Below are 46,182 nucleotides of genomic sequence, written 5' to 3'. Positions count from 1 at the left end.
CATCCAAATCATCTTCATCTTCAAACTCATAGCGCAAGATAGCTAGTATTTCATCAACTGTACTCTCTTCCAGATCGGCTTCCTTGATGAGCTTTTCACGATTCATTGCAAGTACATTCTTGGCAGTGGAACATCCTATCTTTTTCAGCTGATCTATAACCCAGCCATCAATTTCGTCACGGAATTCATCAAGATAGATGTCTTCTTCGTCCACTCCCTCTATATCACGGAATACCTCTATATTATAACCAGTAAGCATTGATGCCAGTTTAATGTTGGCACCTCCTTTTCCAATTGCCAGAGATACCTCCTCAGGGTTGAGGAAAACTTCGGCACGGCGCTCTTCTTCTTTAATGGTAATAGAGTTGATCCTTGCAGGGCTTAACGCTCTTTGAATGTATAGCGTGGTATTGTTTGTAAAGTTGATCACATCGATATTCTCGTTGCGAAGCTCACGTACGATACCGTGAATACGGAATCCTTTCATTCCCACGCAGGCCCCGACAGGATCGATGCGGTCGTCGTAAGCCTCAACAGCTACTTTAGCACGTTCTCCGGGGATGCGGGCAATACCTTTTATAGTTATAAGGCCGTCAGCTATCTCAGGTATCTCCTGTTCGAACAGACGTTCCAAAAACACAGGTGATATGCGTGAGAGAATAATCCTGGGATTGTTGTTCTTATTCTCTACACGTGCAACCACAGCACGGGCATGCTCTCCCTTTCGGAAGAAATCACTTGGTATCTGTTCGGTTTTGGGCATGATAAGTTCGTTGTGCTCATCATCCAGAAGCAATAACTCCTTTTTCCATACCTGATAAACTTCACCTGAGACAATTTCGCCCACCTTTTCTTTATACTTATTATAGAGATTGTCTTTTTCCAGTTCCAGTATTTTGGAGGCAAGTGTCTGTCGAAGGTTGAGAATGGTGCGGCGTCCAAAATGATCGAGAGACACCTCATCTGTAACCTCTTCTCCCACTTCAAAATCTTCGTCTATCTTCAATGCTTCCGAAAGGGTAATCTCACGGTTGGGATCCTCCAGTTCATCGTCTTCCACTATCACACGGTTGCGCCATATCTCGAGGTCGCCTTTGTCGGGGTTAATGATGATATCGTAGTTCTCATCAGTACCGCTGCTTTTGGAGATCACATTGCGGAACGACTCTTCCAGTACACTTATCAGTGTGGCTTTATCGATATTTTTCAATTCGTTGAATTCTGAAAAAGTATCGATGAGACTGATGGTTTCTTTCTTCTTACCCATATATTATTTGAATCGTATAAGATATTTTGAATATTTTACTTCATTGAATGCGAAGCGGATATCTTCTTCCACTTCAATTTTACGTTTGGCGCCTTCGGGCTTAATCTTTTTAATGATCGATAGCGTGAAGCCGTCATCATCAGACGATTTGAGCACTCCCGTAAGCTTTTGCCCTTTTTTGCTTAGGACCTCAATCTCTTTCCCTTCAAACTTTTTGTACTGACGCAGTATTTTGAAGGGTGAGGTGAGTCCGGCCGATGTTACAGTCAGCTCATAATCTTCTGTATCGCGATTGAGCCTCGACTCAAGGTGTCTGCTTAGATCAGCGCAGTCATCAATATCCACACCCAGATCGTTGTCAATCTCAACTGTGATGGAATTGTCTGCGCCCACTATTACATCCACCAGATAATTTGCTGAATTCTTCAAATACTCTCCGGTGAGGCCGATTATCACCTTTTTTTCAATCATATCCCTTTCATGAACAAAAAAGGAAGCGGTGTTTCCTGCTTCCCTCGTCCTTTACGTGTGCAAAGATATTATTTTCAAACGGATTCACAAAATGTTTAGTTGTTTTTTTGCTCGTGAATAGATTTTGTTATCTGTCAAACAAACATGTCGGAAATATCAGGATTGGCTCAAATTAATTAGACTCACAGCCATGTTGCGTTTATAGCTAAATATTTTTAAAGGCGATGTTTTATGGTACATACTTTCATACAGTTTGTATTCTTAAATGCTCCAGTTCACTTTTAAAAGTTGTGTTTTACAGCTCATACCTGTACGCGACCGTTAAAGGCGTGGCCAATGAGAGAGAAGAATCGGGGAAGCATGCAACGGGCACCCCGAAAAATACCGTGATATCATATATCTATATATACTTAGCATGGATGCATGCGAAAGTTCATAAATTTATAATTATTCCTGGGAGTACCTTACCGTGTCAGCTGTCATTGAATATCAGAATCAGGTGGTGGAATATCTATCTGTTTTTCTTCTGTTAATGAGACTATCCCTTCATGATTGCGAATTCTCATGATCGACTCATCCTCGGCAAAACCTATTATTACACCGAACTCATATAACCGGGTGATGGTTAAGCCTTCTTCACGCAAGCTCTCGGCCAATGAGTTAAGCCGGTCTAAATAATATTCAGATATTGTAATTACGATATGCCTCATTTTAATAAATTTATCTGGCCTTAAGGTGCAATGGATAACCCATCACCCACATCCTCCGATGATAAAGGAAGGCTTCTGGCCAATTTCCTGAATTCATTCTCGATATTCTGAGCCGTTGCGCCTGGATATTTCTCAAATAGAAGAGCCATGATTCCTGCAACATGAGGAGTGGCCATGCTGGTTCCAGAGATAGTGCGATACCTTACAGGCATTCGCCATGAAGAATAGATTGCCACACCGGGAGCTGCAATATCAACCAATCCGGTTGGATTGATAGCCCTGTTTGAAAAATCGGCAACATTCAACTTCGAATCCAAAGCGGCAATTGCGAGGATGGAGGGACAATCGGCCGGACTTCCCACAGGGCTGAACTTGTTTTTTGAACGTCTGCTCTCATTGCCTGCAGCAGCAACTACAATTGCACCTTTTGATTGAGCAAAAAGGGCAGCTCTCTCATACGCTATGTCGTATGCCTGACCGGGGTCTACCTTCGATCCCAGCGACATGGATATCACCTTGCATCCACCGTTGGCTGCCCATGTCATTCCGTTAAGGACCCACGACTGGGCACCGCTCCCTTGATTACTCAATACTTTTCCCGCATAGATATGCGATTTTGTGGCTACCCCGTATCGCAATCCGTTCTGATCTACAGATCCGCATGCTGTCCCAATACAGTGAGTCCCATGTCCGTGAAAGTCGTTAATTGACTCATCGGGGACAAAAGAGCTGGCAGTGACACTCCTACCTTCAAAATCGGGATGGCCTGTATCAAAGCCGGTATCCAGTACCGCAACCTTTATGCCCTCCCCGCTGTACTGTGATTTAAGTGCTTCAATAGCCTCTACACCCCATGCCGATATAATATCTGTGTCAACAGTAATATCGTCGGGCAGATAGACCACTTTTTCCTGTTCAATAATATAATCTGCCGATGCTTTGGCTACCTGAAGCCGTTTAATCCGGTCATCTTCAATCCCCAGAAGGGCTATGCCTAAATCATTAAAAACCAGAGCATCCGCATCTTTTATATTACTTTCGTTAGGGGGCTTAGTTACGAAGTCTGCGGTATTTGCAACTGAAAGGGCCCACTCTGACTTTAAGAAGCTAGTGACTCTCGCTATACTTTTAGCTCCCTCTTTGAGAATTAACAGGTGCCTGCCCGTGTACATGGGATTATCATCACCCTGCTTGTCATAAATCTCTTCTGGAAACTTACTAAAAGAGGTCTCCCGGTTATGATTATCCTGCAATAATGACTGTTTCCCTAATTTTGGAGGTTTCATACGATTAAAGCTATTTTTTTTCAAAGACTTCATATAGGCTCTTATATGTCAACCCGAATCCTATTAGTTTCATAAAGACGATAATTTATAATCATAGAACTCTTTATTCAACTTTTACATCTGTAACTTTTGTGGTAGAATAGTTCATATTAATGTGTTGTCGCTTGATTGATCAGCAGGTAATATTTACAGAAGAATAGTTCATTGAAAAGGTAAAATTAATTTTCACGCGTGGCCGCTGACCAGCGAAACGCCATAACATCTCAAATAGCTATCTACGTATCGCATCGATAAACGTGTGAGTTAAACTCCCCCAAAAATAATAACAATTTCGTTGGAATGCTGTTCAAATCAATCCATTTCTTTAATGAAATCTTCGTCAACTATTCTTAAATTAACAGTTCCATCTTTATCTAACGAACCCTTATTGTCTGCTTCAACTATTCCCTTTGCCAGCAATACATTTAGTGCAGCCCTCTCACGAATGTTCATACGCTGATGAGTATTGAACCTGTTCCCTTCACCTTTAATTTTTTTCAGTATCAGTATTTCATCCTTACTTAATAATTCGATTTTCAGCCTTGCATCGGTTTCCGATTTTTGAGAAATCTCATTATTTGCTCCCTCTCTCCATATGGCAATCTCAGCCTTTTGTAGTCTGTTATCTTCCATGATGGAGAAAAGGCTTGGGAGGTAAAGTCTTGTGTAAAAGTATCCTGAAATAAATCCGGCAACAAAAAAATAGATAAGAACCGCAATCATTATGGGCCTTGCAAAATCACAATTTAGGTTTTCGCAGTCGGCATTCACCAGTATATAGTCTGCAATACTTTGAAGATAACCCGGTATCTTGCCCAGTTGGGTGAGAGTGACCCCCAAGATAATCTTGGTTAGCCAGTCAGATACATCTTCGAGATTGGTGTTCGGGTTGTATTTGGTGTCTCTGCCGTAATTTTCCCCAGGGTTGTAGTCCCTGTTGAGACGGGGTATCCCGAAGATAAAACCCAAAACAGCTCCTGTTATCAGTGATGCAAGGGCTACAATGATTATCAGTCCCAGAAAATCCCAATAGGTTAGCGAGATTGTAGCGCTCAGAAAGCATGTTATAATACCTGTAACAATTAATGACAAAGGTAACAGATGAATTGCATGTTTCATTTTTAATGGCTGTTCGTTCTTTTTCATAGTTTTGTGAAGTTAGTTGTTTAATCCACTGCTTCTGCTATCACTTCCGTACTGCTTCGTACCTATAAAGCATCGAAGGGCTATTAAATCCTCAATTCCATAATATTACCTCTGAGATATGTCACTTTAAGCATAAAAGCCCCTTTTGAGCAGATATTCAATATCGACCTTTGCCTGATTGATGTTTTGTACGGCTTAAAACATTTTTTATGGAGTGCAAGATAACGGAATCTTTTGAAAAAGACAAGATTATAGCATCATTTTTGATTTCCGACCAGATTGTTGACCCTGTTAAGGACGACGCCCAAGCATCTCGTATCAGAAAATCCCGGTTGTTATTATCGAAGATAATACCTATCATTATCGAAAATCAGGCATATCATTATCGAAAATATTGTGTACTTTTGTCCGTTAAAAGGACAAGAATTGTGTATGAAAGATGAAATTATGGAGAGTCCTGACAGAGGTAAAATTGTTTTTGACAGGAGTGTTATCGACTTCGTTACTGTTGCCGTGGAATTCTGTGCTTTTCTTGAGAATGAAGAGAAGATGCCTCGCAGCAAGTGGGTGGATCGGATGCTTAAGATTCTGCCAATTCTATATGTGAAAGCGTTATTGTTGCCAGATGTAATATCTTCTGATGAAGACCTCCCGGCCACATTCGTACGTGAAGAGGATTATAACAGAGTGGCAAGCTCGGTGGCGAATATAATGGGTGAGGAAAATGTTTACCTGGATGTTTTTGTGGATGATATGAAGTATAGTGACACACCTGTTTCAGCTTTTATCTCAGAAAATGTTGCTGATATTTACCAGGACATAAGGAATTTTGTATCTGTATATCAGCTTGAGCTTACGGAACAGATGTATAGTGCGTTGTATTTATGCAGGGAGAACTTTAATATTTTTTGGGGTCAAAAGCTGGTTAATGTGTTGAGGCCGCTGCATGCGCTGAAAATAAAGGAAATGGAGTTGCCGGGTGAAGAAGGGAATTTAATGGGGGAAGAGTTGTGGGATTGACTATATCAAAGGAACAGTTGGCTGAATTACCGATAGAGAAGTTCGAGGGAAAAATATTCGTTATCGATAATGAAGGGGATTCGAAGAAAGCTTGTGAGTATCTCTCCAAAATGAATGAGCTTGGGTTTGATACTGAAACCAAGCCGTCGTTCAGACGTGGACAGGTGAATAATGTGGCGCTGATGCAACTTGCAACTGAAGAGGAGTGTTTCCTATTTCGTCTTAACAAAATAGGCTATCCCGATGAGCTTGTGTCGATAATGAGCGATCCGGGGATCAAAAAGATAGGCCTTTCGTTGCGTGACGACTTTGCCGCAATTCGTAAACGTTCAGTACGTAAACCTGTGAATTTTATTGACCTGCAGGTTTTCGTGGATAAATTCGGGATTGAAGATAACAGCCTGCAGAAGATATACGCGATATTATTTGGTAAAAAAATCTCCAAAAACCAGCGCTTATCGAACTGGGAAGCTTCAATACTTAAACCTGCCCAGCAGTCATATGCTGCTTTAGATTCCTGGGCATGCCTCAGGATTTATAAACATTTAACCGGCATATATCAATGAATAGTTACAAGGAAATTGTTCTGCGTCCAGGTAAGGAGGAGTCGCTAAAACGCTTTCACCCATGGATCTTTTCAGGAGCAATTGGCAGTAAGCCAATCGGACTGGAAGAAGGAGAGGTGGTTCGGGTATTGGCATCAGATGGAAGCAGCATGGGAGTGGGGCATTATCAGATAGGCAGTATTGCAGTGCGCATGTTATCATTTAATGATGAGCAGATAAATGAGCAGTTTTACATGGGCAGGCTGGAAAATGCTTTCATGATTAGAAGAGAATTGAACCTGATAAGGTCTGATAACAACACTTTCAGGCTGGTGCATGGAGAGGGTGACCACCTCCCCGGGCTTATAATAGATATTTATGGCAATACTGCAGTAGTTCAGGCACATTCTGTAGGGATACACAGAGATATTGGCCTCATCACGGATGCTTTAAATCAGGTTATGCCTTCAGGTACGCTGAAAAATATATTCTACAAGTCAGAAGGGACACTGCCTTACAAAGCCGGATTATATCCGGAGGACAGGTATTTGTCAGGAGGTGAGGATGTAAGCGATACTGCAATGGAGAATGGATTGAAATTTCATATAGACTGGCTCAAAGGACAGAAAACCGGTTTTTTCATTGATCAGCGCGAAAACCGGAATCTACTGGAGCAGTACTCAAAAAACAGGACCCTGTTAAACATGTTCTGCTATACAGGGGGCTTCTCGGTTTACGCTTTAAGGGGAGGGGCAGTAAAAGTTGACTCCGTGGACAGCTCTTCAAAAGCGGTATCGCTTACCGGCAAGAATGTCTCTTTAAATTTTGGTGATGATAGGCGTCATAACTCATGTGCTGCCGATGCCTTTAAGTATCTGAAACAAATTAAGAATGGCGAATACGACCTTATTGTGCTGGATCCTCCAGCTTTTGCAAAACATCGGGGAGCTGTAAATAACGCTTTGCAGGGATATAAAAAGCTGAATCTTTCTGCACTGGAGAAAATAGCCCCCGGAGGAATTGTTTTTACATTCTCCTGCTCGCAGGTAATTACGAAAGAGCAGTTCCGCCTGGCTGTGTTCTCCGCTGCAGCTATATCTGGACGGAAAGTGCGTATCCTGCATCAACTTACCCAGCCAGCAGACCATCCCATAAATATATATCATCCCGAAGGAGAGTATCTGAAAGGATTGGTCCTTCGGGTAGATTAAATGGTACCAATGTCAAATTATGAATTTGTGAGCACCAATGTCAGGTTGGGTGTTAGAAATGGTGCGTTATATGGTGTCATTGTCAGGTTTTGTTGGTACAAACGGTAGATTAAATGGTACGAATGGCAGTCTTTAGAGCGTGAGAGCACCATTTGTAGATGACCGCAAAGTTGAAATAATTGTACTTTGGATTGAATAATAAACTAAAAATCCGTTTTAAAACTAAATAAAACACTCCTTTTTGGTTAAAATGTGCAAAATGTAATTTTTTTTCCCCTGTAAAGTATGTTTTATAACACAAAAAGGCTTACATTTGCATCGTGTTTTTCATGGTATTAGATTTAAGGTTAACAATGAAGATTGGTTGTCGTGAGACAACCATTCCTTTTTAATACACTTCTCCTTACCTTTTTTGATATCTTCTTTTCCTTTTTTACAAATTATAAACTGTTAGATTGATCTGATTGACCGGTTTATTGTTAATTTTGTACTGAAAATGCTCCAATATGGATTTTAGAACACGCATACAGATCACGGAACCGGATATCTTCATAAAGCATTCTACAGAATTGATGCTTTTCGGATCCTGTTTTTCTGAAAATATCGGCATTAAGCTTTTACAGAATAAGTTTAAGGCAGATGTAAATCCGTTCGGTATTTTGTATAATCCGTTTTCTGTTTCCAATTCGATAAAAAGATTGATCTCGGGTGAACATTTTTCTGAGAGAGACCTTGTTTGCTATAATGGCATGTATCACAGCTTCATGCATCACGGCCATTTTTCAGATACGGATAAACAAGTGTGCCTTGAAAAAATCATGGAGCGATTTGAGAGAGCAGCAGGCATTATTCGTAATGCAGGGCTCTTCCTGATCACTTTTGGAACTGCCTATATATACAAATGGAAAGATAATGGTATGCTCGTGAGTAACTGCCATAAATTTCCTGCGTGCAGATTTCAGAGGTCCCGCCTTCAGGTAGAGGAGATTGTGGAAGAGTGGAACGAAGTTATTACTCAAATTTTATCCATCAATCCCGATTCAAAATTTATTTTTACCGTTAGCCCCGTGCGACACTGGAAAGATGGTGCACATGAGAACCAGGTCAGCAAATCCATTTTGCATTTGGCTGTTGACTCTCTTAGGAATGGCTTCGCTGGTAGTGTGTACTATTTTCCAGCTTATGAGGTGATGATAGATGAACTACGGGATTATAGGTTTTATGAAGATGACATGATCCATCCGTCACCTTTTGCGATAGACTATATCTGGCATCTTTTTGCTGAGGCTTTTTTCTCTTGCGAGACACGCGAAGTGAACAGAGAGTGGGAGCAGATAAGAAAGGCAATTTTCCATCGGCCCTTGCATCCCACTGCCAGATCATATAAGATGTTTTTAGAACAGACATTACAAAAACTGGAGCTTTTTTCAGATCGTCATCCTGAGATCGAATGCGAAGAAGAGAGGGCTCTATTAAAAGAAAAATTATACAGATCATGACTTATAAAATTCAACAAATAGCTTCTATACTGAACGTGTCGCACGATAAGTTGCATCCAGCCGGAATTTCAGTACTTCTTACCGATAGCAGAAAACTGACACATCCTTCTGAAACACTTTTTTTTGCACTTGTAACTAAAAACAATGATGCTCATGCTTTCGTCAGGGAGCTGTATGATTCAGGTGTACGTAATTTTGTCGTTTCAAAACATCTGGATGAATGGGACAATTTTACTGATGCAAATTTTCTGCAGGTGAAAAACAGCTTACGGGCACTACAGAAGATTGCAGCGTATCACAGATCCCGGTTCGACATACCTGTTATAGGTATTACAGGAAGTAACGGAAAAACTATAGTGAAAGAGTGGCTTTATCAACTGTTGGAAAAAAATTACAATATTGTACGCTCACCAAGGAGCTACAACTCACAAGTAGGTGTGCCATTATCTGTTTGGCAACTGGATAAAGAGGCTGGACTTGGCATTTTTGAAGCCGGGATATCTATGCCTGATGAGATGGAACTGCTGGAACCGGTTATCAAGCCTACTATAGGTGTGTTGACAAAGATAGGAGAAGCGCATCAGGAAAATTTTACTTCTCTACAGCACAAATGTATGGAGAAGCTTGAGCTTTTTACCAATTGCGATGTGTTTATTTATGATGAAGACAATGAATTGGTGTCGCGTTGCGTAGACCTGATGGTGCTCTCTCAGAAGGCTTTTTCTTGGTCCAGAAAAAACAGGGACGCGCATCTGTATATTTCTGATATTAAGAAAAAAGATGAAACAACTGCAATCAACTATTCATTTCTTGATTTAGACGAATCATTTGTTATCCCGTTCACAGATGAAGCATCAATAGAGAATGCCATCAATTGCCTTGCCGTAGCCTTGTACCTGCATGTATCACCAATTGAAATATCCTCAAGGATGCTTACTCTTGAGCCGGTTGCCATGCGCCTTGATGTTAGGAAAGGCAAGAAAGAGTGCCTTGTAATCAATGATGCATATAACTCTGATATTAATTCTATCAAGATTGCTCTAGATTTTCAGCAGCAGCGAAAGATGGACCGTCCTTTGAAAAAGACAGTGATTCTTTCGGATATTCTACAGACCGGGGTTCCGCCAAGAACGCTATATAAAAAAGTGGCTGAAATGGTAGAACAGAGCGGCGTTCATAAAATAATAGGAATAGGACAGGATCTTTATGCTAATCACGATCTTTTTGCGATACCCGAAAAATCGTTCTATACCACAACCGAAAAGTTTATTCTTTCCGGTGAATGGAGGGATTTTCATCAGGAGCTTATTCTTCTTAAAGGTGCCCGTAAATACCATTTCGAAGAGATAAGTTTGCTTATTGAGGAACGTATCCATGAAACAATGCTGGAGGTGAATCTTGATGCAGTTGTTCATAATTTCAATTTCTACAAATCGCGATTGCAACCCGGCATCAAGCTTGTATGCATGGTTAAGGCAAACGGATATGGGGCAGGAGCAGTGGAGATAGCCAAAACACTTCAGTATCACCGTTGCGACTATCTTGCGGTAGCTGTAGCCGAAGAGGGTATTTTGCTCAGAAGCGAAGGAATTTCATTGCCTGTCATAGTGCTTAATCCCGAAGTGAACGGTTTTGAGGAACTCTTTTCTAATGACCTCGAGCCGGAAATATATAATTTTCGCATTCTTGAAGCTTTTATCAGAGAGTCTGAGCGAAGAGGGATCACCGGTTATCCGGTACACCTTAAAATTGATACAGGTATGCACCGTTTGGGATTTCTCCCAGAGGAGATACCTCAACTGACTGCTATCATCAAGGCCCAGAAAGGGCTGAAAGTAAACTCAGTATTCTCTCATTTGTCTGCCAGCGAAAGTTGGGTTTTCGATGATTTTACACATCAGCAGATGGCAACATTCGACAATGCTGCAGAAGAGATTGAAAAGGCACTAGGCCATCATTTTTACAAACATATTCTTAACTCTGCAGGGATGGAACGTTTTCCTGCAAACAATTGGGAAATGGCCCGGCTAGGAATAGGATTGTACGGGGTAAGCGCAAGCGGGCTTGACGGACTTAGAAATGTAAGTACCCTTAAGACAACCATACTTCAGATAAAACAGATTCCTTCAAATGAGACTATCGGTTATGGAAGAAAGGAGAAACTAGACAAAGATGCACGTATTGCCACCATACGCTTCGGTTATGCTGACGGGCTAGACAGACAGTTCGGTAACCGTAAGGGAAAAGTTCTTATAAACGGCCATTTTGCACCTATTGTAGGAAATGTGTGCATGGACCTGTGTATGGTTGATGTAACAGATATACCTGCCAACGAGGGAGATGAAGTTGTATTGTTTGGTGAGGGGCTTGGCGTTGTTGAACTTGCAGAAAGCATTGGTACCATTCCTTATGAGATTCTTACCTCTATCTCTCCGCGTGTTAAGCGAGTTTATATAAAGGAGTAATTATATACATTCATTCAGGGAAGCATAACTCATTCCAGGTAACAATAAAAAAATAATAGCATTTCAAGCTGATAACGTCATGGTTAAATAGTATAACCTGTTTCAGGTAACAAAAAAAGCATCTCGTCCGAGATGCTTTTTTATTTATTATGTTGCTGTTGAATTACTCAACAAAGAAAATTGCAACACGGTTCCAGTCGTTTTCTGCATATGGCTGTTGGGTATCACCCTTCCAGTCAATAGAGATGCGATCGCTGTCGATTCCGTATTCGTTGGTTAACGCATCGGCAACCGCTCTTGCACGTCTTTCAGAAAGTGCGAAGTTGTATTCAGGAGTACCTGTTTGTTTGTCAGCGTATGCAACTATGTTAACCTTTGCATTTTCGTTTGCTTTTAGATATTCAGCAGTATTGTAAACGCTCACCTGCTGTCCCTTATCAATCTTGGAAGAGTTGATACGGAAGAACACAACGTTGGGAACATAAACTCCTTCTGAAATAACTGTTGGCTGTACTTCAGGACATTCTGGACAAGATTCTGGTCTGAGTCTGAGTTCTTCGTTTTCAGCGCGCAGTCTGTTGATCTGGCTGTTCAGGTCGTTAATCAGGTTGTAGTCCATCAATTCGGCAGGAGTGAAGTTCTGTTTTCCGCCAAGGCCGAATTTAATACCTGCTGTTCCTGTAAACATGTTGTCCCATTCATAGTCTTCGCTATTGATTCCGTCGAACGAGTCTTGAACAACTCTCCAACCAAGTTCCAGGAAAAGAGCTACATTTCTTGACAATTGGAAATTGTTGATCAACCCAGCATTAAAAGTAAATGTCTGGTTTTGATGCTTGAAAGTGCTTCCGTCAGGATTCGGCTTTTTCCAATCATCATCTAATCCGTACATATAACCCATTCCCAAGTATGGAACCAGGCTGTAAACTCTTTCTGGATTATATGAACCCCAAGCGTTAATAACATTGTACATTAAATCCACATGTCCGCCAAGCCAGTTGTTTTTAGCAAAAGGAGCATTATCAGCTTCATGTTTAATGTTTCCTCCATCAATAACAAGACGAGCACCCCAGTTAGGAGAATTCCAGCGTCCGAATTCGATTTGACCCATCCATCCAAGACGGTCTGAGAAATCTGAATCCGCATCACGTTCTGCTTTCGTATTATAGAGGTTAGTTCCGCCTCCAAGACCAATATACCAATTGTCACTAGATTTGTTTTTCAGATACACAGTACCATGAGAAACGTTTTGTACTTCTTGTGCACTTATGCTGAAAGCAAGAAGAGCAGAAAATAAAAGTAAACTAAACTTTTTCATAAATTTAAATTCTAATTAAACATTTTTTATTACAATAACTCGATATTTTTTGTTGTATGTTATTTACAGTACCGTATTCAGTACTACCTTATCAGGTTTATGTTTAACGTTCACATTAAAAAAATGTTCGACAATTTGCCATAAAATATACAATTATGGAAGCAAAAGCTTGTACAATTGCGCTTTCTTAGGCAAACTTTGGAATGCAAATATAAAACTTAATTTTCACATAATCTCCTTTTTGTGTAAAAAATCACCAATTTAAGCCTACATATAGATTTTTTTACTATTTTTTCTATTGGAGCTTTACACTAGACAGGATTTATCCCAGGTAACTTTTCAATAGTTTACTTCTGGAGTCCTGCCTTAGTCTTCGTATTGCTTTTTCCTTTATCTGGCGAACGCGCTCACGAGTCAACTGGAATTTATCACCGATCTCTTCAAGTGTCATCTCCTGGCAGCCTATGCCGAAAAACATCTTAATGATATCGCTTTCTCTCTCAGTAAGAGTAGAAAGAGCCCTGTCTATCTCCTTTTGCAGTGATTCGTTGATTAGGGTCCGGTCAGCGATGGGTGCATCATCGTTAACCAACACATCAAGCAAGCTGTTATCTTCACCCTCAACAAAAGGTGCATCCATGGATATATGGCGACCCGAAACCTTCAGGGAATCTGTGACCTTCTCAACCGAAAGGTCCAACTCCTGAGCAAGCTCTTCTGCTGAAGGCCTGCGCTCATTTTCCTGTTCAAATTTTTGAAAAGCTTTGCTTATTTTGTTAAGCGAGCCCACCTGGTTCAATGGTAACCTCACTATTCTGGATTGTTCGGCCAGTGCCTGCAGGATGGATTGACGAATCCACCATACAGCATAACTGATGAACTTAAATCCCCTGGTCTCGTCAAATTTTTCGGCAGCTTTTATCAAGCCAAGGTTGCCTTCATTTATAAGGTCTGGTAAGCTTAGTCCCTGGTTTTGGTATTGCTTGGCTACTGATACTACGAAACGGAGGTTGGCTTTTGTGAGTTTTTCAAGAGCCTGACGATCGCCTTTCTTGATAGCCTGGGCTAATTCCACCTCTTCTTCTACGGTTATAAGATCTTCACGGCCTATTTCCTGAAGATATTTGTCCAGAGAAGCACTTTCGCGATTGGTGATCGATTTTGTAATTTTTAATTGTCTCATTTATCTTTATTAGTCTGATTTTTTTAATTGGAACTAAGGAGGGAGCGCAAAGTTACAAAATATTTTTGTTATTAATTTACGATATAAACCATATTCCAAACATATAGCAAAGGAATATGGTATTTAACCGACTCCTTTGCTATAAAAACACAAATAACTCTGTTTTGTTACTGAAAAGGCAGTAATTAACCTTCGTTAACGCTATGTCATTTATTACCAGTCAGATCAATGGCAATATATTGGGTTCTTCCATTCGGATAAAAACCTGCTACAAGCAGTACTTTATCCTGACGGTTGCTCGTGGAAGCAATAATTTTGGCTATATCGCTTTCACTGTTAACCGGAGTATTGTTTATTCTCATAATGATGAACCCTTTGTTGATGCCCTCTTTTCTGAAAAGCCCGCTGTTTGTAACACTTACAACCTCTATACCGCTTGATATGCCCAGTTGTTTTTTCCTTTCATCGGGGATCGGTTTGAAAGTAGCGCCCAATGTGCTGATTGAATCGGAACTGCGGGTAATTTCTGTGCTGCCTTCATCATTTTTAAGTTCTATGTTAAAACTATGGCTTTTGCCATTGCGGTCGACTGTCACACTGATCTTGTCACCGGGCCTGTATCTGTTCAACTGGCTCTGTAATTCTGCAAAATTGCGGATAGGCACATTGTTGATGGCGGTAAGCACGTCTCCCTTCTGTATGCCTGCAGCCCTCGCGGCACTGCGGTCACTGAAATCTTCCACAAGAACACCTTTTATCTGCGACAGCTCACGTGCTTTATCTGGGTCCTGACGTCTTATGTTTTCTATATTCGGAACCTGTATGCCTAAAACCGCACGCTGTACAGTGCCATACTCTTTAAGATCGGCTGCAACCTTTCCAGCTATTGAGATGGGAACGGCAAAAGCGTAACCTGCAAAATTTCCTGTTTGGGAAAAAATAGCAGTATTTATGCCTACCAGCTCACCTCTGGTGTTTACAAGGGCGCCCCCGCTGTTCCCTGGATTGACGGCTGCATCAATTTGAATGAACGATTGAATGTTAAGGCTGCCTCCTCCCATAACGTTGCTTCTGTTTTTAGCACTTACTATACCGGCAGTAACGGTAGAAGTCAAGTTAAACGGGTTGCCCACGGCCAGAACCCATTCTCCTACCTCAAGAGCGTCGGAGTTGCCGAATGTAAGATATGGAAAATCTTCACCTTCTATCTTAAGCAGAGCAATGTCGCTCTGCGGATCTGTGCCAATCACTTTGGCTGTAAATTCACGATTGTCGTTTAAAGATACAGATACCTCAGTGGCATTCTCCACCACATGATTATTTGTTATTATATATCCATCCTTTGAAATTATAACGCCGGAGCCGAAACCGACCTGTTCACGCTGCTGAGGTATGCGGTCGCCAAATCCGAAGAAATAGTCGAACGGATTGATATACTGCTGCTGGCTTATTGTCGTAGTTTTTACGTGTACTACACCGTTTACCGACCTGGAAGCAGCTTCTGTGAAATCGGGATACCCTTCTGATGTTGTAAGATTGGTGAGTACAACATTTTTGTCTTGGTTAAATGAGTTTGAATAGGTTCCAATTTCTTTTGATGTCACATTTCCTGATGCATCGGCACGACTACTGTTGTTTTTGCCGATAATATTGTAACCCAGTAAAGTAACTACTGAGCTCAAAATAGCAACCAGTACGATTGCAATTACGTTTTTAGTGTTACTTGTATTCATATTAGTAATATTGAATTTATTTTTTATCACAGAACAACAAATATAAGACAAATAATGTGCAGATTTTCATCAGTAAGATTATCTTTTTAACACTTTTAACTGAATCAATAATTGATTAACCGCATTTAACCCCATCCGCCATAATCAAAAGGAATTTTCAACTGACAAAATGGCGCTTGACCCTTTTTTATGATCGGTTTATCGTCGTAATCCGTTTCTCCTGTTGGCATATTTTCTGAATTGCAAATTATTGAAAGGTTGAAAAATATCAAAAAAGATCAGATTTATATGATATCTTCCGGCTCGAAAGAGATGGCTATTTTTGTTGATTACTGCAAGCTGGACTAAATAGCGGATTACAAAGAGCAGGAAGGTGAACAGCAAAAGCAAGTAGTTATGCCAGACAATACCTAATGCCGTAGCAGCTATGAATACTGTGTAAAACACATATTTGGAGAAGGTCTCACAACCGAATACCCTGGAAGGGAAACCTTCATAAAACTGTTTTGTGTATAAATACTTTGACTTTAACGCTCTCCATGTGGAAAAGTTGTCAACACTGTCTGTTTCAGTTATGCTTTCTGGAGAAATAACCACACCGGTAATGCTTCTGCGTGCAATCCTGTTGATATACAAATCATCCTCACCACCGTCAATACTCAACACCTGCGAAAAGCCTTTATTCTTGAAAAAAAGCTCTTTTTTATAGGCCATATTCCGGCCAATTCCCATGAATGGCCTGTGTGCAATGGCCATGGATAAAAACTTCAGATGATGGATGAGGTTGTCGAATATTATAAAATTTCGCATGTGAACATTTTTCCGGATCAACAGCTTGCTATATCCAAGTACAATCTCTTTTCCATCTAAGAATTCTTTCCCATACTCCTTAATCCATAGTCTGGAGCATGGCCTGCAATATGATTCCGTAAAGAGGAGTATGTCGTTTTTTGCTGCTTTGATACCCAGTGTGAGCGCCAGTTTTTTTTCGTTTATCTCATCGGCTTCTGCAGGTACATAGGTGTGGTAGAGGCGTGGATATCTTAGTTCAGCGGCTTTCAATACCATGTCAGTTTCATCTGATGAGCCGCTGTTTATTACAATAACCTCGAAATTGGGATAATCCTGTTCAAAAAAAAAGGGCAGGTTCTTCTCCAGCTCTTCCGAATTATTTTTTGAGGAGATTATTACTGAGATTCCAGGCAGTTCTTCGTCGGGGACGATACTCCTTTTTCTCTTTTTCTCGTATAAATAAGGTTTTCTGTAAACTGAAAGATAAAAAAAGAGTTGAATCAGAAAGAAAAGAAACAGTGAGCCTGTCAAAATCCATTCAATCATGGAAAAATGTGGTAAAGCTGAAAAGATACTATCCATTATAGCATTGAATTTAATTAAAGAGTATCAGAAAAACAGGATTCAGGAAGATCGCGGCAGTTGTATTGTGATGCCATTGTTTCTCCGTATGCTCCGGTAGAACGAATGGCTAAGAGATCACCCCTTTCTGCCCAGTTCAACATTAACTGTTCAGCGAACACGTCACTAGATTCACAGATAGGGCCTACAACGTCGTAGGGTGTGTATTCATTGTCTGAGCTGATATTTTCAATATGATGAAATGCCTGATACAAGGCTGGCCGGATTAAATCGGTCATGCCGGCATCAACTATCAGAAATTTCTTCTGAATACCTTTCTTCACGTAAAGAACGCGGGTAATAAGTGAACCGCATGGAGCTACTACCGAACGGCCCAGTTCGAAGTGCAGATTCTGGCCTTTTTGTAGCTTCAGGTTTTTTACGAACAACCTGAAATAGGACTCAAAATCAGCCATCGGGAAATGGTTGGGATGATGATAATTTATTCCAAGTCCTCCACCCACATTTATTATCGAAAGCCTTACACCCCTTTTGTTAAACCATTCCTGCAACTCCTCAACTTTAACGCATAGATCCTCGAACGAAGAGAGGTCGGTAATCTGAGAACCTATATGGAAATGCATCCCGATGAGCTCAATATTCGGAGAGGAGTTTATAAGCTTCAGCACTTCCGGAAGATCCCTTTCGTTGATGCCGAACTTGTTTTCTTCTAAACCGGTGGTAATATATTTGTGGGTATGCGCATCAACGTTAGGGTTAATGCGAAGAGCCACACGAGCAGTTTTTCCTTTTCCTTCAGAAAGGGAATTGAGCACCTCAAGCTCAGGTATAGATTCAACGTTAAAGCAGAATATATCATGCTTGAGCCCGATCTCTATCTCCCTGTCGCTCTTTCCAACGCCGGCAAAAACAATTTTACCGGGAGAAAAACCACACTCCAGTGCCTTTAGTATTTCATTTCCGCTTACACAGTCCACACCAAACCCGAAAGAAGCTATCTCTTCCATAATGCGCGGGTTTGCATTAGCCTTTACCGCGTAGTGTATGTGAAACGGCCTATTTTCGGTCTCTTTCTTTATTGTCTCAAGAGTGTTTCTCAACAGCTCCATATCGTAATAATAGAAAGGCGTGTCAAGTTTCTTGAATTTCTCAACTGGAAATGCTCCTTTTATCATCTGTTTAAACGTATATTTGGTGAAAAGCAGATCCTGTTGCTTTTGAAGCAGCAGGAGCTCTTGTTATCAGGACAGCAAAATTACGATAATTCCGGCGATTTTCATACAATTTATTTTTTTTGCAGTGAAGGAGATTTTTAGCAGGGGTACTCAATAAATGAATGGGATGAAAAACTCAATTAAGCTTATTTCCCAATGAAAGAATGTGCTTGTAATAGTTTTTCTTTCATTGGAAGAGAAGCGTCAATCCAGTGAATAGTTAATCCGCGGCGTTCCATTCCCCTGAACCAGGTCATTTGCCGTTTGGCAAACTGATGAATAGCTGTTTCCAGCTGTCCTGACATCTCTTCATAACTGATAACCCCTGTCACGTATAGGGTTACAAATTTATATTCCAGCCCGTAGTAGATAAGATCTTCCGGTGAGACACCTGAATTTATGATTTTTTTCACCTCATCTACCATGCCTTCACGTAATCTTACCTGCAGGCGGTCGCTAATTTTTTCCCGACGCAAATTCCTGTCGATATGAAGTCCTAGTATGATGCTATCAACAGACGGGAATTCGGAAGCCGAAGCTGTCTGTTTAGACTTGAAATCGGCAATTTCTATCGCCCGGATAGCCCGTTTTTTTGTGTCTGTATCGGTGATGTTGTGAAGTGGGCCATAGCTTCGCAGTATTCTGGCCAGTTCTTTCAGCGATTTCTCTTCAAGAGATCTTCTCAATTCGGAATCGGCGGGCACGTCTGGCAGGTTATATCCCTTTAGAACAGACTCAATATAGAGCCCGGTGCCGCCGCAAAGTATGGGCCTTTTACCGCGCGATATAATATCAAGGTATGCAACATGAAAATCGTGCTGATAGTCGTAGAGCGTATACTTGTCGCCCGGATAGCGAATATCGATGAGATGATAGGGTATTAGGGTGCCGTCAACAATGTAATCAGAGAGGTCCTTGCCTGTACCGATATCCATCTGCTTGTATACCTGCCGTGAATCGGCACTCAGAATTTCACCATCCAGCTCATAAGCCAGATGTGTGGCAAATGTGGTTTTGCCACATGCCGTAGGGCCAAGTATTGTGATCAGTCTATTTCCCATATTATCAGCTTTCCCCGGCATCTCACCCGAAAATAGCTAAACAGCTTATTTTTATATACGCATCGTTTGGATAGATGCGAAAGTTAAGTGAGTTACTATTTCTGTGCAGTTATACTGATTTTATTACCAAGAATGTTACTTTAAAATGAAATCTGGTCTTCTGCTGCGGTCAGTTCTCCCTGTGACTCAAGACAAGTTTGATTCGCTCTCAGCACAGTATATATTTTTTTATTCGATTGCAATGAAAAAGACATTTTGGACGGGTCTCAATTGTTATTTCTATATCTTATGCAAATATAACTATTGTCAAACGATTTTACGCAATCATCGTATAAGCAAATTTTTAATGTTTCATATTCAGCTATCCGTTATGTTATAGTTTTAGTGTTGACTGAAGTCAGCTATTTGGATTAGATCCCATTTTTTCAGCTATTTTGTTGCTGTTTTGTTTTGATTTGAAGTCTGATATTTGGAATATGTTCAACTTTTTCTTTCTTTTCGGTTTCAATAGAGTTCCCGGAAACATCTTCATAAGATGAAAAATGAGACTATTTGTTCGAACACCGGTTTAAAAAGAGTTCCCGGAAACATCAGAATATTAAATTTTCAGCTGTTATCGTAAAACATGCAAAGTTAAATAACAAGCAGTCGAAATGTGAGAGTGGTTTTCAAAGCATATCGTTTTTAAGTAAAACATTTTTTATATCTTTGCTATTTGTAATAAAATAAAATCGGAATAATAAAATTTGCTAAATAACAGGAAATAAGCATATTAATACAATATAAATTTAGGTATGAAACGAATCGTTTTTCCTTTGATTTTATCTCTTTTTTCATTCGGGGCAGTGGCTTCTGTGATTGACGTCACGTCTTATGTTATAAAAGATCCGGTACAAGTGCAGGATAGTACGGATTTGTTTCGTAATATAACAGATATAAGCAGGCAAATAGAACGTCATACAAACCAACCGGAAAACACACAGACAGTTTCTCCTGAACAGCCAGAAGTACAGACTATTAATGTTGAGCCGGTTGCAATGCCACGGATTAATGTTAATATGTATCCAGCACCTCAACGCAGAGTATTCACATCAACTGAACCCCCTGTTCCCAATGTTAAACATTATTTAATGATTAACCATCTCGATTCACTCTATTCAAGGAAAGAGAATGGGACATTGGAGCTGCCCTTAAGATATTATGATAATAATGCAATGGATGGGTTGACATTCAGGGATACACTTTTCTACAGCCCTCTGTTCCTTCCCATGATTTTCACAGGTGAAATTCTTCCGCGAGAATTGTCATTTTACCCCATGGATGAGGACAAAGATAAAGGATTGCTTATACCGCTGGAGAAAACTTTCGCTCCAAAGCTAAGGCACTACGATTTTGTACAGGATGTAAGGATGAACTATTATAAGACCTACCCTGATAAAGTAAAATATACTGTTGAAATTTTCGACACCCTGCCGCGTATGTCTGGGGCGGATGATGTGGTGAAAGAGACTTTTAATCCATTTCGTGAGCTTATAAAAACAGAAACTACATATTCCCTCGATGCACCGGGTGTGGAGGTCGCAACCATTAACCGGAGATATTGGATACGCAATGGAGAACACTCTTTTCAGTTTGCTCAGAACTATTTTTCCGATAACTGGCACAGGGGAGGTACAAATAATCTGAACTTCAACAGTTATCAAAAGTTTACTGCAAATTACAATAAAGACAAGGTGAGGTTCAACAACACATTAGAGTGGAGGCTATCTGTTTTTAATGCACCTGATGATACACTTAGGAGATACCGTATAGGAAATGACCTTGTTCGTTATTACGGCGACTTTGGAGTTAATGCATTTACGAGCAAATGGTCATACTCAATGAACCTGGAGGCAAAAACGCAACTGTTTAATGCTTATCCCACAAACTCTAACGATCTGCGATCCGCTTTTCTAGCTCCTTTATATGTTAATGCAGGTGTGGGTTTGAAATATAATCTGGACAAAAAATCAGATAAGGTGCGTCATCGTCGTGTGAAGCTGGACCTGGCGATAGCTCCTATTTCAATAAACTATAAATATGTAGGGAACTCCTCAATTAATGTGAAACGGTTCGGTATCCCTGAAGGAAAAAAATCTCTAATGGATATCGGTAGCACCATTACATCGATCTTTAAATATGATATTACACGCTACATAGCATGGGATTCACGTCTTACATATTTTACAAGCTATGAGAAGGTGGTATCGGAATTCGAAAACTCACTTAATATGGCATTGAGTAATGCACTCTCAACCCGCATATATTTGAATGTCAGGTTTGATGACGGGGTGCCACCCGATTCGAAGCTAAAATATTGGCAGTACAACCAGACACTCAGCTTCGGATTAAATTATAAGTGGTAGATTATATAAATAACGCGTTTTCACTAAAAGTGTAACCGTTGAGGAAATCGGTGATATTCATCCTTTTCTTTCCCGGCAACTGAAGTTCGTTAATGTGAACGAACCCGTCCCTGACTGCTACTTTTACAAAGGTTTTGTGATCTGTTTCAATTGTTCCCAAGGGTAAGGAGTGATTGCACCTTTCAGCTACTTCCGAGGCAAACACTTTGAGTCGCTCTGCCTCATTGCTGCCGTGCTGGTTTAATTCTGTCCATGCGGCGGGGTAGGGCGATAAGCCACGTATAAAATTAAATATCTCAGAAGCAGTTTTTCCCCAGTCGATACGGCAGGTGTCCTTGAATATTTTGGGTGCTGGCTTCAGTTCCAGCTCTTTTGCGAACATTTTGTCCTGCAGAACCGTATCTGCCTTACCGCTAAGGACTGTATCCACCGTTTTTAATACAAGGGATGCTCCCATCGCCATTAGCCTGTCGTGAACTGATCCTGCATTATCTTGTTTACTGATAGGTGTCTTTTCCTGAAAAATGATCGCCCCGGTATCTATTTCGTGAGTTATAAAAAAAGTGGTTACACCTGTCTCCTTTTCTCCGTTGATGATAGCCCAATTGATGGGGGCAGCACCACGGTATTGTGGAAGCAGTGATGAGTGCAGGTTTATGGTGCCTTTGGGTGGCATACTCCAAACTACCTCAGGCAGCATGCGGAATGCCACCACAACCTGCAGATCGGCTTTCAGTTTTCTCAGTTCATTCAGAAACACCTCATCCTTCAGCTTCTCCGGCTGTAACACTGGTAACCCTTGCTGCAATGCATACTGTTTCACGGGTGATGGCCGGAGTGAATAGCCCCTTCCTGCCGGTTTGTCGGGCATGGTTACTACTCCCACTACATTATATCCGTTCTCAACCAGCGCTTTTAGTGATTCAACAGCAAATTCGGGTGTCCCCATGAACAAAATTCGTGCCTCTTCTTTCTTAATATTGATCGTACTATCCATCTTGATTCTGTTATTCATCAGTTTCGGAGTAATTTTCTACCAGAACTTCCCTGTATGAGTTAAACACTGAAGATTGTGACAGTAGCCCCTGATATACTCCTCCGGAATCTACTACCGGTAGATTCCATGCTTTTGTATTTTCGAATATTTCCATCACCTCTTCCATACTTGTGTGAATATCAATTTTTGATGGCGAACCCACCATAAATTTCTCAACTGTGAACCTGTCGTAAAGCTCCGGACGGAACATGATATTGCGGATATCGTTCATCAAAACAAGTCCTAACAGAACACCACTATCAGTAACAACGGGGAAAATATTTCTTTCAGATGCAGATATAACCTTAACCATATCACCTAGTGTCATTTCGGGAGTTACCGTAGGCACATCTTTCTCAAGCAGATCCTCTACCTTCAGGAAAGTAAGAACTGCCTTATCCTTGTGATGCGTGATCAGTTCCCCACTCTTGGCAAGGCGCATGGCGTAGATGCTGTGCCTTTCGAACATCAAAATTGTTCCATATGAAACCAGAGAAACAATCATGAGAGGAAGGAACAGATGATATCCGCCTGTAAGCTCTGCGATAAGGAAGCTACCGGTAAGCGGTGCATGCATCACACCGGCCATCACTCCCGCCATACCCATAAGTGCGAAATTCTCCTGCGGCAGATAGGTAGTATATCCTAACCGATTGAGTGTATATGAAAAAACAAAACCTGCGATGCAACCCAGAAACAATGTAGGTGCAAATACCCCTCCTGTTCCTCCTCCACCGTTGGTGGCACTAGTGGCAAATACTTTAAAGATAATTACCGGAACAAGAAAACCTACTATTGCCCACCTGCTTGCAATGTTGTGAAAAAAACTTTCGTTCATAAGAGAAAGAAAAGAGTCGCCTCCTGCCAGCAGTGTGTTGATAGTGTTGTACCCTTCACCATACAGAGGAGGAAAAAAGAATATCAGTATGCTGAGCAAAACTCCTCCAAGCAGAAATCTTTTCCAGCTGGGTAAATTGTGGAAGATATCTTCCAGCCAGCCCATTGTGCGAATAACATAGAGCGAGACAAAACCACAGAGAATACCCAGAATAATCACATACGGTATTCGATCGAGTATAAAAGGTTCAACCAGAGTAAAGGCAAACATGGCGTCCATGCCTGTGAGAAGGTATGAAACGGTGGTTGCGGTTACTGCTGTAACAAGAAGAGGTAGTATTGAAGACATGGTAAGGTCGAGCAGCAACACCTCAATCACGAAAAGGATACCGGCAACGGGCGCTTTGAAGATTCCGGCTATAGCTCCGGCGGCACCGCATCCTACGAGAATCATCAGGCTGCGTTGTTCCAGTTTGAAGAATCTTCCCAGATTAGACCCAATGGCTGATCCTGTGAGTACTATCGGTGCCTCGGCTCCTACGGATCCTCCAAGGCCTATGGTTACGGAGCTGGCTATAATCGACGAGTACATGTTATGTGGTTTTATCCTGCTTTTGCGCTGAGATATGGCAAAAAGAATTTTTGTGACGCCATGGCTTATATCGTCCTTAACTACGTATTTTACATATAATCCGGCAATAAGGATTCCCACAATAGGGAATAGGAGGTAGGAAAAGTTAAAATTATCGCGACTGAAATTCTCGGTCAGGAAAAACTGAAAAAAATGTATGGCCGACTTTAAAATATAAGCAGCTGTAGCAGTGAGTATTCCAACAAGGAAGCACACAAATAGCAAAAAATGACGCTCTTTTATATGAGAATCGCGCCATAGCAAAAACTTATTGTGTATCTCTTTAAATTGCATATTTGGAATAAGGTTCCTTATGTTCATCTTAAGGACAAAGATAGCAAAATTGTTTATTTTCTGATAATTTGTATTGTGCCGTCTCTACTTAATTTCACAATTGATGATGGCCTGGATTGGGCTTGTTCTTTTTGCCGATATGTGACAATATAGTCAACTCCGTCTTTTATGATCGCTTTTATTTGTGAAAACCGGGTTGGAGAGGGATCGCCACTCAAATTTGCCGATGTGGATACAATGGGCTTGCGGAACTGTTTACACAGTTCTCTTGAAAATGCTTCTTCTGTAATGCGTATACCAATTGACCCGTCGGGTGAAATAAGATTGGAAGCAAGGTTTTTGGCTCCGTCGTAGATTATGGTGAGCGGATTGGTGGTTAACTCTATAAGGTCCAGTGCGATATCAGGCACTTCTTGTACATAGGAATTCAGCCTGGCCGGATTGTCCATAAGAATGAGCATCGACTTGCTGTCGTCTCGCTGTTTCAGCTTATAAATGCGTTTAACCGCGTCTTCATTTGTAGCATCGCAACCGATACCCCATATGGTGTCGGTAGGATAGAGGATGATTCCTCCCTTCATTAATACATCACAAGCTTTTTTTATGTCGTCCTGCATATTGTTTCCTGTTGAAATTCATTTATCGTGACCCGTAACAATTTATTTTTCCGGGTTAATTTTTTGCATCACCTGTACATCCTCGAAACTCTCTTCACCTGAAAGCCATTCTTTCAATATCCCTACCGGAAGATAGAAGGCTTTCGTAAACAACGAGGTACTCTCCTTGTTTTTTACAGGTACAAAAGCGTAAAGTTGCCTTAATTTTAGAAAACCAAAAGCATACTCTTCAAGGAGTATCAGCGTTTGCAGGCCCAGCCCCTGTTTCCGGAATTTTTTATCTATCAGGATGCCCACACCCGCCCTACGGTTAAACGGGTCAAAATCATACAGGTCGACAGCGCCTGCCGGCTCGGCTGATTCATTCAGCTCTACAATCAAACGGAGCTGTTTGTCCACATATATATCGTGTCGTGAATCAATAAGGTACTGCTTTAGTGTGAACCGGGAAAAGGGGTGGATTGATGAGCCGCTTTCCCACATCTCAGTGTCATTCTCCCATACGTAGAGTACATCAAGGTCTTCCGGTTCAGGTGCGCGTAACCTGATATTTCTATTCTCCAGGTATATCTTCATTTCCGGGTATTGTTTTAACATCCTGCAGAGGTTCGTTTTTTTCACCCTTCACTTCAGTCAGTGCTGCCAGTTCGGGGTACGATGGCCTGCAAAATAAAAAGGTGATAAAAAATACTACAGTAAACCAGAAAAAGTTCATATTCCCTGAATACCCGTACAGAATAATATTTGTTAGCGCTGCAATGCTTAATATGTATATACGTGTGAATGATAGCCATTTGTATTTCTTTATTGCTGCGCAGGCCTCTAAGGGACTATGAATCTTTTTCATGCCGATGGCGAAATATTTCAATGCTCCCGGAACAGCAACTATGGAAATTATCAAGGTGAATGTTTCCAAAGTGACACTGATCGTCTTTTTCTCATGAAAAAAGGGAAGCAGACGAAACAGAAAAAGTAAAAAAAGAGATGCCAGAAAAATTATATTTACGTAATAATGGGCTTTCAGAAGCCGGATGGCCTTGTCAATTTTATTTTCTTCTCTCATTTCGACAGGAGTTTATACGATTCATCGAAGGGTGTGCGGTTAATAATAGAACGTCCAAGTGTCACTTCATCGGCATACTCTATTTCATCACCAATGGAGACACCTCTGGCAATAATGCTTACTTTTACGCCGTATGGTTGCAATCTTCTGAAAATATAAAAATTTGTGGTGTCGCCTTCCATCGTTGCACTCAGTGCCAGAATAACCTCTTTTATATTGCCGTTACTCACTCTCTCTTCCAGGCTTGCAATCTCCAGGTCAGAAGGGCCGATGCCGTCGATAGGAGAGATGATTCCACCCAACACGTGGTACACTCCCCTGAACTGAATGGTTTTCTCAATCGCCATAACCTCTTTAACGTTTTCCACTACGCATACAAGAGAGTGGTCGCGTGATCTGTCGGCACAGATACCACACATTTCCGTATCGGAGATATTATGGCATGATGAGCAGTATTTTACTTCATTTTTCAGCTTAATTATTGTGTTCGCAAAGTTTGCAACCTTCTCTTTATCCTGCCGCAACAGGTGAAGTACCAGCCGGAGTGCCGATTTTCTTCCAATACCCGGTAGTTTGGCAAATTCGTTGACCGCATTTTCGAGCAGAGTTGATGGATAGGGACTGTTCATCGCGTTGTATATTTCGTGCGCTGACACAAAGATACGATTAATCGATTTATCGGACAAATATCTTTTAAGAGAGATAAATAATGAACAATTGAGATTTTTTTATTCGGATTTCGTTTTTTGTTACGCATAAGTTTGTAAATTTGTAACTTTATTTGGAGGTAAGATTCCATACAGCAGACACTGTTTTTTTTAAAAAATAGTGAAGCATATTTTGTAAAGATTATATTTTCAAAAACAGAAATTTATTTTAGGTTGTAACATTATATGTTTTTGTAATGGGAAATCTCATACCCGTCAAAAATGTAATTTCTGTAAGTTATATTAAAAAGATAAAAGATATGAGAGTACTTTTGGCGACAAGTAAACCGTTTGCTCTACAGGCAGTAAAAAGGATACAAGAAATTGTTGAGTCTGCGGGGCACACACTTGTCATATTGGAGAAATATACAGACAAGTCTCAAATGCTTGATGCCGTGAAAGATGTAGAAGCTATAATAGTCAGAAGTGATATTGTAGATGGTGAGGTAATATTTGCTGCTCCAAACCTGAAAGTGATTGTAAGAGCCGGGGCTGGTTACGATAACGTGGACCTTGATGCTGCCACTCAACAAGGAATTTGTGTAATGAACACTCCCGGCCAGAACGCAAATGCCGTAGCTGAACTTGTTTTTGGCATGGCCATTTATATGCAACGCAATCAGTTTGACGGTTCGGTAGGCCGTGAGCTCAAAGACAGACGACTTGGATTGTATGCTTTCGGAAATGTAGCGAAGATGGTGGCCAGGATTGCCAGAGGTTTCGACATGCCGGTTTATGCCTATTCCCCGACTCTTACTCACGATGACTTGCGCAAAGAGGGTGAATACGGTGTTATTGCTGCATATAGCAACATAGAGTTGTTTGAAAACAGTGATATAGTTTCTTTACATATGCCTTTGCTGGGTGAAACTCGTAACTGTGTAAATTATAGCCTTCTGTCACATATGCCTCAGGATGGTCTTCTTATTAATACGGCGCGTAAAGAACTTATAGTAGAGGATGATCTTTTACGAATTATGGAGGAGCGGCCTCTATTTCAGTTTGTTACCGATATTAAGCCGGACAAGCATGAAGAGTTTCTTGCAAAATTCCCAAAGCGCTACTTCTCCACACCAAGAAAATCGGGAGCTCAGACAGCAGAAGCCAATTTAAATGCCGGGCTTGCCGCAGCCAGACAGATTGTTTCTTTTTTTAAGGATGGAGATGACAAGTTTAGAGTGAATAGAAAATAATAAATATACCAATAAAATGAAAAAATACAATTTCAACGCTGGCCCGTGTGTACTTCCAAGGCCTGCAATAGAGTCCGCAATTGAAGCAATTCGCGATTTTGACAACACCGGAATAGGTATTCTGGAGATATCACACCGTACACCTGGATGGGAACGTATCATGAAAGAGACAGCAGACCTCTGGAAGGAGCTTCTCAACATTCCCGACAATTATAAGGTCTTATTGCTCGGAGGCGGTGCCAGCACTCAGTTTTTTGATGTTCCGGCTAATCTTATGAAAAAGAAGGCTGCATATTTGCAGACTGGTGTGTGGGCCAAAAAAGCAATTAAAGAGGCAAAATTCTACGGCGAGGTTGAAGTTGTGGCTTCTTCCGAAGATAGAAACTACTCCTATATTCCCAAAGGATACACCATTCCCGTCGATGCCGATTATTTCCATATCACCTCCAACAATACTATTTACGGTACGGAGATTCATGAAGATATTGAAAGTCCGGTGCCATTGGTAGCCGATATGTCGTCTGACATTATGAGCCGCCCGGTAGATATATCTAAATATGGAATAATATATGGCGGGGCGCAGAAGAATGTTGGACCTGCCGGTGTGGCATTTGTAATTGTACGCGAAGATATTCTTGGAAAAACGGGCCGCCCGCTGCAGACCATGGTGGATTATCGCACACATATAGGCGCAGCAGAGAAAGACCGCTCCATGTTCAACACTCCTCCTGTATTTTCTATATTCGTGATGCATGAAACCCTGAAATGGGTAAAGGAGCTGGGAGGTGTTGAGGCAATGCACAAGCTCAACAAGGAGAAAGCTGCGCTTCTCTACGACGAGATAGACCGGAATAAACTCTTTGTTGGAACCGCAGCCAAAGAAGACCGCTCCATCATGAATGTTTGTTTTGTGATGAGTGAAGAGTATAAAGACAAAGAGGCTGCTTTCCTTGAGTTTGCAAAAGAGAAGGGAATGGTTGGGATTAAGGGGCATCGTTCAGTTGGAGGCTTTCGTGCATCCATATACAATGCCTGTCCTAAAGAAGCCGTGGAGGCATTGGTGCAGTGTATGCAAGATTTTGAGAAGCAGCTGTAAGAAACGCGCTTCGCTCAAATAGCTTGTCAGATCACATCTGTTTTATCGAATGGGTTTCCGCTAAACATTTGATAGGTCTCATATTTAGCTGCATATGTTTTAATTTATATATGCGAAACTTGAGTTAGTTATTGTTCTCTTTTAGAAGAGGAGATGAGGAAGAGAGGGTGAAGTCACACTGTGATGCACTCTCTTTTTTATTTATTTAACTATAAAATAGTACGAGAAAGTTTCTGCATTACGAAAAATTCGTAAATTTGTATTGTTTAAATAGTCGTGTGCCTTTTAAAATGTCTGAGTTTAGTTTTTTGAATATTTAAATAGCAGAGATACAAAAATACTTCGACGATTACTTTAAAATAATTCTTATAATTCACTGAATATCAGCAGAGTATGGTACTTTTGGGAATCCAGCATAACTTATTAGCTGTCAGTATTATAAATGAGGTTTTAACGAAGCGTAAATTCAAGATATTATAAAAAATGACTTTCCCAAGTAGGTTCATTAGCTATATGTTTTTAAAAATTGATATGAATTATGGATAGATTAACACCCCAGGAAGAAATTGTGATGTTGCATGTGTGGCAACTCAACGAATGTGCTATAAAAGATGTGGTGGATAAAATGGAAGAGCCTAAACCTCCGTATACCACAGTGGCATCTATCTTCAACAATCTTGAGAACAAAGGATATCTGATAAAAAGGAGATTTGGAAATGTAAAGGTTTATAAACCGAAAATATCTGAGTCTGCCTATAAACGTCACTTTTTGTCTGGAGTGGTGCAGAGTTATTTCGATAACTCCTATAAGGAGCTAGTATCTTTCTTTGCTAAAGAACAAAAGATCAGTGCTGAGGAGCTGAATGAGATTGTTCACCTGATTGAGAAAAACCGGGAGTAGCCCATTTGTTGGACATTTAACTTATACTGATCATGTACTCTTTTCTTATATATCTTGTACAAGTTAACATTGCCATAGTTTTGTTTTATCTTCTGTATATTACAGTATTAAAACGGGATACATTTTTATTGGTGAGACGTATCTTTTTCCTGTCGGCAATTCTATTTTCTTTGCTTTACCCTCTTTTTGTTATTCCTGCATTTGGTGAGATGTGGAATTTTCGCTCCAATTCATTGGAGAAAGTTAATTCTACTGTTATTTTTGAAAAGCCTGCCATGGTATTAGCTACAGAAGAACCTACATCCCTTCCCTCCTTTGCGATATCCTGGGAGCAGGTCCTGACTGCCATCTTTGGTGTAGGAACACTATTTTTTGTGTTGCGGTTTTTCTGGCAGCTCATCTCTATCATGCGAATTCGTCTTAATTGTGAAAAAAGTATGATCTCCGGAATTGCTGTTTACCAGTTGAAGTATGATATGCCCCCTTTCTCTTTTTTCAAATTGATATTTATACATACTGAAAAGCATTCTGAAACGGAGATTGCGCAGATTCTTCTACATGAGCACACGCATGTACGACAGTGGCATTCGCTGGATATTATACTTATCGAGATTTTTTTTCTTTTTTCCTGGTGGAATCCTTGTGTGTGGCTAATGAAGCGGGAAATGGCTATGAATCTGGAATATCTTGCTGATAACGGTGTCCTTCGTGAAGGGGTCGACAGCCGCGAATATCAATTCCATCTTTTACGATTGACTTATCATGAAACTGCAGTTCAGATAGTAAATAACTTTAATGTATCACAATTAAAACAACGAATTATGATGATGAATAAAACTAAGTCGCCCATGGTAAAGCTGGCAAAATATATTGCCAGTTTACCCTTGGCGCTTTTGCTGATTACCGCTAACAGCGTCTATGCTCAACAAGCCGAACCTCAAAAGAGAATATCAGCCACTGATGAAGTTTTTGTAGTAGTAGAGATTCAGCCCGAATTCCCCGGTGGAACAGAAGCAATGATGAGGTTTCTGATTGACAATATCAGATATCCGGAAGAGGCTAAAACGAAAGGTATTGAGGGAAGGGTAATTTGTAATTTTATAGTGATGAAAGATGGTAGCATAGCCGATGTGAATGTAGTACGTGGAATTGACCCGCTGTTGGATGCCGAGGCGGTTCGGGTTCTTGAGTCGATGCCTGAATGGGAGCCGGGCAAACAGCGCGGACAAGCTGTAAATGTACGATTTACCATACCGGTAGTTTTTCGGCTGAGTAGAAATGAAAGTTCTGATTTGAAGGCCGTATGTGTTAAAGCTGATAGTTCGCAGGAGCAGGCCTTTGTTAAGTTTATAGCTCAAAATATTAAATATCCTGTTATTGCGCAGGAAAATGGTATTACGGGGTTGGTAAAAACCAGTTACAGTGTCAGTGATAAGGGAGAGATAACAAATCTTAAAATTGCGGAAGGAGTTGATCCTTCTCTTGATTCAGAAGTATTAAGAGTGTTGAAAATGATCCCGTCAGATATTGTCCTGGAAAAGGAAGGAGGAAGAGCCAATTCAAAAGTCGATCTTACAGTATATTTCAGGTTACAAGACGAGGAATTATCAAACAGTGGTAGCAGTTCTGTTGTCAGTGATATTGTAGTAGTGGGATACGGAGTTAAAAAGACGCCTGAAATAAAAGATCCAAGATAGTTATCAACTATTCTCCTTGTTGATAATTATATCAACATCAAGGGAGGTATTCAATTTTGAATCCTCCTTTGATCTCTATTTAAAGCCGATGCTTATACTTGTTTTTCAGCTTATTATTCCTGTTGTCCGGTGTGGCAGTTGTCGAATAATATCAATTGAATATGTCGTCGATACCTTCGCTCTCCACCATCGGATCATCATTCCGGTAGAAGTCGGGAGAGTAGCGCTTTGAATCATGACACGGGTCGAATTCGGCTGGGATATCAAAAACACCGTCGTCACTGTATTTTAGTTCGCGATCGGCATAAATCTTTTGATAAAACAACCCGTGAATGGGTAACGCCATGCTGGCTCCCTGTCCGTAAGCCATCCGGTCGAAATGTATGGATGGGTCTTCACCGCCCACCCAGCAGCCTGCGACCAGATTGGGGGTAAACGACATAAACCATCCGTCGGAATTATTATTTGTCGTACCCGTTTTTCCGCCCATTTGCCCTTTCAGGTTATATAACCGTCTCAGCCTGCCTCCCGAACCGCCATCGATGACAGCCTTCAGCATATCGAGCATCTTATAGGAGGTAGATTCACTGAAGATCTCTTTCATTCTGGGGACGGATGAGTACACTTCGTTGCCGAACTGGTCTTCAATTCGGGTCACCAATACCGGCTCCACGCGGATGCCTCTGTTGATGAAAGAAGAATAGGCTCCTACCATCTCATAAACTGATGCGTCATTAGGTCCCAGCGCAAGTGAAACTACCGGATCGGCCGGAGTCTTCAACCCGAATGATTGGAGCATACGGGCAAATGTGTAGGGCGAGAATTGCTTCATCAGCCAGGCAGTCACCCAGTTGTCGGAGTTCTGAAGGCCCCATTTGATGGATACAAACTCTCCGGAAGCTTTACGCGTATTGCGTGGTTCCCATGGCTCCCCTACTTCGGGCATAAGTGTTACCGGGCCGTGAATCATTCCGTCGCAAGGAGTCATCCCCTCCTCCATTGCAAGAGTGTAGAGATAAGGCTTGATTGTAGAACCTATCTGCCGTTTGCCGGTGGAAACCATATCATATTTGAAGAATTTGAAATCAGGCCCTCCTACATAGGCTTTTACATGTCCCGTTAAAGGATCCATTGCCATGAATCCCGCACGAAGGAAGTTTTTATGATAGCGGATTGAATCCCAGGGTGTCATCAGTGTGTCTATTTCCCGATGCTCCCATGAGAAAACCTTCATTTCGACAGGTACCTCCTTAAAGTTTTTAATTATTTCAGCTTCACTGAGTCCTCCTTTTTTAAGAACACGGTAACGTTCCGTCTGTTTCATTGCTGCCGTCATCAGATCATCAACCTGATTGCTTACTTCAACAGAGTACGGAGCGTATTTCCTACCGGCCTTTTCACTGAAAAACTGTTTTTGGAGATATCCGCCCAAATGTTCTTTCACAGCAGCTTCCGCGTAGCGTTGCATACGGGAATCGATTGTTGAGTAAATCTTAAGTCCGTCTGTGTAGATATTGTAGTTCGATCCGTCAGGTTTTTTATTTTTATTACACCATCCGTAAAGTGGATCTTCCTCCCATGAGAGTGAGTCTTCCGTAAACTGTTGTTTTTTCCACGAGGCGTAATTCTTTCTCTGTGGCTTCACGGCCATCATCATTTTTGCCAGATGCTGACGGTAATAAGGAGCGGCAATATCAATGTGACCGGAACGGTTAAAATCCAGTTCAATTGGAAGTTGTTTTAGGGAATCGGCCTGTTGCTTCTTAAGGTGCCCAGCCTTCTGCATCTGAGAAAGTACAACGTTCCGACGCTCTTTTGTAACCTCCGGGCGTCGTACCGGATTATAAAGGGATGAGTTTTTAAGCATTCCAATAAGCATGGCTGACTCATCTACGCTCAATTCGTCGGGGGTTTTATTGAAATAAGTACGTGCGGCAGACTCAATCCCCACGGCATTATAGTTGAAGTCATATTTGTTCAAGTAGAGGTTGATGATCTCATCTTTAGAATAAAAGCGCTCCAGCTTCGCTGCAATTACCCACTCAACAGGTTTTTGAAAAACACGCTGAAGTTTGTTGTTTGCCCGTGGAGAGTAGAGAAGCTTTGCCAGCTGTTGAGTGATGGTACTCCCGCCGCCGCTCTCTCCTTTATTGAGGATAAGTGTTTTAAATACAGCTCTTCCCAAGCCTATAATATCTATACCGGAGTGGGAATAATATCTCACATCTTCGGTCGAAATTAATGCATCGATAAGATATGGGGACAGGTCTGAATAATCCACAAAAATTCTATTATCATCGCTTTGTGAATAGGTGAAAAGCAGTTCGTTATCGGAAGAGATAACCTGTGATGCGTATTTATCAATCGGATTCTCCAGCTCATTAATCTCTGGCAGGTAACCAACAAGCCCTGCCGACACGAGCAGGAAAAAGAGCGCAGCACCTGCCACCATCAGGCCGAACAGGCTCCACATGGCTTTTATGATGTCATATTTCCCTGTTACTTTTTTTGTTTTCGATGCTCTTTTCTGAGCTTTTTTTTTCTTACCCATAACTTTCGGATCTCTTCATGAAGTTTGTGGACAACCAATGTTCGCCGCAAAAGTACATAAAAGCATTGTAAACAAGAAGGAAGAAGTATTAAAAATAGTTTTGTGCGACGTTTAACCCCCCAGTGTTTATGCAACAATACAACAGCATATCTGCAAAGTGATTTGCTTCGATTAAGAATTGTTTGTTGAAAAAGATGAGTCTGCCCCAAAAGCCATTAATATCGAAAAAATATTTATAATGTGCAGATAAACAATATATAATATGGCCCTGTCGCAATGAGATAGGCTTTTCGTACGGGATTCAAAAGATCAAAATTTAAACGTGAAACCGCCCGATGCATTAATGCTCTGTGCCGGGTGCCCATACCAGATATCGAACTTTTGCGACAAGAGGTTGTTTACCCTTGCATTAACGGAAAAGGCATCGGTGATATCGTAAACGGCTCCCACATTAAGATCATTGATATTATCCATTTTTAGATTTGCACCGTCGAAATAGGACCATCTGTCTCCGGCCAGGTAATAGTTAAGTGTAAGGTTCAGGTTGCTCAGCAGATCAAGCGATGCACGAATATCAACTTCAAAACCTGGCATATTGTAGGCTCTGGCATCATTTATCAGTACATCGTTAACCGTTAAATCGTTTACTTCATAGAAGTTTTTTTTCAGCCGCAATGAAAAATCCAGAGGTGACCATATGTTGCCTTGTATTATTCCACCGAAGTGAGAATTTGACAAACTCCCATACACAGGCTTAAGCACCTCTTTATATGGGGATGTTGCCATTCCGTCAACAATATCCTGTCCGTTCAATAGCAGAAAATGTTCATCGTCAGTTTTTTTGTATCCTGCGAAAATATCGAAACGAAACCCGCTCACTTCACCTATTTTTGCTCCTGCGTTAAAGTCGATAAGGGTGAATGATGGTATTACATTGTCATATGGTTGGATGTATCTCGATTCGCTTATCATACCGGGGAATGTGTTGCTTCTGATTCCTCCGTGAACAGTTGCGTAGAGTGAAGAGTGATCAGTTACCCCCCAGTGCAGTTTCACGTTTGGCACAACGCGTATCTTTGTACTGCCTGATATTTGAAAAAGCACATCGGCTCCCAGTCTTGCACTGCTGTTAATGCCGGCAAAGGTGATGTATGGGGCCGCGTTGACAAGGGTGAAGTCGTCTAAATTGCCATTATAAAAGGTGGTGAATAACTTCCCATCCACACCCACTTTGCTTCCAGCGCCTCTGAAAGGTTTGTCGAAACCGGCAATCGCGTTTAACTGTGTCCCTTTTATTCCTTTCGTGTCGACGGTTTCAGCGAATCTGGTGGAGAAATTTTTGAAATCTATCTCACCTCTATAATTTAGTATGTCTGATTCATGCGATTTGATTCCAATTATTGCATTCAAAATGCCCAGTCGCTGATTTTCATTATTGTAAAAGCGGGTATCACCGAATGTATTTCCATAATAGTTGAATGTGGAGTTCAAGTATGAAAGCTGCATATTAAATGTGAGAGCATCAGCTATATGTCTGAATCCAAGCCAACCCCGGTTATCCATGAAATAGGCATTGCTACCGGCCGGATTTACATCCTGCAGATAGTTGATATCACCATTGGTGGAGTTATGATGAAAAGTGAAAGAAAAATCATTTTTCTCGTCTTCTACCAGGCGGTACCCAAAAACTCCGTCCATATTGGCGTAATTGCCTGCGTTGAATCTGATAAATCCTTTTTTCATGTTGTAGGGTATCGCCGTCATTATGTTTCCAGGTGCAGGTAGTGCAATCTCCAGGGGAGGAGTGGTGCGCCCTGCCCAGGTGGAATAGTTGGTGTTGGCCTTTTGAACGGCAGGTTCATGCAAGGCAGGCAGCGAATTTATTTTGTCCGCATCAAACAGTGAGGGTGTGAAGTCTCGCTCCAGTTCCATCTGTCGCCTAAGTAGAGAATCCTGTGTTTGTGCAAATATTCCTGAAGATAATGACAAAATTATTATTGTGAAATATATTTTTCTCATACTATCTGTTTTTTTTATTTTCATTAAGTTTCTGACTTTTGGACATATATAATCCGGTCAATCTGAAAAGTTAGCAGATCTGCATTATTTTTTTAATCCCGGTTTTTATTTAAGTCTCTCATCTATCATTTGACTGATATCAGCCTCACCACCCTTATAATTGGTTCTTAAGCTCTCAAGGTACTGAAGTGCCTGGAACCTATCTCCTTTGGCCATATAGGTGTCCGACAGAACAATAAGAGCACGGGCCATCCAGTATTGATGCGGAGTGCTTTTCTGCATAAACTCTTTCACCTGTGCTTCTGCCCGGTCATACGACTTCCAGCGGTAATAAGTGTCTGCAATGATAAACTGAGCTTCGGCGCCATAGATACTGCGCGTATCCTTTGCAATGAACTGGAAGTCGGCCATTGCATTGTCTGTTTCATTTATCTGCTGATATGCTTTTCCCCGCAGATATCTTGCTTCGGTAACCGTTTCTGCTGAGAGATTATTTCCGGCAAGCAATTCTGTTGCTGCACGAACTGCTTCGTGATAGCCTCCCAGTTGCGATTGAGCGCGTATAACGCCCATTTGCCCAATTTGTTTGTTTGTAGCATTCCTGGCTGAATTAGCTAACCTTGAATAGTCTGCAAGCGCCTGACGTAAATTGCCGTTCTTATACTCTGTCTGAGATGTGTAAATAAGTGCATTGTCGAGAAATTTCACATTGCTTGCATCAATTACTTTTCGGAAATGAGTCAATGCCTGTTGCTTGTCCCCCTTTTCGTCGGCAATCACCCCGAGGTAATAATTGGCATCGCTGCTGTATGCTCCGTTAGGATAAGACTGCAGATACCGGGTCATTGCCAGTTCTGCATCTGTACGGTTGCCCCGCATATATACATTTTCGGCAGCGAGGTAGGTGAGGGAATCCTGGCGTGAGGGAGTGATACGCATTCCACCCGGAAGCGAGTTCGCATATCTTACGTATGAGTCAATATCGTTTATTTCACGATAGACCGTCTCCAGTGAGACCAGTGCATTACGTGCATCATCTGAACCCGGGAAATTAGATATCACATTTTTGTAGGCGGCTATGCTTTGCTGATAATTGCCGCTATTGTAATACAGTTGCCCCAGTTGCACCCCTCCTTGTCCGGCGATCGGGCTTTTTGGGTAATCGGTAACCAGTTTATGTAATACAGTTATGGCTTCGTTCTCCCTGTTAAGCATGGTAAGGGCGCGACTTTTTTCATATAGCGCATCATCGTAATACTGTGAGTTGGGATAGCGGCGTATAAGGTTGTCCAGAGCTTCAATTTTTCCCTGGTAGTTGCGTTGCAGTCCCATTACAAAAGCACGCTGATATGAAGCATAATCAGCAATATCGGGGTTTGCAGTTGCAGCCTGTCCGTAATAGCGTTCTGCTTCACTGAAATTGCGGTTAAAATAGTGACTGTCACCCACACGATTCATTGCGTCGGCGTACTCTGGCCTGTTGCGGTTGGTTTCGGCAGAGATATATTGCATAAAAGCATTTGCCGCCTGAATGTACTGTTGTTGTTTGAAGAGAGCATAACCCATACCGTACCACCCTAAAGCATAGTTCTCGTCTGATGATATTGCATTCTGCGTAAATTGCCGGAAGTCGTTTACCGCGTTGCTGTAATTTCCTATCCGGTAATATGCTTCTCCGCGCCAGTAATATGCGCTGTTACGCGCTTTAACATCGTAGTTGCCTAAGCTAATGCTGTTGTTGAAATGCTGTACTGCCTGGTTCATATTTCCGTTGATAAACTCTTGTGCTCCCAGCTGGAAGAGAACCATCTGTTTCGCTTCCATGATACGGCGCCCGGGGTTCTTGATGCGGTTGATGGCGTTAATGGCTGCCGTGTAGTCCTTTGTTGTGAGAAATGTTTCTGCAAGTATATTATTCACCTGGCTGATATACTGTGAGTTGGGGTATTCGCTGAGGAAATTCTCGAACAGAGTGATGGATTCGCTGAATACCGAAAAGTTGGTTTCATGTGCCAGCAGGGCATAGTTGAAGAGAGCCGTCTCACGCACCTGAGGGTCATAATTGTCGCGTGTAGCTGCCTCGAAAGCCATCTGGGCCTGCTGTTTCTGATTCATTTTTAGATAAGTGTGTCCAAGTTGAAGCTGCGCATTTTGTGAAAGAGCGTCTGGCTCACCTACAGCTTGCTGGAACATATTTACCGCATCGTTGTATTTACCGGTATCGGAATAGGATAATCCCATAAAATAGGCATCGCCCCTGAGTGGTCTGTTGTTGCCGGCAATATACTTCTCGTAAAAAGTAATGGCTCTGGATGGCTGTCCCTGTCTGTAATAACTATTGCCTAATACACGGTACATCTCAGAAACATGTTCACTTGACGGATATCTGCTAACAAAAGCTTCCGACAGCTTGATGGCATCGTTAATCTCACCATCGAAAAAGGTAGCCTGAGCAGTATAGAAGGCCACCTCTTCCTGATATTCCGGATTATTTTTTAATCGCTCAAAACGGCGCAAAGCTCCTGAATAGTCTCTGTTGATATATTCGATATAACCGAGATAAAAATTGGCTGCATCCCTATATTTGTTGCTGTTTTGTGACAGCAATCCGAAATATCGCCTGGCCTCTTCTTTGTTTCCCGACTGCAACTGTGTGTATCCGGAACGGAAGCTGTAATCTTCCTGTTCCGTGAGAGTCAGATAATCAAGATCGGTAAGTCCGAACCATATTCCGGCTGTTTCCCAATCTCTCTTATCGTAATAATACGATCCGATAAGAAAATTTACCTGATGTCGATGTATGGTTTCAGGGTATTTCGTTAGAAATTCTTTCAGTATGTTTCCGCTGGTTTTGTTTCCGCGGTGGAACGACGATATGGCAACCATATATGCTGCTTCTTCTTTCAGGTATGAATCGTTGCTTAATGTGGCAAACCCGGTCAGCAGCTCTTGCGCGCCTACCCAATTACCCTCGAGAAACATCTCTTTACCCTGGTTGAACAGTACTTCCGGATGCGTGTGGTACACTGTTTTTTGTGCCATTGAAAACTGAGTGACAAGTGCAAGGGTGAATAGTAAGATGATTTTTTTCATATATTCAAATTTTTTTACCGTGATATGCTATGCTGTACATTGTCAGATGTACCTCTTTTCCTTTCTGACCGCAATTTTTCAACTCCTTTTCGAATAGACAGGAGCCCAAAATCAGCGGGTTCTAAATCTTTTAACTTTATGAACAGTAGTTCCGAAACATCATCCTGTGCTTTTAATTCGTTGAAATCTTTCATGTTACATCTAAAAAAGAGGTCTACGGTTTGCACTTCAAAGTCCGAATATACGTAAATATTCGGAATGGAAAAAAGGTATTGTTGAGAAGTAACAAATAGGCCGGTCTCTTCGTTCACTTCACGGGCAATAGCCTCTTCTGCCGTTTCATGCATATCGATGAAACCTCCGGGGAGGTCAAGCGTTCCTTTAGCCGGATCTTTTGCCCTGCGTGCTACCAGTATTTCGTCCTGCTTATTTTCTATAACCGCCACCACTGCTGCCGATGAGTTGAAATAATATACAAAACAGCAATCGAAGCACTTCTTCGACTTTTCATTGTTTTCGATAAACCGTTTTGAACCGCACCTGGGACAAAACCGGAATTGCTCAAGTGGATGTTTCATGAATAATTATATGGTAATGTGCTAATAGGAATATAACGGAAATTCCATATTGGAGGTTCCGGTTTCCCGGCATATTGATCTTATTTTCGCGTTATCTCTACTATCCCTGTTTTAGGGAGCTCCCTGTTTCTCTTCTCTACAGCTTGCACCAGATTGTCAGCCAGTTCGGAGAAAGCAATCCCTGTGATACTGTCGCTGTGCAATGCTACTGGTTGGCCATCATCGCCTCCCTCTCTTATGCTCTGGACGATGGGGATCTGGCCTAACAGTGCATAACCCTGCTCTTCGGCCAGCCGTTTACAGCCCTCTTTCCCGAAAATATAATAGCGGTTTTCCGGTAGTTCTGCCGGAGTGAACCATGACATATTTTCCACTAACCCAAGAATTGGCACGTTCACCTTGTCGCCGGTGAACATGCTGATACCCTTGCGGGCATCGGCCAGTGCCACCTCTTGCGGTGTACTCACAATAACAGCACCTGTAATAGGTACCGTTTGTACGAGGGTGAGATGTATATCGCTTGTTCCTGGAGGAAAATCTATTAGAAAATAGTCCAGCTCTCCCCAGTCCGCATCACCAATGAGCTGCTTAAGCGCATTGCTTGCCATCGCTCCGCGCCATACAACCGCATCTCCCTTATTTACAAAGAATCCGATAGAAAGCATCTTAACTCCGTGATTTTCAACGGGGACAATCAAATCGCGCCCATCCCTTTTCTCCAGCATGGGACCGGCATCCTCCACTCCGAACATCTTTGGTACTGAGGGCCCAAAAATATCGGCATCAAGCAGTCCTACCTTATATCCTTTCTGAGCCAGAGCCACTGCAAGGTTTGTGCATACCGTACTTTTTCCGACTCCTCCTTTACCTGAGGCGACTGCAATAATATTTTTCACGCCCGGCAACAAGTCAGGCAAGTCCGGACGTGGTGGCTGCTTTGATTTCACGGATATGTTTCCCTTTATGTCGATGTCTTTGCCGGCATATGTAAGGATGGCTTGTTCAGCCATTTTTACTACCGATTTAATAAATGGGTCGTGTGCTTTCTCTGTGATGAGCGAGAAGCTCACTTTCATGCCTTCAATGCGGATGTTGTCTTCCACCATCCCGGCAGAAACAATGTCCTGTCCCGTGCCCGGGTAACGCACATTTTTCAGTGCATCAATAATGAGTTGAGGATATATTGTCATAATTCAATTTGCCTTTTGAGGCTATTTTTATAATTATAATCGGGCGTTGCGGCCGAAACTGCGATACTCATCTTTTTCAATTTCAACATCAGGTTCACTCCATTCCCGGTCTTTAGGGCATTCGAACCTGATATATTTGATGTTTAAACCGCGCGATAGCCATTGTTGTTCATAGAAAGTCTGAATTTCCAGAATATCATTGTTTAGGCCTGAATGGTACAGATCGTCCGTTTCGAAAAGAAGTTCAAGACCGTTCTCTTTAATCATTGCCTTGGTATAGGTGTATAAAAAATTGCTGTCCGTCTTCAGGTGAATAATACCGCCTTCATTTAATACACTGCTGTATTCCTTCATAAATCGGGTTGAGGTAAGTCGTTTGTTAACCTTTTTCATCTGAGGGTCGGGAAAAGTGATCCATATCTCCGAGACCTCGTTCTCGCTGAAAAAGTAACTTATCAACTCAATATGGGTACGGATAAAAGCCGCATTTGTGAGGTTTTCTTCCAGAGCACAAGTAGCACCTTTCCACATTCTGGCACCTTTGATATCGATCCCGATAAAGTTCCTTGCCGCGAACTTACGTGCCAGCTCTACTGTATATTCACCTTTGCCACAGCCCAGCTCAAGGACTATTGGATTTTTGTTGCCAAAGTAGGTGTACCACTCTCCCTTAAGGGGGAAACCTTCATCTCTCAACACCTCGAAGGGGTATTGAAATACATTACTATAAGTGGCCATGTCTGCAAATTTGGCCAGTTTATTTTTTGCCATTCAAACTGTTTAAATTCAAAAGTTCAATTGCATTAATTGTTTTTCTGCAACACCACAACCCGAATGAATTCGTCTTCTGTATGTCGCTTAATGAAAAAGTTGCTCTTTAGGGCGTAAGCCAAGTTTACTTTGACTATGCTTATTTAGCTTATCGCAATAGTTCCCTAAAATTGGATATTTGCTCATAAAGACATCGTTCATGTTTGCTTGAACAATGTTTATTTGACTTAACGCAAATAGTGCACCACAAAAGTAGCATTTATATGTTAAAAACAGAAAGTTTTTTTTCTATAAAAAAGTTGCAATAAAATATCAATATTCCAATTTAATCTATACCTTTGCTAAGCAATACCTAATAAAAACCTCTATAATATGAAAGTAAATGACATAATGACAAAACTTGAGGCGAAACATCCGGGCGAGTCAGAGTACCTTCAAGCCGTGAGAGAAGTATTGATATCTATTGAGGATGTGTATAACCAGCATCCTGAATTTGAAAAAGCGGGCATTATTGAACGTATCGTGGAACCCGACAGGGTGTTTACATTCAGTGTGCCCTGGGTGGACGATAACGGTAAAGTTCATGTTAATATCGGATATCGTGTACAGTTTAACGGAGCCATAGGCCCGTATAAGGGTGGTATTCGTTTTCACCCCTCAGTTACACTTTCTTCACTGAAATTTTTGGGATTTGAACAGACCTTCAAGAATGCACTTACCACGTTACCAATGGGCGGCGGCAAGGGTGGGGCGGACTTTTCTCCAAAAGGGCGTTCACAATCTGAGATCATGCGTTTTTGCCAGTCTTTTGTGATGGAGTTGTGGCGCAATATCGGCCCTGACACCGATGTCCCTGCGGGAGATATCGGCGTTGGAGCGCGTGAAGTGGGCTACATGTATGGCATGTATAAAAAGCTGGCAAGGGAACATACCGGCACCTTTACCGGAAAGGGGATGTCGTTTGGTGGTTCGCGATTACGTCCGGAAGCTACGGGATATGGGGCTCTCTATTTTGTAGAGAAGATGTGTGCTACCCACAACATCAGCTTGAAAGGGAAGACCGTTGCAGTGTCAGGCTTTGGAAATGTAGCATGGGGTGCCGTGAAAAAGGCAACTGAGCTGGGTGCCAAAGTCGTGGCTATCTCCGGCCCAGACGGTTATATCTACGATAGAGATGGAGTTAATACACCTGCGAAGATTGAATTCATGCTTGAGCTACGCAATTCAGGAAATGATATTGTGGCTCCATATGCCGATGAGTTTTCCGGTGCAACATTCTATCCCGGCAAAAAGCCATGGGAACGTAAAGTAGATATCGCTCTGCCTTGTGCTATTCAGAACGAGTTGAATCTGGAAGATGCAAAACGTTTGAAAGATAATGGTGTTACTATTGTTGCAGAGGTCTCGAATATGGGTTGTACTGCCGAGGCGGTAGAATTCTTTCTTGAGAATCAAATGCTTTTTGCACCCGGGAAAGCAGTTAATGCGGGTGGTGTGGCATGTTCGGGGCTTGAGATGACTCAGAATGCCATGCATATCTCATGGAGCAACGAGGAGGTGGACCGATGGTTACACCAGATAATGAGCGATATCCATGAACAGTGCATATTCCACGGGAAAAACGGGAAATATATAAACTATGTGAAAGGTGCTAATATTGCCGGTTTTATGAAAGTGGCCGATGCCATGTTATCACAGGGTGTAGTATAAAACATATCAATACTATTAATATAAAGATCATGAAAAGAGGGTGAATCGCATACAAAGTGATTTCACCCTCTTTAATTTTATTGGATTTTTAATGCCGAAATTCCTGCATTTTCTAACCAGATAATTTGAAAATATATCTATTCTGTTGATATATAGTGAAAAATTGTCAAACCCTTGTTTTTCTCGAACAATATGGTTACAAAAGAACGGGATTTCAGGTTATCAAACTAGACGGAAAAATTCTTTATAAGGCATCCGACATTAACCGGTTGTTGTAAGAAAATTACTATCCGGCTTTTGACGGATAAAAAGTCGAGACGAAGGCTCTAACAATAGAATGAATTTACATCATTTAAGCAATTCAAAAATCTGCTCGGGTGTGAAAATATTCTCACCTGATTTTTTGTTGCTTTTCAGGAAAAGCACAGGAATAACCTCTTTATTTTTGACTAAATGGGTTTTCTGTACTTTCTCTTTGATGGTTTTAAACAGATATTCGGTATTCTCATTGTCCGACCACTTGCATTCTCCCACGAGCAGACTTTTGCCATCGGTTGATTCGGAAACTACGTCAAATTCCATTTGTTCATCGCGTGAAATGCTTCCCCACCATCGTGATGCCAATCCGTAGCGTTTTCCTTTGAATACTTGTCCGCTGATTGCTTTACGGCAAAGGTTTTCCCAATGCCAAGATACATAACTGTTAAAACGTGCCGAAATCTCTTCCATCACGACATCGGTACGTCCCAATTCAATTAACGAACGGTTGGGAACAACAAATCGGAAATAAAAATTCATAAATGGGTCAGCTACTTTGTAGAGTCCTTTTTTGCTTTTTTTGGGATTGTCTCCGTGTGGTATTTCACGTTCAATATAGCCCAGTGTAATCAACCTGTCTAACGGCCCGGAAAGGCTTGTGGCAGGCTTATTTGCCCTTGCGGCAATTTCTGAAATCCGGTTTGCGCCGTTTCCGATAAGTGACAGCAGTGTAGATGCTTGTACAATATCGCGCATATCGTCGATAAATAACCGGTAAGGCTCCTCATATAACGTGCCTTGCGCATTGAGCAGATTATACCTTATTGATTCCTGCAACGAGTTGCTTTGTAAGCGGATTTCCCAATATCTTGGTACGCCGCCCCACACGGAATATTCTTCAACAGTTCCAATGGGCGTACCATCCAATAACTCATGAAGATATGTAATACCGATGGGTAAGATCTTTAGAACTTGATTGGCACGCCCATAAAGAGGCGATGTGCTGTCAAGTGCCAATCCTTGCATTAACTGTTGTGATGAACCACAAATAATAATATTGTATTTGAGCGTTTTTGCATCAATTATTTTTTGGAGCAGCGAGGGCAGTTCGGGCGAACTTTTTGCTAAATATGGAAATTCATCCAAGCACAATGTAAATCGATTTGTTGCCCGATGATTTAATCCATCGAACAACGCTTCCCAATCCGGGTATATAGCTCGGTCAAAACCTTCAAACCGCATGCCGATTTCTTTCGCCAACAATTCAATTTGGTGCGCCCGCTCTGTTTGATCTGCCATGTAATAGACGTCGGCAGGGGAAAGCACTTTTTTTATCAACGTTGACTTTCCGATGCGCCGTCTTCCATATACTACCACAAAGGATGGAGATTGACTGTTTATAGATGCCGAGAGCCGCTCTTGTTCTTCTATTCTGTTTACAAATTTCATATCAAAGAATAATTATGCAGCACGAAAATAATGTTTCTACTCCATAATTCAAAGCAATCTTAATAAAAAAGCGAAAAAAATATACTTTTGATGTGTACGGTGGTAAATAATATGTAAAGTTATTATTAACTGGCACGGCGTGATTTGTAAGTTATACTGCTTTTATTAATCAGTCTGCTCCGTAAAAATCAAAATATCAAATACGATTACTTATATTACATTGAATATGAATATGTGTTTTAGATCGTTTACCTCTGAGTTTAAAATTGCCGTCGTTTGAAAGCGAACTTGACCTTTATGAAAGTTCTTCTATCTATGTCAATTTTAGTTATTTTAAGTAATTATTTTATTGAATTTACTTCGAATTAATTGGGTACTTAACATTTATTGATCTATAATTACATTTTCAACTGCAAACAGCCAATAATTATCAATGAGGTTATTATTTCCTCTGATCACTTCCCGGTACAGGAACCGAGAACCCCTTCATTTCCATTTTACCGATATTCAGGTCGGCAGGGGTATAATCGAGCGGTGCCGCAGT

Annotated in this window: 35 protein-coding genes; 11 read left to right on the top strand and 24 right to left on the bottom strand. The window is 41.4% G+C overall.

The window, feature by feature from the left end; genetic code table 11:
* From nusA to B3B27_RS09585, 5 genes are all read right to left on the bottom strand, one after another.
* Window positions 1-1,267 (bottom strand): transcription termination factor NusA (gene nusA / locus B3B27_RS09605; RefSeq protein ID WP_286834515.1); only part of this gene is annotated, 1,267 nt, incomplete at its 3' end.
* A 3-nt stretch (window positions 1,268-1,270) separates the two neighbouring features.
* Complete coding sequence (rimP, locus tag B3B27_RS09600; protein ID WP_238867689.1) at window positions 1,271-1,738, bottom strand: ribosome assembly cofactor RimP; 468 nt, start codon at window positions 1,736-1,738, stop codon at window positions 1,271-1,273.
* A gap of 479 nt (window positions 1,739-2,217) precedes the next feature.
* On the bottom strand, window positions 2,218-2,448 hold the full coding sequence (locus B3B27_RS09595) for a hypothetical protein (protein ID WP_238867688.1): 231 nt from the start codon (window positions 2,446-2,448) through the stop codon (window positions 2,218-2,220).
* A gap of 20 nt (window positions 2,449-2,468) precedes the next feature.
* Entirely contained in the window at window positions 2,469-3,734 is a 1,266-nt protein-coding gene (locus B3B27_RS09590) for a S8 family peptidase (RefSeq protein WP_286847337.1), read from the bottom strand.
* 351 nt (window positions 3,735-4,085) lie between these two features.
* A complete protein-coding gene (locus B3B27_RS09585; RefSeq protein WP_286834521.1) occupies window positions 4,086-4,919 on the bottom strand; it encodes a hypothetical protein in 834 nt (277 codons plus the stop codon).
* A 432-nt stretch (window positions 4,920-5,351) separates the two neighbouring features.
* Between B3B27_RS09585 and B3B27_RS09580 the strand changes: the two genes are divergently transcribed.
* The 5 genes from B3B27_RS09580 to B3B27_RS09560 all read left to right on the top strand — a co-directional run bounded on the left by B3B27_RS09580 (window position 5,352) and on the right by B3B27_RS09560 (window position 11,659).
* The gene (locus B3B27_RS09580) at window positions 5,352-5,939 is read left to right on the top strand and encodes a DUF5063 domain-containing protein (protein ID WP_238867685.1); all 588 of its coding nucleotides are present in this window, start codon (window positions 5,352-5,354) and stop codon (window positions 5,937-5,939) included.
* Window positions 5,940-5,956: 17 nt separating this feature from the next.
* On the top strand, window positions 5,957-6,505 hold the full coding sequence (locus B3B27_RS09575) for a 3'-5' exonuclease (protein WP_414703073.1): 549 nt from the start codon (window positions 5,957-5,959) through the stop codon (window positions 6,503-6,505).
* On the top strand, window positions 6,502-7,695 hold the full coding sequence (locus B3B27_RS09570) for a class I SAM-dependent rRNA methyltransferase (RefSeq protein ID WP_286847335.1): 1,194 nt from the start codon (window positions 6,502-6,504) through the stop codon (window positions 7,693-7,695). Before B3B27_RS09575 ends, B3B27_RS09570 begins: the two co-directional genes overlap by 4 nt.
* A gap of 506 nt (window positions 7,696-8,201) precedes the next feature.
* On the top strand, window positions 8,202-9,194 hold the full coding sequence (locus B3B27_RS09565; RefSeq protein WP_238867682.1) for a GSCFA domain-containing protein: 993 nt from the start codon (window positions 8,202-8,204) through the stop codon (window positions 9,192-9,194).
* Window positions 9,191-11,659, top strand: coding sequence for a bifunctional UDP-N-acetylmuramoyl-tripeptide:D-alanyl-D-alanine ligase/alanine racemase (locus tag B3B27_RS09560; RefSeq protein ID WP_238867681.1), 2,469 nt, complete (start codon window positions 9,191-9,193; stop codon window positions 11,657-11,659). Before B3B27_RS09565 ends, B3B27_RS09560 begins: the two co-directional genes overlap by 4 nt.
* 163 nt (window positions 11,660-11,822) lie before the next feature.
* On the opposite strand, the gene B3B27_RS09555 is transcribed toward B3B27_RS09560, so the two are convergent.
* From B3B27_RS09555 to miaA, 6 genes are all read right to left on the bottom strand, one after another.
* Window positions 11,823-12,977 (bottom strand): OmpA family protein, encoded by a 1,155-nt coding sequence (locus tag B3B27_RS09555; RefSeq protein ID WP_238867680.1) that lies wholly within the window; start codon window positions 12,975-12,977, stop codon window positions 11,823-11,825.
* Window positions 12,978-13,299: 322 nt separating this feature from the next.
* Complete coding sequence (locus tag B3B27_RS09550) at window positions 13,300-14,160, bottom strand: sigma-70 family RNA polymerase sigma factor (RefSeq protein WP_238867679.1); 861 nt, start codon at window positions 14,158-14,160, stop codon at window positions 13,300-13,302.
* A gap of 206 nt (window positions 14,161-14,366) precedes the next feature.
* Window positions 14,367-15,893: a Do family serine endopeptidase gene (locus B3B27_RS09545; RefSeq protein WP_238867678.1), complete on the bottom strand. Its 1,527-nt coding sequence runs from the start codon at window positions 15,891-15,893 to the stop codon at window positions 14,367-14,369.
* A 198-nt stretch (window positions 15,894-16,091) separates the two neighbouring features.
* A complete protein-coding gene (locus tag B3B27_RS09540) occupies window positions 16,092-17,267 on the bottom strand; it encodes a glycosyltransferase (RefSeq protein ID WP_238867677.1) in 1,176 nt (391 codons plus the stop codon).
* 17 nt (window positions 17,268-17,284) lie between these two features.
* Window positions 17,285-18,442, bottom strand: a complete 1,158-nt coding sequence (lysA, locus tag B3B27_RS09535; RefSeq protein WP_238867676.1) for a diaminopimelate decarboxylase — start codon at window positions 18,440-18,442, stop codon at window positions 17,285-17,287.
* 185 nt (window positions 18,443-18,627) lie between these two features.
* A complete protein-coding gene (gene miaA, locus B3B27_RS09530) occupies window positions 18,628-19,542 on the bottom strand; it encodes a tRNA (adenosine(37)-N6)-dimethylallyltransferase MiaA (RefSeq protein WP_286832588.1) in 915 nt (304 codons plus the stop codon).
* A 794-nt stretch (window positions 19,543-20,336) separates the two neighbouring features.
* Between miaA and B3B27_RS09525 the strand changes: the two genes are divergently transcribed.
* Complete coding sequence (locus tag B3B27_RS09525) at window positions 20,337-21,947, top strand: DUF3078 domain-containing protein (protein WP_286844721.1); 1,611 nt, start codon at window positions 20,337-20,339, stop codon at window positions 21,945-21,947.
* Window position 21,948: 1 nt separating this feature from the next.
* Here B3B27_RS09525 and fmt read toward each other — a convergent pair whose 3' ends face one another.
* From fmt to recR, 6 genes are read right to left on the bottom strand one after another with little or no spacing between them, the layout of a single operon-like run.
* Window positions 21,949-22,926, bottom strand: a complete 978-nt coding sequence (fmt, locus tag B3B27_RS09520) for a methionyl-tRNA formyltransferase (protein WP_238869513.1) — start codon at window positions 22,924-22,926, stop codon at window positions 21,949-21,951.
* A 28-nt stretch (window positions 22,927-22,954) separates the two neighbouring features.
* On the bottom strand, window positions 22,955-24,772 hold the full coding sequence (locus tag B3B27_RS09515; protein ID WP_407681775.1) for a chloride channel protein: 1,818 nt from the start codon (window positions 24,770-24,772) through the stop codon (window positions 22,955-22,957).
* Between the two features lie 26 nt (window positions 24,773-24,798).
* Window positions 24,799-25,380: an L-threonylcarbamoyladenylate synthase gene (locus B3B27_RS09510; protein ID WP_286832593.1), complete on the bottom strand. Its 582-nt coding sequence runs from the start codon at window positions 25,378-25,380 to the stop codon at window positions 24,799-24,801.
* 24 nt (window positions 25,381-25,404) lie between these two features.
* The gene (locus tag B3B27_RS09505; RefSeq protein ID WP_286847333.1) at window positions 25,405-25,938 is read right to left on the bottom strand and encodes a GNAT family N-acetyltransferase; all 534 of its coding nucleotides are present in this window, start codon (window positions 25,936-25,938) and stop codon (window positions 25,405-25,407) included.
* Complete coding sequence (locus B3B27_RS09500; RefSeq protein ID WP_238867671.1) at window positions 25,916-26,425, bottom strand: hypothetical protein; 510 nt, start codon at window positions 26,423-26,425, stop codon at window positions 25,916-25,918. Before B3B27_RS09500 ends, B3B27_RS09505 begins: the two co-directional genes overlap by 23 nt.
* Complete coding sequence (gene recR, locus B3B27_RS09495) at window positions 26,422-27,054, bottom strand: recombination mediator RecR (protein ID WP_286832586.1); 633 nt, start codon at window positions 27,052-27,054, stop codon at window positions 26,422-26,424. The genes B3B27_RS09500 and recR overlap by 4 nt, the downstream gene beginning before the upstream one ends.
* Window positions 27,055-27,392: 338 nt before the next feature.
* Here recR and B3B27_RS09490 point away from each other — a divergent pair, with 338 nt between their 5' ends.
* The 4 genes from B3B27_RS09490 (at window position 27,393) to B3B27_RS09475 (ending at window position 32,019) form a co-directional block, all read left to right on the top strand.
* On the top strand, window positions 27,393-28,325 hold the full coding sequence (locus B3B27_RS09490) for an NAD(P)-dependent oxidoreductase (protein ID WP_238867669.1): 933 nt from the start codon (window positions 27,393-27,395) through the stop codon (window positions 28,323-28,325).
* Window positions 28,326-28,341: 16 nt separating this feature from the next.
* The gene (serC, locus tag B3B27_RS09485; RefSeq protein ID WP_286847332.1) at window positions 28,342-29,421 is read left to right on the top strand and encodes a 3-phosphoserine/phosphohydroxythreonine transaminase; all 1,080 of its coding nucleotides are present in this window, start codon (window positions 28,342-28,344) and stop codon (window positions 29,419-29,421) included.
* Between the two features lie 538 nt (window positions 29,422-29,959).
* Window positions 29,960-30,322 (top strand): BlaI/MecI/CopY family transcriptional regulator, encoded by a 363-nt coding sequence (locus B3B27_RS09480; protein ID WP_238867667.1) that lies wholly within the window; start codon window positions 29,960-29,962, stop codon window positions 30,320-30,322.
* A 131-nt stretch (window positions 30,323-30,453) separates the two neighbouring features.
* Window positions 30,454-32,019 carry a M56 family metallopeptidase gene (locus tag B3B27_RS09475; RefSeq protein ID WP_238867666.1) on the top strand — a complete coding sequence of 522 codons (1,566 nt, stop codon included), beginning with the start codon at window positions 30,454-30,456 and terminating at the stop codon, window positions 32,017-32,019.
* A gap of 151 nt (window positions 32,020-32,170) precedes the next feature.
* On the opposite strand, the gene B3B27_RS09470 is transcribed toward B3B27_RS09475, so the two are convergent.
* The 6 genes from B3B27_RS09470 to trmB all read right to left on the bottom strand — a co-directional run bounded on the left by B3B27_RS09470 (window position 32,171) and on the right by trmB (window position 42,221).
* Window positions 32,171-34,492, bottom strand: a complete 2,322-nt coding sequence (locus B3B27_RS09470; RefSeq protein WP_238869511.1) for a transglycosylase domain-containing protein — start codon at window positions 34,490-34,492, stop codon at window positions 32,171-32,173.
* Window positions 34,493-34,879: 387 nt separating this feature from the next.
* Entirely contained in the window at window positions 34,880-36,589 is a 1,710-nt protein-coding gene (locus B3B27_RS09465) for a hypothetical protein (protein WP_238867665.1), read from the bottom strand.
* Window positions 36,590-36,694: 105 nt separating this feature from the next.
* Window positions 36,695-39,682, bottom strand: coding sequence for a tetratricopeptide repeat protein (locus B3B27_RS09460; protein WP_286832580.1), 2,988 nt, complete (start codon window positions 39,680-39,682; stop codon window positions 36,695-36,697).
* Between the two features lie 14 nt (window positions 39,683-39,696).
* On the bottom strand, window positions 39,697-40,260 hold the full coding sequence (locus tag B3B27_RS09455; protein WP_286847328.1) for an NUDIX hydrolase: 564 nt from the start codon (window positions 40,258-40,260) through the stop codon (window positions 39,697-39,699).
* Between the two features lie 80 nt (window positions 40,261-40,340).
* The gene (locus tag B3B27_RS09450) at window positions 40,341-41,450 is read right to left on the bottom strand and encodes an Mrp/NBP35 family ATP-binding protein (RefSeq protein ID WP_286847326.1); all 1,110 of its coding nucleotides are present in this window, start codon (window positions 41,448-41,450) and stop codon (window positions 40,341-40,343) included.
* 33 nt (window positions 41,451-41,483) lie between these two features.
* Window positions 41,484-42,221 (bottom strand): tRNA (guanosine(46)-N7)-methyltransferase TrmB, encoded by a 738-nt coding sequence (gene trmB / locus B3B27_RS09445; protein ID WP_238867661.1) that lies wholly within the window; start codon window positions 42,219-42,221, stop codon window positions 41,484-41,486.
* A gap of 372 nt (window positions 42,222-42,593) precedes the next feature.
* On the opposite strand from trmB, the gene gdhA reads away from it, so the two are divergent.
* Window positions 42,594-43,931 carry an NADP-specific glutamate dehydrogenase gene (gene gdhA / locus B3B27_RS09440; protein WP_238867660.1) on the top strand — a complete coding sequence of 446 codons (1,338 nt, stop codon included), beginning with the start codon at window positions 42,594-42,596 and terminating at the stop codon, window positions 43,929-43,931.
* Window positions 43,932-44,279: 348 nt separating this feature from the next.
* On the opposite strand, the gene B3B27_RS09435 is transcribed toward gdhA, so the two are convergent.
* Complete coding sequence (locus B3B27_RS09435) at window positions 44,280-45,638, bottom strand: ATP-binding protein (protein ID WP_238867659.1); 1,359 nt, start codon at window positions 45,636-45,638, stop codon at window positions 44,280-44,282.
* Between the last annotated feature and the right edge of the window lie 544 nt (window positions 45,639-46,182).

Source organism: Proteiniphilum sp. UBA5463, from assembly GCF_002427225.1.
GTDB lineage: Bacteria > Bacteroidota > Bacteroidia > Bacteroidales > Dysgonomonadaceae > Proteiniphilum > Proteiniphilum propionicum.
Note: the sequence above shows the minus strand (reverse complement) of the source record. Positions and strands in the feature narration are given on the sequence as shown.

What these genes read in the sequence shown, in the direction of transcription:
- rimP (WP_238867689.1), bottom strand. Translation starts at nt 1,738, where the DNA reads ATGATTGAAAAAAAGGTGATAATCGGCCTCACCGGAGAGTATTTGAAG.
- B3B27_RS09595 (WP_238867688.1), bottom strand. Translation starts at nt 2,448, where the DNA reads ATGAGGCATATCGTAATTACAATATCTGAATATTATTTAGACCGGCTT.
- B3B27_RS09590 (WP_286847337.1), bottom strand. Translation starts at nt 3,734, where the DNA reads ATGAAACCTCCAAAATTAGGGAAACAGTCATTATTGCAGGATAATCAT.
- B3B27_RS09585 (WP_286834521.1), bottom strand. Translation starts at nt 4,919, where the DNA reads ATGAAAAAGAACGAACAGCCATTAAAAATGAAACATGCAATTCATCTG.
- B3B27_RS09580 (WP_238867685.1), top strand. Translation starts at nt 5,352, where the DNA reads ATGAAAGATGAAATTATGGAGAGTCCTGACAGAGGTAAAATTGTTTTT.
- B3B27_RS09570 (WP_286847335.1), top strand. Translation starts at nt 6,502, where the DNA reads ATGAATAGTTACAAGGAAATTGTTCTGCGTCCAGGTAAGGAGGAGTCG.
- B3B27_RS09565 (WP_238867682.1), top strand. Translation starts at nt 8,202, where the DNA reads ATGGATTTTAGAACACGCATACAGATCACGGAACCGGATATCTTCATA.
- B3B27_RS09560 (WP_238867681.1), top strand. Translation starts at nt 9,191, where the DNA reads ATGACTTATAAAATTCAACAAATAGCTTCTATACTGAACGTGTCGCAC.
- B3B27_RS09555 (WP_238867680.1), bottom strand. Translation starts at nt 12,977, where the DNA reads ATGAAAAAGTTTAGTTTACTTTTATTTTCTGCTCTTCTTGCTTTCAGC.
- B3B27_RS09550 (WP_238867679.1), bottom strand. Translation starts at nt 14,160, where the DNA reads ATGAGACAATTAAAAATTACAAAATCGATCACCAATCGCGAAAGTGCT.
- B3B27_RS09545 (WP_238867678.1), bottom strand. Translation starts at nt 15,893, where the DNA reads ATGAATACAAGTAACACTAAAAACGTAATTGCAATCGTACTGGTTGCT.
- B3B27_RS09540 (WP_238867677.1), bottom strand. Translation starts at nt 17,267, where the DNA reads ATGGATAGTATCTTTTCAGCTTTACCACATTTTTCCATGATTGAATGG.
- lysA (WP_238867676.1), bottom strand. Translation starts at nt 18,442, where the DNA reads ATGATAAAAGGAGCATTTCCAGTTGAGAAATTCAAGAAACTTGACACG.
- miaA (WP_286832588.1), bottom strand. Translation starts at nt 19,542, where the DNA reads ATGGGAAATAGACTGATCACAATACTTGGCCCTACGGCATGTGGCAAA.
- B3B27_RS09525 (WP_286844721.1), top strand. Translation starts at nt 20,337, where the DNA reads ATGAAACGAATCGTTTTTCCTTTGATTTTATCTCTTTTTTCATTCGGG.
- B3B27_RS09515 (WP_407681775.1), bottom strand. Translation starts at nt 24,772, where the DNA reads ATGAACATAAGGAACCTTATTCCAAATATGCAATTTAAAGAGATACAC.
- B3B27_RS09505 (WP_286847333.1), bottom strand. Translation starts at nt 25,938, where the DNA reads ATGAAGATATACCTGGAGAATAGAAATATCAGGTTACGCGCACCTGAA.
- B3B27_RS09500 (WP_238867671.1), bottom strand. Translation starts at nt 26,425, where the DNA reads ATGAGAGAAGAAAATAAAATTGACAAGGCCATCCGGCTTCTGAAAGCC.
- recR (WP_286832586.1), bottom strand. Translation starts at nt 27,054, where the DNA reads ATGAACAGTCCCTATCCATCAACTCTGCTCGAAAATGCGGTCAACGAA.
- B3B27_RS09490 (WP_238867669.1), top strand. Translation starts at nt 27,393, where the DNA reads ATGAGAGTACTTTTGGCGACAAGTAAACCGTTTGCTCTACAGGCAGTA.
- serC (WP_286847332.1), top strand. Translation starts at nt 28,342, where the DNA reads ATGAAAAAATACAATTTCAACGCTGGCCCGTGTGTACTTCCAAGGCCT.
- B3B27_RS09480 (WP_238867667.1), top strand. Translation starts at nt 29,960, where the DNA reads ATGGATAGATTAACACCCCAGGAAGAAATTGTGATGTTGCATGTGTGG.
- B3B27_RS09470 (WP_238869511.1), bottom strand. Translation starts at nt 34,492, where the DNA reads ATGTGGAGCCTGTTCGGCCTGATGGTGGCAGGTGCTGCGCTCTTTTTC.
- B3B27_RS09465 (WP_238867665.1), bottom strand. Translation starts at nt 36,589, where the DNA reads ATGAGAAAAATATATTTCACAATAATAATTTTGTCATTATCTTCAGGA.
- B3B27_RS09460 (WP_286832580.1), bottom strand. Translation starts at nt 39,682, where the DNA reads ATGAAAAAAATCATCTTACTATTCACCCTTGCACTTGTCACTCAGTTT.
- B3B27_RS09455 (WP_286847328.1), bottom strand. Translation starts at nt 40,260, where the DNA reads ATGAAACATCCACTTGAGCAATTCCGGTTTTGTCCCAGGTGCGGTTCA.
- B3B27_RS09450 (WP_286847326.1), bottom strand. Translation starts at nt 41,450, where the DNA reads ATGACAATATATCCTCAACTCATTATTGATGCACTGAAAAATGTGCGT.
- trmB (WP_238867661.1), bottom strand. Translation starts at nt 42,221, where the DNA reads ATGGCAAAAAATAAACTGGCCAAATTTGCAGACATGGCCACTTATAGT.
- gdhA (WP_238867660.1), top strand. Translation starts at nt 42,594, where the DNA reads ATGAAAGTAAATGACATAATGACAAAACTTGAGGCGAAACATCCGGGC.
- B3B27_RS09435 (WP_238867659.1), bottom strand. Translation starts at nt 45,638, where the DNA reads ATGAAATTTGTAAACAGAATAGAAGAACAAGAGCGGCTCTCGGCATCT.